The sequence below is a fragment of the Aeromonas allosaccharophila genome (assembly GCF_016026615.1).
In the GTDB taxonomy this organism is placed as follows: domain Bacteria; phylum Pseudomonadota; class Gammaproteobacteria; order Enterobacterales; family Aeromonadaceae; genus Aeromonas; species Aeromonas allosaccharophila.
Genome location: NZ_CP065745.1, coordinates 2,125,630 through 2,181,345 on the forward strand (window position 1 = coordinate 2,125,630; position 55,716 = coordinate 2,181,345).

Here is a 55,716-nt window from a genome sequence, read left to right on the forward strand (position 1 = left end):
GCATCTTGCCATCGCACTGGCCTATCGGGCTCTGATGGCTGGCATCAAGACCAGATTTATCAGCGCAGCAGACCTGATGTTGCAGCTGCAAGCAGCTCAACGACAGGAGCGGCTTAATGCCTACTTCAGCCGTGTCGTGATGGGGCCGCGTTTACTGGTGATCGATGAGATAGGCTACTTGCCGTTTGGGCGTGAGGAAGCAAACCTGTTTTTCAATGTGATCGCCAAACGTTATGAGAAAGGGAGCCTGATCTTGACGAGCAATCTGCCCTTTAGCCAGTGGGCCAGCACCTTTGCCGATGATCAGACACTGACGGCAGCTATGCTCGATAGACTGTTACATCATGCACACATCGTTCAGATCCGCGGTGAAAGCTATCGTTTGAAAGAGAAACGCAAAGCGGGGGCCACACCCAAAACCAATTAACCCCATGTCCGGGTGGATCACTTTTCAATCGGCGAAATTAGCCAGAGTGGATCAGTTTTCGGTCGGCGTTGACACGTAACAAATTTTTATATTTACCTTTAGCTTTATCTCGAGAGGCTTTTTCTAACTTACTTTGTTTAACATTCATACCTTCAGTGCAAAAGTAAAAAAGAACTCTCTCAGCACAATATAGGTCACATTTCTCTTTTTCTGAGAAAGGTACTTTTTCATTGCTTCTTTTCAGGGCATATAATAGCAGATCAAGTATCTCAGATAGACATCCTTTCTTACGAAAACGCTCCACTTTCTCATACTCTATTTCATACTCATCCTTCTCTACGCTACATTCCTCAACCATAGGAATAGCATCAATAATCACACCAATAAACTCACCGACTTTCCGACCCGGTATAAAACCATAGCAATCACTATACTGCTCATCGTCGCCTTTACTACGCTTAATCACAGGAGAACCACCAAGGAACCCACGCCTCATATTTTCCATATAGGCATACTGGACCAGTCGTTGCTGCTCCTGGACCCAAAGCTTTGCATTTTTTGCGTCAGCCTCGGTTAACTCTTTTATAAGAGAAAAGTCAGAATCTACATCAACTGTACCTAGGTGAACATTTACAGCCCTATACCTACGAACAAATTTACCTGAACTGAGCTCCAGCTCTTCCAGTACACTCACGGTTTTGCTAAATGATACGGTTCTAAGATTTGCATTCAACCTCATATTAGCCATGCCACACCTCTCATTATTATTGTTATTTTATGTTTTTTTCTTTGGTTTGTTCGTGTGATATGGGGTCCCCATACCAATCAGTAATCCATTCATTGTTCTTCAAAATTTCATTCTTAAGTTTTTCTCTGTCTAAGAAAAACATGTTTGGCTTATCAATAGTATCTTTCCCTGAGTTAATATCTGGGACATATCCATCAGGAATCAATGCGTTTGATCCTACATGAACGCTCTCCAGCCCTTTCCTAAAAATTGTAGCCAAAACGTCATTCAACAGTGCTCGTGCATTTGATATAAAACTATCTGACGGTTCCTCGATTGATAGCAAAACAAAATCCAGTCTTAGAAGTCGGAAAAAGAATGACGATGTACCATATGTTTTTTTATCCACAAATGACTGCACTGATCTTTTCATCTTGGCATATTGTTTTTTAGTACAACGAATCAATGCAGTAAACGGTATCACTCTAAGAACGCTTAATTCATTTAATTCATTCGAAACACCCAAGTTCAGACTGTAATCATCTCGTCTAGGTGAATATTCAATACCTTGCTCGATCAGCTTAAACCAAGTAGCCCGTGACTTTTTAACTTTCGTCCCTGATATCCATCGCTGACCATCTATACTGTAACAGATCCCCTGTGGCTCACGATTATCAACTCTCCACGGCTTGACCATTACATTATGCTCACGCAACCTAGTGACAAATTCAGTCATGTTGTTCGGCTGGTTTTTAAAAACCACGTCCATTGCATCCCTAATTATACAGGCGGGATCATGCATAGCATGAAAGCTCCCTCTACCACGGCCATTTTTAATATTGACTATGCTATACTCATGACCGAAATTTGCTTCAGGACTTTTACAGTTCGCCAATCCCAATTCAATTTCTATTTTTCGAGCAGCGTCAACTCCCCGAGCGTAGTCATTACTATCATCAACTAAGGTTCTGTCAAGTTTTACTCTACATGCCACAACATGTACATGTAGAGAGCTTGTATCGCGGTGTATAACAGATGTCCATCGAGTATCGCTACCATATCCCAATTCACTCATTAGCAGCCTAGCTGCAACTAGACATTGATATGGCGTTAATGATTCATCGGGGCTCAATGATAGTGAATAATGTGCACATAGTTGGTTTCCTGTGCCTGCATACAATGATGCCTGCATATTCAACTCCATGAGTAGTGGCCCGATGTCATAATCAGAGACCTCGCCTCTTTCATTCAATGTAATATTTGGTCTATTAATTACACCACCACCGAGATGATAAACCTGTGATGGCATGGATTTTCGTTTCCTACCAATATGTATAGCTCGGTAAATATAAGACAGTCTGTACTGGAAGTTTTGGCCGAACCTGTGTTTTTCAAAATTCATTTCAACTTCACTCCAATCAGAGCTTTTTCAATTCCTACAAACAGAGAATTTATAGATGAGAAAGCCTGCATCACTGGAGAGTTATCACTACTGTCAGTAATAAGTTTATAAACGTCACTACCAACTTCAGCTTCAGCTTCAGCTTGTCTAATCAACAACATGATTTGATTTAAATTCGATGATATATTGTATACCCCCTCGAGCAATCTCACACGATCATCATATGAAAAATCTGGTGAGATAATACTGTCTGGTTCCCTGAGAGCCAAAAACCGAATCAGGCTAGACTTTTTGGGAATGCCATAGGTTTTACTATGCTTAGTTAAAACACGTTGCTCAGCTGCATTAAATGAGATTCGGAGTATTAAGCTGCGTTTTTCGTCAGCTGATTTTTGGGGTCTACCTGAGCGTGGTTTTATGTTCATTGCGTGCACCTTTATAATAATTATTAGTAGTGTTATGCGTTTTATTTTTCAAACCAACCTATTTAATAGACATTAAAACATAGCTGGTTTAGCGTTTTTTTCAAAAAATATACAATAAATTTATACGAAGTCACATTAAGAAATGAGCTAAATTATTCGGTGATATTTAATGCTTACTCTAATTATAGTATTGCAAACACTAAATATAATATCAACAATTTTTTGAGCTAAATTATTAATTTAACGACCAATGTTATCAATGGTATTGGCGAAAGTTAATATTTAAAATATGAAATCAACTAGGGAGGGTGCTTATTCGCACCCTCCCTAGCTGTAGTTTGGTGCCAATATTTATCATTAAAATTATTGATCTTTATATAGCCACTGTAGTGGTCTAATCATCCCGGACACCATTTTGGGTGGTACAGTTGCCACCATAACCTGAGGTGTTCAATGACAAGATTACGTCGCTCATTTACTGCCCAATTCAAACTCTACGCAGTCGCAATATAGGTTTCGTGAAATGGAAACCTGGCTGCTGACGACTGGCCGAGCTTCTCCTTAATGGTCTCTGGCAGTCACATTATCGGTATCGTGAAATGGGATCCTGCCCATCCAGTGATGGCGATTGTCAGCTGACAACGGACCAATCTTCGCCTGAGTACCTGAGGCCGGAACAGCTATAGGTATCGTGAAATGGAACTCCGACCCAAGCCGATAGCGATTGTCGGCTGACAACGAGCTGATCTGCACCTGAGTACCCGCTGGCCGGAACTGCTACAGGTATCGTGAAATGGAAATCGGACCCCAGCAAGCTCGATTGTCGGCTGACAACGGGCTGATCTGCACCAGAATACCCACTGGCCCGAAGTGCTACAGGTATCGTGAAATGAAAATTTGACCCCAGCGAGCTCGATTGTCGGCTGACAACACGCTGTTTTGTGCTGCTCGACATCGGGGCTTATCAGCTATAGGTATCGTGAAATGGAATTTGGCTCATTGCAGGCAGCGATTGTCGGCTGACAACACGCTGATCTGTGCATGAGTACCCGCTGGCCGGAACTGCTACAGGTATCGTGAAATGGAAATCTGACCCCAGCAAGCTCGATTGTCGGCTGACAACGGGCCGATCTGCACCTGAGTGCCCGCTGGCCGGAACTGCTATAGGTATTGTGAAATGGAAATCTGACCCTGACAGGCAGCGATTGTCGGCTGACAACGAGGTGATCTGCGCCAAAACTCAAATAGGCCGGAACTGCTACAGGTATTGTGAAATGGAAATCTGACCCTGACAGGCAGCGATTATCGGCTGACAACAGGCTGATCTGCGCCAAAGCCACAGCAGGCAGGAACAGCTACAGGTATCGTGAAATGGAAATCTGACCCTGACAGGCAGCGATTGTCGGCTGACAACAGGGGTTATCTACGTCAGACCCCAGCAGGCCAAAACGGCTACAGGTATCGTGAAATGGAATGCTGGCCCTGACTGGCAGCGATTGTCGGCTGACAACGGGCTGAACTGCACCAGAGAACCCGTTGGCCGGAACGGCTACAGGTATCGTGAAATGGAATTATGACTCTGGCTAAATTCGATTGTCGGCTGACAACGAGGCGATCTGCACCAGAGCATCCGCTGGCCCGAACTACTACAGGTATCGTGAAATGGAAATTCCGCCCCAACAAGCTCGATTGTCGGCTGACAACGGGGTATCTGCACCAGAGCATCCGCTGGCCCGAACTGCTACAGGTATCGTGAAATGGAATTCTGCCCCTGGCAAACAGTGATTGTCGGCTGACAACGGGCTGAACTGCACCAGAGCATCCGCTGGCCGGAACTGCTACAGGTAGCGTGAAATGGAATTTTGACCCTGACTGGCAGCGATTGTCGGCTGACAACGGGCTGAACTGCACCAGAGAACCCGTTGGCCGGAACGGCTACAGGTATCGTGAAATGGAATTATGACTCTGGCTAAATTCGATTGTCGGCTGACAACGAGGCGATCTGCACCAGAGCATCCGCTGGCCCGAACTGCTACAGGTATCGTGAAATGGAAATCCCGCCCTAACAAGCTCGATTGTCGGCTGACAACGGGGGTGTTCTGCACCAGAGAACCCGTTGGTCGGAACGGCTACAGGTATCGTGAAATGGAAATCCCGCCCTAACAAGCTCGATTGTCGGCTGACAACTGGCGGATCTGCGCATGAGTGCCAGCAGACAGGAATAGCTACAAGTATCGTGAAATGGAAACCTGACTTCATCGAGCTCGATTGTCGGCTGACAACGGGCTGAACTGCACCAGAGCATCCGCTGGCCCGAACTACTACAGGTATCGTGAAATGGAATTATGACCCTGGCTAAATTCGATTGTCGGCTGACAACGGGGTGAGCTGCACCAGAGCATCCGCTGGCCCGAACTGCTACAGGTATCGTGAAATGGAATGCTGGCCCTGACTGGCAGCGATTGTCGGCTGACAACGGGGGTTATCTGCGTCAGACCCCAGCAGGCCCGAACTGCTACAGGTATCGTGAAATGGAATTCTGCCCCTGGCAAACAGTGATTGTCGGCTGACAACGCGGTGATCTGCACCAGAACATCCGCTGGCCCGAACTACTACAGGTATCGTGAAATGGAAATCCCGCCCTAACAAGCTCGATTGTCGGCTGACAACAGGGGTGATCTGCGCCAGACCCCAGCAGGCCCGAACTGCTACAGGTATCGTGAAATGGAATTCTGCCCCTGGCAAACAGTGATTGTCGGCTGACAACGGGGGTGATCTGCACCAGAGAACCCGTTGGTCGGAACTGCTACAGGTATCGTGAAATGGAAATCCTGCCCCCAACAAGCTCGATTGTCGGCTGACAACACGCTGTTTTGTGCTGCTCGACATCGGGGCTTATCAGCTATAGGTATCGTGAAATGGAATTTGGCTCATTGCAGGCAGCGATTGTCGGCTGACAACACGCTGATCTGTGCATGAGTACCCGCTGGCCGGAACTGCTACAGGTATCGTGAAATGGAATTCTGCCACTGGCAAACATCGATTGTCAGCTGACAACGAGGTGATCTGCACCAGAGCGCCAGTAGGCTGGAACTGCTACAGGTAGCGTGAAATGGAAATCTAACCCTGGCAAACATCGATTGTCAGCTGACAACGAGGTGATCTGCGCCGGAGTGCCAGCAGGCCGCAACTGCTACAGGTAGCGTGAAATGGAATCCCGCCCCTAACGAGCTCGATTGTCGGCTGACAACGAGGTGATCTGCACCAGAGCGCCAGTAGGCTGGAACTACTACAGGTATCGTGAAATGGAATTCTGCCACTGGCCAACATCGATTGTCAGCTGACAACGAGGTGATCTGCACCAGAGCGCCAGTAGGCTGGAACTGCTACAGGTAGCGTGAAATGGAAATCTAACCCTGGCAAACATCGATTGTCGGCTGACAACGGGGTGATCTGAGCCGGAGTGCCCGCTGGCCGGAACTGCTACAGGTATCGTGAAATGGAAATCTGACCCCAGCGAACTCGATTGTCGGCTGACAACGGGCTGATCTGCACCAGAGTACCCGCTGGCCGGAACTGCTACAGGTAGCGTGAAATGGAATCCCGCCCCTAACGAGCTCGATTGTCGGCTGACAACGAGGTGATCTGCACCAGAGCGCCAGTAGGCTGGAACTACTACAGGTATCGTGAAATGGAATTCTGCCACTGGCCAACATCGATTGTCAGCTGACAACGAGGTGATCTGCACCAGAGCGCCAGTAGGCTGGAACTGCTACAGGTAGCGTGAAATGGAAATCTAACCCTGGCAAACATCGATTGTCGGCTGACAACGGGGTGATCTGAGCCGGAGTGCCCGCTGGCCGGAACTGCTACAGGTATCGTGAAATGGAAATCTGACCCCAGCGAACTCGATTGTCGGCTGACAACGGGCTGATCTGCACCAGAGTACCCGCTGGCCGGAACTGCTACAGGTAGCGTGAAATGGAATTATCACCCTGGCAAACATCGATTGTCGGCTGACAACGGGCTGATCTGCACCAGAGTACCCGCTGGCCGGAACTGCTACAGGTAGCGTGAAATGGAATTATCACCCTGGCAAACATCGATTGTCGGCTGACAACGGGCTGATCTGCACCAGAGTACCCGCTGGCCGGAACTGCTACAGGTATCGTGAAATGGAAATCCCGCCCTAACAAGCTCGATTGTCGGCTGACAACAGGGGTTATCTGCGTCAGACCCCAGCAGGCCCGAACTGCTACAGGTATCGTGAAATGGAAATCCTGCCCCCAACAAGCTCGATTGTCGGCTGACAACACGCTGTTTTGTGCTGCTCGACATCGGGGCTTATCAGCTATAGGTATCGTGAAATGGAATTTGGCTCATTGCAGGCAGCGATTGTCGGCTGACAACACGCTGATCTGTGCATGAGTACCCGCTGACCTAAACAACTACAGGTATCGTGAAATGGAACTCAGCCCCTGGTAAACATCGATTGTCAGCTGACAACGGAGTGATCTGCACCTGAGTACCCGCTGACCTGAACAACTACAGGTATCGTGAAATGGAATTTTGACACTGGCAAACATCGATTGTCGGCTGACAACGGAGTGATCTGCACCTGAGTACCCGCTGGCCTGAACAACTACAGGTATCGTGAAATGGAATTTTGACACTGGCAAACATCGATTGTCGGCTGACAACGGAGTGATCTGCACCTGAGTACCCGCTGGCCTGAACAACTACAGGTATCGTGAAATGGAACTCAGCCCCTGGCAAACATCGATTGTCAGCTGACAACGGAGTGATCTGCACCTGAGTACCCGCTGGCCTGAACAACTACAGGTATCGTGAAATGGAACTCAGCCCCTGGCAAACATCGATTGTCAGCTGACAACGGAGTGATCTGCACCTGAGTACCCGCTGACCTAAACAACTACAGGTATCGTGAAATGGAATTTTGACACTGGTAAACAGCGATTGTCGGCTGACAACGGGGTGATCTGCGCCTAAGTGCCCACAGTGAATGGACTATCAGTATCGTGATAAAGGTAAACGGTTGCATCTCAAAGAAAACCACAAGCCATTTGACGTGTGGTTTATTTTTTCACTCTATCAAGGTATAGATAAACATTATTTCTGGAGTTAATCTGTATACCTATTAGCATTACAACGATTTCTAATTGCAATTTTATTTCTAATCCAAGAGTCAATTTCTGCCTCTACAAATGCAACGGAGCGAGGCCCCAAACTTACCTGTTGTGGAAACAATCCGTGACTTATTAAGCTATAAACTGTAGACCTGGACATGCCTGTTTTTTTTACTACTTCAGTCATCTTGATCAAACGAATATCTTGTTCGTATACCATATACCCCTCACATTCTAGTTTGAGAAGAATTAAATCACATATAAAAAAATACACAAGAAAAACTTAGAGAGAAAACGAAATAAGCCATTGACTCTATTAGACTTTATAAATAACCACATAGAAATGACATACAATTATTATGTCTTATAAATAATTAGAGCTATTTTATAAGTGATTATAAATAACCATCCTTATGTTGGTGTACTGAACATAGCTGAACTTGCAATGGAGTAGCCTTGTTTTCAACAGCTCTGTATAAAACTTCGCCAACAAAAACCCAATCAAAACTCGTTATCATGCCTTTCTTACTTACAGAGGCGTTGTTGCCCAAATCTATACAGCTTGAATGTAACTACCTGAGGATTTGGCGTTCTGATCACCACCATCCTCTTCAAGTCTGCATTATGGGTACGTCGCCTCACACCATCGCCAACTGACCTAAATACAACAAATCTTTGATTAATAGTAGCTAACTCACCTTCTGGATTGATGCCGAAGCCATGAGCAATTGGTTTCGCTACGACCTTCATGTACGGCGGGACCGCAGCCCGCTTTACACTGACCAGACCATCAGTACCTCCCTGATGCTCAAGGGAATTTTCAACCTCACTCTGCGGGCTACTCAGGAACTACTCGACTCCCTGTTCGAGTTGATAAATGTGCCGTCGTGCTCACCGGACTATAGCTAATGGGATGGTCGCCCCTCCCCAAAACGGCATCTGAGTGCCAAAGTGGCGAATGTAAGTTCCCACTGATGAGAGAGGCGACCACCATGAAGGCTACGACTATCGGCATTGATCTGGCAAAACATCTCTTCCAATTACATGGCGTTGATCAACATGGCAAGACGGTCCTCAAGCGATAGTTGAAGCGGGATCAGATGCTCTCATTCTTTACCAATCTTCCTCCTAGCCTGATCGGCATGGAGGCATGCGGCAGTGCCCATTACTGGGCCAATAAACTGCAAGGAATGGGGCATACCGTCAAACTGATGGCGCCGCAGTTCGTTAAGCCCTATGTGAAGACCAACAAGAACGATGCTGCGGATGCAGAAGCTATCTGCGAAGCCGTCACCCGACCCAATATGCGGTTTGTGCCAATAAAAAATGGCGAGCAGTTAGCCGTGTTGGCGCTACATCGCGCAAGGCAAGGGTTCGTCAAAGCCAGAACGGCACAAGCTAATCAAATCAGGGGCCTGCTGGCTGAACATGGCATCATTGTCCCTAAAGGTATTGCACACATTAGCCTACGATTGCCCGAGCTCCTGGAGGATGCAGAGAACAACCTACCCGGAACGTTTCGTCAATTAATTGAGCGTTTAGGGGAGCACCTCAAAGAGCTCGCCAAGCAGGTGAATGAACTGGAAGAGCAGATCTGGTGTTGGCACAAAGAAAACTCGGCAAGCCAGAAGCTGGCTAAGATGCCGGGTATTGGTCCTCTCACGGCCAGTGCACTGGTAGCGTCTATCGGCGATGCAAAGCAGTTCGAAAATGGCCGCCAGCTAGCAGCCTGGTTGGGCTTGGTACCCAAGCAACATTCCAGCGGCGGCAAGCAGACCCTGTTGGGGATAAGCAAACGCGGTGACATCTATCTACGCACACTGCTGATCCACGGGGCCCGCTCCGTGCTCCGGGTCGCTGAGCGTAAGACAGAGTACGCAGGAAGCTGGCTTGCGGGGGTCATGGAGCGACGTAACCATAATGTAACGGTAGTGGCACTGGCCAACAAGAATGCACGCATCATCTGGGCATTACTTGCCCATGAGCGCGAGTACGATGCTGATCACGCAGTAGCGGTCTGAGCGCAATAGCTAGCAGAGGAACGGTGTTTCATAGCAAGCGTGACAAAGTATCGAGTTAACAACCAGCGTTAGAAAGTACCACCGATTGCACGGGCGATCATGACGTGATGGCGAGGCAGGTCAGACCGTGACTGGCAAAACCCGACAGACACAGGGCACTAATAAGTGCGTTTAGCTGATAGAGGAGCCAGTCAGCGAATTCCATCAGGGATAGAGGCTGTTGCCTCGGTGAAATCCGGATCTATGGCTGCAATCTCAACCTGACTCACTTTCATTGATTGAGGGCTTGGCAAACCGGGGCGACCATCTATGTGTCAGCAAGAGTGCACGCACAGTAACAGTGGCCTATCGAAAGCCCCCAAAGAGACGCATTACCGACCTAGTGTTCGACTCGACTGGCCTCAAGATATTTGGAGATGGTGAGTGGAAGGTCAAAAAACACGGCGGCGAGTGCGGTGCAAGTTGCATCTGGCAGTAGACCCGGCCACTCACGATATCGTGGCGGTGGAAGTGTCATTGGAAAATGTCCATGATGCCGAAGCTCAACCCACTGGCAGAGACGGCGATGTATCGGTTCAAGCAGTTGATGAAGGGCAAAATCAATCTGCGACATACAACGCTCAGGTAGAGGACATGACGGTGTTGTGAGCGCTATAAACAAACTGAATAGTCTTGGCTTGCCGGCCACAAACCAAAGTGTAACTGCTACTTGGGGAAGGGAAATCTGCGTTTTCTGATTGATCTGCCCCCCCCCTGAGCAATTGTATCAATCAGCAAATACCACTATTGATGAGTGGTAGCGAGCCATCATCGTTGCTATGACCATGAAGCCAGCAACACTAAATGGTGCAACTAACTATTCACGGCTCCAGCATCTACACAGAAGGTAACCGGGTTGATGTATTGAAATTGGGAGAACAGGTGGATGACCTTACACATAAGGCGCGTATGACAAGAGTAAGAAACGACCCATTCTATACTCTTCACAACAAGTACGCCAACAAGTACGCCGACGATAAACTCACACTAAAATCGTTAACTAAAAAACCTAACCCATTGTTTTATATGGTGCCGATAAGGGGAATCGAACTCCTGACCTTCGCATTACGAATGCGCAGCTCTACCAACTGAGCTATACCGGCTTGTTGCCATTCAGATTCATGAAAAATGGCCGACGTGTCAATCGAGCCAACTCAATTTTATGAGTTGGCTCATGGTGTTAGCAGTCTTAGAGATCGACGAACTCGGGAATATGGGCGCGGCCACGGCTTTCGAGGAAATCGAGCAGGGCGCGGGGGGAGCGCACCAGGATCCGCTCTTGCGGGAAGCCCGCTTCGGTCACCAGACGGTGACAGTGGTCAAAATCGCCGAGGCTGAAGGCGACGTGGGAGTCGGATCCGAAAGTGAGATAGGCCCCCAGATCTCGCGCAGCTTCGACGATGGCGCGGCAGTTGCCTTCACTGCCCGGGCGCGAGTGAATGAAGGAGGAGTTGTTGATCTCCAGCGCCACCCGATAGTCGGCGGCCGCCTTGACCACCGCCTGAATGTCGATGGGAAATGCGGGATTACCCGGGTGGCTGATCATGTCAACCCGGCCGCTCTTGATGGCGTTAATCATCGCCTGGGTATGGGCGGCCTGATCGCAGGGAGGGAATACCTGCTCATGAAAGCCCGCCATGATCATGTCGAGGCGCGACTCGTAACGCTCGGGAAAGTCGATCTCCCCTTCCAGGTTTTTGATGTTGGCTTCGATACCCCGCAGGATCCCGACTCCATCCACCACCCTTGGCAGTATTGGCAAGTTGGCAAAGTGCCAGACATGAGGTGCATCGGCCATCTCGGGGCCGTGATCCGTGGTGGCAAACAGCTTGATCCCCTTGGCCTTGGCTATCGGCAGATAGTCGTGAATGGTACTGTAGGCGTGGGTGCTGGCAATGGTGTGAGTGTGGGTATCGACCGGGTACTTCATCTTCTCTCCCCTTTAGATATTAGGGGAGCAGCATAACAAAGAGTGGCAGCTTGGGCCACGCCAGTGCTTGCCACACTTTGTCACAAAATACCGCGAAGCTGACATAGTCTGAGGGGCTCTGGCTGGCATACTGCCCCCGTCGATACATGCCTGAACTCGCATCGACAGTTTGCCGTCAGGATGACGCGAACTCACTTTCCCCACCGTCGCGCCCTGCGGCGGTTTTTTTTGCCTGCAAACCGCAAACCGGTAACAAACGCGCAAAAAAAAGGCCCAACTAGCATGGTGCAGGTTGGGCGAGACTTAATGTTTAATTGCAGTGGCATAGATATAGAGTCCTGCTTATTGACTAAGTTCCGCCCACTTTGCTTTTTTCATCGAAAAACATTCCGCTAACACTCATTCACATTCTCTTGACACTTCACGTTATGAAACGTACTTTTTAAACATTCGTTTAAGTGAGGTGTCCAGTGAGTAAAATCGATACCAAAAACCGTATTCTCGATGCCGCTGAAGTGCTGTTTGCCGAGCGGGGATTCGCCGATACCTCTTTGCGTCTGATCACCAGCGAGGCCGACGTCAATCTGGCGTCGGTGAACTATCACTTCGGCTCCAAGAAGGAGCTGATCCAGGCGGTACTCGACCGTTACCTGAGCCTGTTTATGCCCGATCTCGACGCCCGCCTGCGGGTGTTGATGGAACAGGAGCAGCTGACCCTGCTGCAGCTGTTTGAAAGCTTTGTCGAACCGCTGATGAAACTCTCGGCGGTGCGGGCCAACGGCCCGGCCATCTTTATGCAACTGCTGGGGCGCGGCTATATCGACAGCCAGGGCCACCTACGCCGCTTTATCACCGCCCACTACGGCCCCATTCTGATGCGGATCACCCAGGCGATATCCAAGGCCAATCCGGCCCTGTCGCCAGCAGATCTCTTCTGGCGCCTGCACTTCACCCTGGGTACCGTCGTATTCACCATGGCCTCCGCCGATGCGCTGCGCGACATCGCCCTGGCCGACTTTGGCCAGCAGCTCGATGTGGAAGGGCTGGTGCGCAACGTTATTCCTTATCTGGCGTCCGGAGTCGGGGCGCCCGTGGAGTCGACCAGGCTCTCCCTGGCCGTGTAACAACCAACAATAAATCAACGGAAACAGTGAAATAGAAGGAACTTCGGTATGATCACATTGCTTGTCCTGCTGGTGCTGGCGATAGCCGTTGTGCTCGGCGTGCCCTCCATCCGTAAAAAGGTGGTAACCCGTCCGGTGTTCGGCATCTTCAAAAAGATACTGCCGCCCTTGTCAGCTACCGAGCGGGAGGCCATGGAAGCCGGCTCCGTCTGGTGGGATGGCGAGTTGTTTCGCGGCAACCCCGACTGGAAAAAACTGCACGGTTACGGCAAGGCCGAACTGAGCGCCGAAGAGCAGGCCTTTATCGACAATCAGGTCGAAACCCTGCTCGCCATGGTTGATGACTTCAAGATCGTCAACGAAACCAAAGACCTGCCGGAACCGGTGTGGGACTATCTGAAGAAGGAAGGCTTCTTCTCCCTGATCATCCCGAAATCCTACGGCGGCCGTGAATTCTCGGCGATCGCCAACTCCACCATCGTCACCCGCATCGCCACCAAGAGCCTGAGCGTGGCGGTCACCGTCATGGTGCCGAACTCCCTCGGCCCGGGCGAGCTGCTGATGCACTACGGCACCCAGGCCCAGAAAGATTTCTGGCTGCCGGGGCTGGCCAATGGCAAAGAGGTGCCCTGCTTCGCCCTGACCGGGCCGGAAGCGGGCTCCGATGCCGGCGCCATTCCTGATAAGGGGATCGTCTGCAAGGGGATGCACAAGGGCGAAGAGGTGCTGGGTATTCGCCTCAACTGGAACAAGCGCTACATCACCCTGGCCCCTCGTGCCACCGTGCTGGGGCTGGCGTTCAAACTCTATGACCCGGAAAAGCTGCTGGGTGACAAGGAAGAGCTCGGCATCACCTGCGCGCTCATCCCCACCAGCCACCCCGGCGTGCGCGTCGGCGATCGCCACTATCCCATGGGTCTGGCGTTCCTGAACGGCCCGACTTTCGGCAAAGATGTGTTCATTCCGCTCGACTGGATCATCGGTGGCCCGGATTACGCCGGTCGCGGCTGGCGCATGCTGGTGGAGTGTCTCTCCGCCGGTCGCGGCATCTCGCTGCCTGCCCTGGGCACCGCCTGTGGTCACATGGCGAGCCGCACCGTGGGCGCCTACTCCTACGTGCGCAAGCAGTTCGGCATGTCCATCGGCAAGTTTGAAGGGGTGCAAGAGGCGCTGGCCCGCATCGGCGGCCTCACCTATCAGCTGGAAGGGGCCCGTCGCATGACCGCCGGCTCGCTGGACTTGGGTCAGGCACCGGCCATCGTTACCGCCATCTCCAAGTACCACATGACCGAGATGGCGCGCCAGATCATGGATGACTCCATGGATATCCACGCCGGTCGTGCCATCCAGCTCGGTCCGAAAAACTACACCGGCTACGCCTACATGGGGATTCCGGTGGCTATCACGGTGGAAGGGGCCAACATCCTGACCCGTAACCTGATGATCTTCGGGCAAGGGGCCACCCGCTGCCACCCGTACGTCTTTGCCGAGCTGGAAGCGGCCGCCGACACCGACGTGGAGCGCGGTCTCGAGAAGTTTGACGCCCTGTTGATGAAGCACATCGCCTTCGGCGCCGGCAACTTCTTCGGCGCCCTGTTCCAGGGGCTGACCCTGGGTCAGTTCAACAGCGCGCCGGTAGCCGGCGAAACCGCCCGCTACTACAAACAGCTGTCTCGCATGAGTAAAGGGCTGGCCCTGTGTGCCGACGTCTCCATGCTGATGCTGGGTGGCGATCTCAAGCGCAAGGAGATGATCTCTGCCCGTCTGGGTGACGTGCTGAGCCACCTCTATCTGGCCTCCGCCACCCTCAAACACTACGAGGATCAGGGCCGCATGGTCTCCGATCTGCCGTTCGTGCAGTACGCGGTGGAGCGCAACCTCTACCTGATTGGCAAGGCGTTCGAGGGCTTCTTCCAGAACTTCCCGAACAAGGTGGTGGGTGCCGTGCTCAAGCGCGTGGTGTTCCCGTTCGGCGTCGGTTACAAGATGCCAGCCGACGACCGCTGCCACGCCATCTGTCTGGCCATGATGAAACCGGGCGAGCTGCGCGACCGTCTGACCGCCCTCTGTTATGTGGGCAAGGACGACGCGGATCCGGTCGGTCTGATGGAACGTGCCTTCCAGGCCATGGTTTCAGTGCAGCCCTACGAGAAGAAGCTGGTACAGGCCCAGAAAGAGGGCAAACTGCCCCGCAAGCTGGCCCTGCCGGAGCTGGTCGAAGCCGCCCTGGCCAAATCCATCCTGAGCAAGGACGAGGCGGACAAGCTGCTGGCCGCCGATGCCCTGCGCTACGAGGCAATCCAGGTGGACAACTTCGCACCCGGCGAGCTGGAAGGCTTCTCCCAGCAACCAAGCAAGCAGCCAAACAAGGTCGAGCACGCGGCCTGATCCTGACACCACTCTGTTATGACGCAACGGCCCTTCGGGGCCGTTTTTGTTATATTAAAGCCATCTTTTTACTGTTCGTACATACAGTGTGCAGCCAAACGGGCCACAGTTTGCTATCTTGGCGGCCATCACTCGCGTTTAGAGCAATCAACACCCATGAGCATTATTTTGGGCATCGATCCGGGTTCGCGGATCACCGGATACGGGGTTATCCGGGTCGTGGGCGGCAAGGCCGAATACTTAGGCTCTGGCTGCATCCGCACCGATTGCGGCGAGCTGCCGGAGCGCCTCAAGCAGGTCTATGACGGGGTATGCGAGATCATCACCCAGTTCAAACCCACCGAGTTTGCCATCGAGCGGGTCTTTATGGCCCGCAACGCCGACTCGGCTCTGAAACTGGGGCAGGCCCGTGGCAGCGCCATCGTCGCCGCGGTCAACGCCTATCTGCCGGTGAGCGAGTATTCCGCCACCCAGATCAAGCAGGCAGTGGTCGGCACCGGCGGCGCCGCCAAGGAGCAGGTGCAGCACATGGTGACCCATCTGCTGAAACTCTCCGCCACCCCGCAGGCGGATGCGGCGGATGCCCTCGGCGTGGCCCTTTGCCACCTGCACACCCGCCAGAGCCTGATCAAGATGGCCGGCCGCGCCAGCAGCTCGGTACGTGGTCGCTATCGCTGAGCCCTTGCTTACCCGCACGGCTCACCTCTGTATCGCTAAATAAAAAACCGCCCCGGATCTCCGGGGCGGTTTTGTTTTGGGCAGGTAACAACCGGCTGAACTTGTCAGATGCATGATCTCTAACGTGGCCGCCCATTTATTCAGCCGCATTATTCAACCGCGGTATTCGCCCCGGCGAGTCGGGCCTGCTGCTCACCACGCTTTTCCAGCGCCGAACTCATGGCGAGGGAGAGCGCCTCCAGCTGGCCATCTAGGCTGGCATCGATGATCCCCACCTCGGTCTCGAGGATGCAGCCCCCCTGATCGAGGCGGGCATCGGCGGAGATCTCGAGGTAACCGATTTCGGGGAAATCCTTGTGTACCCGGGCGATCTGGTCGCGCACCGCCTGCACCTGCTCGGGGTGAACCCGTATCGTCACCTGCTTCTGGTTGCTCACCAACGAGAGCGCCTCACGCACCACCTTGAGGGTGAGCGCCACCTGATCGTAATCGTGCAGGATCTTGCGCACCGCCTGCAGCACCACCTCGCTCATCTGCTGCTCCACGGTGCGATAGTACCCCTGGCACTGCAACTGGGTCTGGTGGATCAGCACCGCCTGTTCGCGCCGGGCCTCGTCAATCCCGGCTTGCCAGCCAAGGCTCTTCTGCTCTTCATAGACGGCGCGGGCCTCGGCCACGATATCGGCCGCCTGGGCGCGGGCGGCCTCTACCAGCTCCTGTGCGCTCAGGTAGGAGAGGTAATCCTGGCTACGCAACATACGCTGGCTTGGCGCCAGTTGCAGATGGTCACTCTTTATTTCAACAAATGGCAGCATTGGGGGGTTACCTGTTTGGCAATCTTGAGACAAAGCGCCCGGGCCAGTGGCTGCTGGTCAGCCGCCAGAGGCCATGATGGCCCGGGTGGCGCCGGGGGAAGGCGCAGGGCGAGACGGCGGGCCCAGTCAGGGTAGCCCTCCCCGGCCGCCGCCAGCCAGAACTGCAAGCCCGCCTCCTCCAGCAGGCCCTCATCGAGTTGAGCGGGCAGCGGCCGCTGCCAACCTGCGGGCCAGGGGCCGATCAACAAGTCGAGCTGGGAGAGTACGGCTCTGTGCCCCTCCTCCCCCAGCCGGGCGATGATCTGGCGCAGCGTTGGTGCCAGCAGGCAGTGGCGGATCGCCTCTCCGTGCAACACGGCCCCCAGACGGCGCAACAACAACACCAGCTCGCTTTGGGGAAAGAGCGCCAATCCCCCCAGAGGCGCGGGCATCTCGTAGCCAATCCCCAATGCCAGCGCCTCGAGCAAGGCGCCGTTACTGGCTGGCAACGTCCGCCACCCCGGCAGGAGCTCCGGCACCTGCGCCCAGGATGAGGGCAAGTGCGCCTCATGGAGGTAACTGGCCGGGCAAAAGCGCAGCTGATAGGGGGTCAAACCGACCGTCATCCGCGACTCCGGCTCCGGTGCCACATGTATTGCGCCAGGTTGCTGGTCACCACCAGCGCCAACAACAGGGCAATCAAGCCACCCAGCCGCCATTTTGAACCTTCGCTCACTTCAATGGAGAACAGCGAGGTATTGCGCGGCATCAACGGGCTCTGGCGCACATCGGCCGAGGGCACCAGCACCACGCTGATCCGGTCGTAGGCGAGCCCTTCGATGCTGTTGTTGACCAGCTGCTTGATCTGCGGAATATAGGTATCGAGCTGGATATCTGCCGCATGCTTGATAAAGACCGAGGCCGAGGCGGGCGAGGGTTTCTTGCTGATCCCCTCATTGCCTTCCGGCAGCACCACATGGACGCGAGCCACCAGCACGCCATCGATTTCCGACAGGGTATTGGAGATCTCCTGCGCCTTGGCATAGGTGAGACGAGCCCGCTCCTCGGTCGGCGAGGAGATAAGGCCATCCTTGGGGAACACATCCTGCAGGGTGGAGAAGCTCTCCCGCGGATAGCCCTTGCGTTTAAGGGTCTCGATGGCTTGCGCCACGTCGGACTCCTCCACCAGCAGCTTGATATGGCCATCCTTGTCCGGCTGCTTGTCCGAGGCGATCCCCTCGGTCTGCAGCAACGCCAGCATCTCGTTGCCCTCTTTCTGAGTGACCCCGGTATAGAGCTCCACTTTGCAGCCGCTGAGCAGCAGCGAGGCGCCAAGCACCCCCATCAGCATCGATCTCTTCACACTACCTCACTGGGTCTTCAACAGGGTTTCTACGTTCTGGCTCATCTTGCCCACGGTCTTGGCAATCAGCTCCTCCTGCATGGTGATCCGCATCAGCGACCACTGCATCTGCATCAGGCTGTTGGGGTCATCCCCCGGGGTGGCCAGCTCGGCTTGCAGGCTCTGCTTGGCCTCGACAAACTGCTGTTTCAACTCCCCCAGCTCCCCCAGCAGGGAGCTCCCCATCCCCTGGGATGTACTCCCCATCGCCTGTTCAAAACTGGCGACATGGGGCGAGGAGAGATCCACCGCTTTCAACTCATCCAGGCTGGTGACCACCGCCTGGGCAGACTGTGCAATTTCCATCACGCCTCCAGATCAAGTTTGTGCGAATTACGCATCAGATTGTCCACCATGCCGTTGAGCGGGATCAGGGTCATCAGCTCGCGCCGGGCCAGTGCATCGAGAAACGCATGTTCTGCGGGCACAGCGCCCTGCCCGTCCCTCAGCTCACTCAACAAGTTCAGCAACACCTTCTCCCGCCGCGACGCCAAGGGGTCAAACTCCCGCATGGTTGCTCGCAGCTCCGGCAGATCGATGGCATCCACCACCGGCGGCTGGCGCTCGACAAAACGTGCGATCAGCTTGTCGGTGACCGGGGCAAACAGCTGCTTGCCAATCTCCGGCGCCGGTTTGTCGCCCTGTTGGTAGATCTGCCAGAGCAGTTCACGCTTGGCAGCTGGCGCCACACCAGCAAGCAAACCGTCAAGGGGAGCCCCCTGTTGCCAGCGCTCGAACAGATCCGGCTCGGGCGCCTTGGCCAGCAGTCGTTCGAACTGGCGTTGGGCCATGGATTCGGGCGGGAGCGGCTGGCGCTGCGGCTGCTCTCCCCCCAGCTGATCGCTGCTTTCAATTTTCATGATGCCATCTGCTCACGCAGACCTGCGGCAAACTGTTGTAAGGCAGGCTGGCCGCTCTGCTCCAGTCGCAGCAACCGGGCGGCCAGCGCCTCCTGTTGGCCAAGCCGCCACTCGCACAGAGCCAGCCAGGGCTCGATATCCGGCGTGCAGTGCTCGCCACCCAGCAGCAAGGCGGCCTGATAATCTCCCCGGTTCATCAGGGAGGAGAGGCGAATGAGCGTCACGCATTCGATCATCTCCGGTTCGCCCGCCAGCCAGTCGGCGATGGTGGCCGCCTCCTGGTGGCAATGGTGGCCGGTGCCTGCCAGCGCAAGCTCGGCCAGCTGTCGCTTGAGTTGAGAGTTCATCATCAAATCTTCTGCAAAATACCCTGCATCAGGTCTTTCATAGCCCGAGTCACGGTGGAGTTGATGTTGTAGATCACCGACCACTTGTTGATCTTGTGCTGCAGCTCGGCCAACCGTGCCGGATCATCCGGCGAGGTTTTCAACGCCTCAATCGCCTTTTGAACTTCCTCATTGGCTTTGTTTGCCTGGTCTTTCAGATTCTCGGCAACCTTGTCCAGGGTATTCCCCGGGTTAAAAATATCGGCCATCTCTCATACTCCCTCTATCTGTTCAAGTATCTTCATGCCCGCCTCGATGGCATCGGCCTGCTGTTGCCACGCCTGATACTGTTGCGGGGTTCCCCCACGCATCAGCTGCCGCTTCACTGCGCCCTGTGCCTGCACAAGCTGCTCGCGCAGCTCGCGGGTAAAGGAGGGGTCAGCGCCGGACAGTCGCGCTTCCATACTGGTCATCATGCTGCTCGACTCCTTTTAATTTGACGATGTATTGCTGCTTGCCCTTGCTCACCACCACCGCATCGCGGCGAATGGCCAGCACGCGCACGCCGCTGGCAGTTGCGCCCCCGACCGGATAGCGCTGGTTGTCCGCCAGGATCACGTAGGGCACCCGGCCAAACGAGACGCTGCGCACATCGAACTCCAGCTCATCCTGGCGCGGCGTTCTGGTCTGATTGATCAGCTCCAGCATCGGGTAGGCACCGAACTCCCGGCGAAACTGCTGGTTCACCAGCTGAAACTGGCCAAGCTCGCGCTCATCCAGCTGACCGGAGAGTTCGAGTCGACCACCTGCCTCGCGCACCCGCAATGCGCCAGCCAGCCCCTGCTCCTGCAGCAAGGCATCGAGCCGCTTGCGATAGGCCCCGGCAATCTGTACCTGATTCTCAACCCCCAGCAGGCCGGGCACCTCCTGCTTGAGCAGGGATTCAATGCTGCTCCATTTGCCATCCTGCCCCTGAATTTCACCGCTGAGCTTGAGCCAGCCGGGCTCCTTGCCATTGCGGATCTGCAGCTGTTCATAACCCAGCTTCTGCAAGATAAAACCGGCCCCCTGCCGCAAATCTTCCATGGTGCGCAGCTCGAGCCGATAGCTGAAACCATTGCTATCGAGGTACTGCTGCAGCGCAAGACGCGCGCTGTTCTCATCGACGTAACCCGAGAGTTGCCACAGCTCGGGATCGCTGTTGTTCAACACCACCTGACGGTAGTTCGGCGCGGCCAGAAAGCGCTTCAATGCCTGCTCTGTGCGCGCAGATTCGTTCTCGTCAGCGCCATGCCACCAGCCAGTGCCGAGCAGCAAGATCACCGCGACAACCAGACTCAGACAGAGGGCGCCCATCCAGACATCGGCGCCAGTCGCCCGCCGCCGCGGCGCACGGGATGGCGCAGTCACCAGGGCCTGCGCATCGAGCTGTTCGGGCAGTGAACGGCTGCTGTCACAGAAACTCCAGAGCAACGGGCCAGCCTCCAGTCGCGCCCCCGCCCTGAGCGTGTCCCCGGCAGTCAGGGCGACTCCGTCCTGAGTCGGAGTGATGCCGTCGGCCCAGGCTTGCAGGGTGATCCCCTCACCACTCACCAGCAGCACCAGATGCTCGGCGGCCATCCCTTCATCTACCAGCACCAGATCGGCCTTGAGCGGATCGGCGCCGATGACCTGACGCCCCTCCGGCAGAGGGACTTCCACCCCGCGGTTGAGCCCGCGATAGACACGGCACTTCCAGCTCATCGGGTGACGCCCTCGTTGCCCGCCTGCACACACCAGTTGGCAGCAGGCGTACATTTTTGATCCTTGTCCATCTCGACCAGTCGCCACCCAAGTTCGCTGCCCATCCGGCACTGGATAAGGGACGAACTCTTGCCCCCCTGACGCAGCAGTTGCTGCACATCACGGGCTGCGGCCAGCGGCTGGCACTGGGCGCCGCCCAGCACCTTGCCAAGGGAGAGGCTCTGGTTGGAAAGCTCATCAGTCCCCAGCAACCCAGCACGCAGATCCTGACCGTTACCGAGGGCCAGATAGTGGGCGATGCCGTCATCGATCAGCCGTGGTTCGATGATAAAGAGCCGCACCGAGCGCTTGGTCTGGGTATCCTTGCTGCGAAACAGCGCGCCCAGATAGGGGATGTCGCCAAGGAAGGGCACCTTGCTCAGGTTCTCGTTTATCTCGTCGCGGTAGATACCACCGATCAACAGGCTCTGGCCGTGGCTGACCCGGGCGATGGTGTCAACGACGGTACGACTGATGGTCGGGATCCCGTCAATACCGGTACTGTTAACTTTCTGCCCACCATCCTCGATGTGGAGGCTCAGGCTGATCTCGGGTCTGTCGCCCATCTGGATCACCCGGGGCGTCATTCGCAGCATGGTGCCGTAGGTGATCCCCTGCAGCTCGGCCACCCGCTCGCCGCTGATCTTCACGTAATAGGTTTCGCTGTGGTCGATCACCGCCTGGGTGTTCTCCTGGGTCAGCAGGGTCGGACGGGAGACCACCTGGGCGTTGCCTTCGCTTTCCAGCAGATTGACCCGGGCCAGCAGATAGTCGAGTCCTTTGGAGTCCACCAGACTGCCGAGCGCGGCGCCCCCTTCGATCCCCTTGCGATCGCCGGTGGTCTTGATGATCACCTGCTGGTTGGAACCGGTGCGGATCCCCACTCGCCAATCCACCCCCAGCTGGGAGAGATCTTCGGCATTGATGTCGATGATGGAGAGCGCCACTTCGATGCGGGCCGCCGGTTTGTCCAGCGCCGCAATCAGCTTGCCGTACATCGCCATCCGCTCCGGGGTATCGCGCACGATCACCGCGTTGAGGGAAGGGTCGGCCTGCACGATAGCCTGGCCGGACGTGACCGCAGCCCCTTTCTTGTTACCCTCGCCGTTGACCATCTGCACCCCGGCATCGCTGAGCAGCCTGGCCAATATGGTGGCTAAACCGGGAGCCTCCACATCGGTATCGCGATACTGGATGTTGCGATCGGTGGCCGACGCGTACTTGAGCGGGAAAATCTCGATGGCCAGCGGCCCGGTCTTCTCGCTGCGCAGCTGAGTCTGCTGCTCCAGCGCCAGCGCAGTCTGCTCGATCAATTCAAGGTAACGGGGCGGGCCAGAGACATAGACCAGCCGATTATCCGCATCGGGGCGCCAGCCAAAGCGCGGCTCCCAGATCCCGGCACGCTGCAGCGCCTGTTTCAGCTCGGCGGCACCGGTCTGCTCCAGATTGATGAGGCGGGATTGCACTTCGCTGTTCTTGAAGACGTAGAGCACATTGCCGTCGTAGTACCAGACCAGGTTGTAGAGGGAGGCGAGCTGCTGCAAGAAGGCGAGCGGCTCGTCATGTTCGAACTGGCCGTTAACCTGATCGTTGACCTTGTCGCTGACCACCACCGAGACTTCGTAGTTGGCCCCGAAGTTGACCAGCACGTCGCGCAGACTCTCCCCTTCCGCCACATAGCTGTACGGCATGGGCACCCAGTCCAGCTCCTGTGCCATGGCCGGGCGCAGCCACGCCATCACGGCGAAGCAGATCCACAACAGGGGGCGCAGCAGGGGTTGCACACTCAGGGGTGCCATATCATCTGTCTCCATTGGGGGGCCAATGCGGCCTCGGTCAATTGGGGTTCCAACCGCTCCAGCAGCGCGATGTGCTGGCTCAATCGTTCCGCCAGCAGCTGCTCGTCGAGCCACTCCAGCGCGAGCCGCGCCTCCAGCTGCAGATTGCCAAGATCATCCAGCACCAGGGCATGGGGGGCATGACGGCCCCAGGCCACTACCTGTTGCAACAGACGCTTCTGCAGCGCCGGATCATGGCTCTCAGCCCCGTTTGTCTGGCTGCTTGCAAGCGGGGTGCTCAGCAGCAATTCACCGTTTCTGGGGGTCAGAAAGAGGGGATAGCCATCGAGTCGCAGATGGTACTTTCCCTGTGCGTCGGCAATAAAAGGCCCTTGGCCAAGGTTTGCGGCCAATCGATTCAGTAGCGTGTGCATAGTTCCTCGGGCTATCTAGGGCGCAGGAGGCTGCCAGTAGAAGTGATCCTGACCCAGGGCAATGCCCCGGCCGGCCAGCCACTCGTGCAGTGTCCTGGCGGCATCATCCTGATGGGGCAGTGCCTGCAGGGCATGCCAGAATACGCCGAGCTCCAGCGGCACCGGCATCAGCAGATCCGGGTCTCCCTCCTTGCTCGTTTGCGCATACCAGGCAGGCCAGGCCAGCTGAAGGCGTCTCTCGCAATCGCTCTGCAGTTGGGTGAGCTCCTGCTCGCGCTGGCTCAGCTGTGCGAGTTGTTCGGCGATCCGGCTCTCCAGACCGGCCGGTACATCGACCACGGTCTGCCAGAACACCGCCTGGGCATTGAGCTGGCGGCGCATTACCTGCAACTGCTCCAGCTCGTTAAGCCAGGCGCCGTAGAGAGGTTCCAGATGCTGAACCCACCAGCGGTGCAAGGGATAGAGCACCCAGTGCCACAGCAAGGGACGATCCGCCATATTGATGCGATCCCCCAGCTGTTGCATCCAGTCGCAACGCTCGCTGCCTGCCAACCGCAAGATCTGTTGCAGCTCTTCGCGCGAGACGGCCAGCGCAGCATCGAGACGGCGCTGAAACCAGATGGAGCCCAACAGGCTCTCCAGCCGGGTTCTTGGCAACAGCCGTTGCAACAGGGCCATCTGCTGCGAGGTGATCACGCCGGCATCCTGATAACGGAGCACGGACAGCTGGCCGACCAGACGATCCCGACTCAGGGTATCTGGCTGGACAACGGTAACCCGACGACCTGCAAACAGGCCCTGGTTAGGTGAATGGTGATCTTGCTGACTCATGCTATGCCTTGCTCATCTTGCTGCGGGCAATAATGGAATGATGTTTCGATATGCTGGCTATTCTATCCATTGCCTCACTCCGCGGCTTATAAAAAACGTCAGATTATTTTAGTCCGGCGTTAATCTGTGCCATGTCTGGCACGGCTTGGCGTACAACCAAAACGACGGCGATAACTCTGGGTAAAATAGGACTGGCTGGAAAAACCGGCCTCCATCGCAATATCGACGATGCTCATTTCGCTATTGAGTAATAACTGATGAGCGAAGAGGATCCGCCGTTCACTGATCCAGGCGCGGGGAGAAACCCCATATATCGAGCCAAACAGCTCCTTGAAAGTGGTCAACCCCATGCCGAACTCTTTGGCGAATTCGCTGAGCTTCCACTCCATCAGATAGTGCTTTTCCATAAACTGTTGCAACCGCTCGACCTGGCGATTGCTCAGCTGACGCAAAATTGACATCAGTTGCGCCCCCTGTTCGCCAAAGGCGAGCAGAAACAGCAACTCTTCGGTGCGCAATTGGGCCAGTGCGGGGGGATGGTCATGTTCGGTCAACCCGCGCAGTCCCTGAATACATTGGGTCAGCAAAGGGGATGAGTGAAACGGCAGCAACGTTGGGGCCATCCCCTCCAGCCGGGCGACTTCACTCAACAGTGAACCGAAACGTTGCAAGAAACCTTGCAAAAAGGCGTTTGACAGGGGTAGCCAAAGCAGGCGACAGGGGCTGTCACCGGTACAGACCGCGTAGTTGCCACGGCGCACGAACAGGAGTTCGTTGGGAGACAGTTCATAGGTATCGGTACAGTCCTGCCAGGTCATCGATCCTTCCAGGAGAATATAGATTCCCTCTTGCGGATGTTCGATGACGTTAAAAGCAGACATGCACCACTGGAGCAGGGCCATATCGCCCTTCTCTGTGGTAGTAATGCCCTTCATATTTTGTTTTCCTGAATCTGCGTGTAGTGCCAGTAACACCTCAGCGGAGGCAGGCCTCTCTCGGGTGCTTTATTATTTGTCTTTTATTTTTGTATTTATTGTTTTTACGAATGAATCCATGACAATAACAACTTAAAATTAATCGTCATTGAAATGGACGTGAATCCTACAACAGTCGCAAACAGAAAAACCAGCCAAAAATTAGAGTGAACACACTATTTATTCATTACGATGGCTCATACTTTCAGCTGTATTTACAGCAAAAGATAGTTCGTTACAAAAAGAAACTTTCAATATTAATCATACACTTAACAACTAACTGATTTTGCTTATCTTTATATAAAAACGCCCACTACTGACATTGTGGATAACAAGATCTTGGTTGCAATTGAATAACCATTTTCTCGCCATTAAAAACCTTAAAAACTTTCTGCTGACGCATGGCCTGCACCGCTGCGCTATCAATAAATCGCAATCTGGCACGCACATAGATATTACCTTCCGCCAATTGCAGGGGGGTCAATCGCAAATCAAACTGCAAGGGCAACATGGTCACCTCATAGCGGGTGGCGGCCACTTGTAGCGGATGCCCTTCGATCACACTGAGCACCGCCACCTCGACCGTCGCCGGACGTGGCAACGCTTGCGGGGAATGCACCTCGCCCCTGAATTGCTGTAGCGATGGCTTCGACGCCGGGGTGGTAACACAACCGGCCAGCATGGCCAACAGCATCAGCGCCAGCAGACCTCTCATAACACCCGGATCCGCCGTTCGCTCAGCGGGGTGTGCTCACCCTGTTGCAGTCGCTGCAGCGCCAGCTCCTGCACCTGATTGAGGGTAATGGAGCGTCGCAGCAGTGCCGACAGGGGGATCTGGCTTGCCCTAGCTGACCCTGTGCTCATGGTTCTGCCGGCAAATGCACCCACCATGCCCGGCTCTGCCCCATGCAGGGCCAGGGCGCCTTGTGATTCCTGAATCTTCATGGTTATACCCGCACTCCCATCACCTGATCACTGCTGCCTGCCTCCCGAGTACCGGGTTGCAGCAACTCCTGCCAGAACTCGGCATGCTCCAGCATGCTGGCGAGACTCTCTTCAAGGTATGCCAGAGTCAACCGGCTTGCCGTCATCTGGCGATAGAGTTGCACCGTCAGGCTCTCTTCATCGAAACCGAAGTGAAGATTGAACTGATACCAGTGACGATTGAAGCTGGCCAGCTGACGAAAAATTCCCTCTCCGACCTGATGCAGCTCGGCCACGTCGGCCTGCAATACCAGCTGATCCCGCTCCGGTACCAGGATCAGGCTGAGTTGCAACTGCTCGTCAAAACAGAGCGCCGCAACCCCCTCCTGATTCAGGGTCAGGGCTGGCAAACCATATTTGGTGGCAAATTCAGTGAGCAGTCGATTGGTGATGACAGTTACATCCATGATTTCCTCCAGCAGAGAGGAGGAGATGTTAGCCTGCCACGGCAATGGGGGCTGTCACTCAAGGGCGCCACTTTTAAGAAAAATGGCCGGAAAAACAAAAAGGCGCCCGAACGGGCGCCTTGCATGGGATGGCGTTTACGCAACGCCGAATGCCGCTTTCCAGGCCTGATTCTGGCTCTGGGCGTACTGCTGCATCATTTGCAACACGTCTTTCATAAAGTTGACATTGAAGGACATATTGTCCTCAATCTTCTGCTTCTCGGCCTGGCTGATGCTCGCCTTGACTTCATCTTCCTTGGCATCTGCCTGACTCTTCCCTTGCGATACCTGCACTGCCGAGTTGCCCATTTGTCCTCCAGACTGGAGCACGGTATTGAAAACCTGCTGACGGCTGTTATTGGCCTCAAATTTCTTGTTCAGGGTCTGCAGGGCCGCCTTGTCGACCTTGATCCTGGCAGTCAAATCCTGCCCCGCATCTCCCATTTCAAGGCCCGCCGTCTTCTTGATATCAGCGACCTGCTTCAGCTCTTTCTGCCGGCCGGCGATATTGGCGTTAAGCGCCTTGTCCTGTTTGATCGCCTTGCCCGACTTGCTCAAGGAGAAGCCCCCCATGATGGCCGACACTCCCGCCATCACACCGGACACCACCGCCATGGCGATCATCAGCTTGGCGCCATGGCGCATCTCCTCGACCTGTGCTTTCTGATGGGTGATAACCAGCTTATTCTCGGTATCCCGCTGGACCAGACCCATTTCCCGAGCCTGCCGGGCCAGCTTGAATAGCAGTGACATCATATCCATCACGCTTTCCAGCTGCTCGAGCATCTGCGGTACCCCCTTGGTATCGAACGGGATGACCGGACGGGACAGCACGGGGAGGCCATTCCGGGCAGCCCCCGGCAGGCCAGTTGCACCACCCGCTTCATGGGCGGTTATCTGGTTGCCGGTCTGCCCCTCTCCGACTCTCGCCTCCGGCAACAGGGGGACATGGTTCACGCTATTGGTGTAGTTATTGTCAATCATGGTCGGTACTCCTTAGATAGCGGCGGGTCTGCGGGCCAGGTTGTTCATCATGTCGCCTTTGGCGTTGAGCATCTGGAAGATCATCTCCATGGTCTGCTGGAACGCCTCGATGATCTGGGCGATCGCCTCTTTGAGTTTGTCGATAACGCCCTGCAGCGCGGTCATCTCCTGACGGTTTTCCAGTAGCTCAGCCTGCTTGTCCAGTGACTTGGCCTGGTAGGCATTGTCGACCACCTTGGTCACCCCACTGCCCACATCGACGATCATATCCGCCGCCTGGGTACCCACCTTGGCGACTTTCGCAATGGTGCTCGCCGTGCTTCCCCCCAGCCTGGTCGAGATATCTGCGGCTTTCAGATAAGCCTTGGCGGAGTTCTGGATAAGCTTGAGGCCAATCTCACTCGTCCCCTTACCCGCCATCTTGAATCCCATTTTTACGCCCAGCTTGGCGAGCCCCTTGACGGCACCGGCCCCAAAAGTGACCACGGCTGAGGCCACCGCGAGAATCGCTTCGACCGCTGTCAATATTGGGCCCAGCTTATCCATCACCTCCTTGGAGATAAGGCCATCCGCGGCCGCCTGCTGCACCGCCATATTCACCACCCCGACCGTGCCGGCTGCAATCATGAGCGCACCTGCCGCAGCACCTACACCGGTAGCCACCATGATGGCGCCGATGATGATGGATGCAATCGCACTGATCCAGCCGAAGATCTTGCTGGCCAGACCGGACTTTTTGGCCTTCTGGGCACTCTCTTCCGCCTCTTTGAGCTTCTCCTGGTTCTCGCCGATCTTCTTCTCGTTCAGCTCACGGGCACGCTTGAGATCTGCCAGTTTCAACCTGGTCTGGGTCTTCTCCAGATCGCTGGTCAACTTGCCCAGCTCAATCTCGAAGGATTCGGGTGACGTAAAGGCTGCCGTCACCAGAGCGCTGGTACGCGGCAGGAGCAAGCTGGTGTTCTGCCTGACCGATGCCAGCAGCCGTTCAATGTCGGCCACCTGTTTCGCACCGGGCTGACCATTGCTCACGGCAAGAGGGGCATTCAAGGCCACGCCTGACTTGCGAAGTTGCCCGGTAATTTGCGCTGTTGCGGCATCGAGCCGTGTCTCACTGCGTGGGTGGGTAACGGGCGTCAGGCCCGCAACGTCACCGGTGTTTCCCAGCGGGGAAACGGGTCTTTCATTGCTGATCGGGTTCATCTTGCTGATCCCTTCTGAGTGCGATGGCTTCCAACATGACCTTGGCGCTTGCCGCCAGGTCGACCTGCGACGGATCTGTCTCCGCCAGCAGGTGGGCCGAGTGGAAGCCACTCTCGGCCCCGTTCAAATCACCTTGTTGCAGCCGGCATTCGGCGGCATGAAACGGGAAACGGGGGTCGTTCAGATCGAGCATGGCGCCAAAGCTGTAGCTCTGAACTGCCGTCTCGAATTCACCCATCGCCTGACGACAGGCCCCCAGCCCGAGGAAATAGCGCGGCTCGTAGTGATCCAGCATGCAGAGGGCCTGGAAGATCTTGTGGGCATCCTGCCACTTGCCGGCCTGATACTGGCCAAACGCCAGGGCATAGAGCTGCTCCAGGGTGTCGCCAGAGATATCCTGCAGCATGGCCAGGGTGCCGCCATCCGCCATAAAGGCCTCAAGCTCGGCTTCATATTCCGGAGTCAGGGTGGTGTCGGTCTGCATGATTTCTCCTTAAATTGCGCCAAGAATGTCGCGCATGATGCTGTCGTATTTCTGGATAAAGCGGTTGAGTGCCTCGATGGCGGCGTTGTAGCGCGAGCTGACGTCATTGAGACGGGTGGTCTTCTCGCTCACCTGATCATTGAGCGGACGGGCACGGTCACCCACACTGGTGGAGAAGTTGCCAAGCTTGTTGTTGTCCTTGTCATAGCTGTAGCTGGCTTCGATATTTTTCATCGCGCCGCTCTTCTTCTTGTCACTCTCAAGGAAATCCTTGACCGTGACCTTGCCATCCTTCTGCATCTCCTTGAGCAACTTGTACTCGGGCCCCTTTTGAAAATCGGCCACCGACCCGTAGCCATAGAGGGTGTGATCCATCAGGTTGAAATCGGTTTTGAAGGTCTGGTCGTTTTTGGCAGAGAGCACCTTGTTGATCTCGGACTGGATCACCCCGTAAATCTTCAACTCGGCCGTCATATCTTTCAGTTCGTCACTGAGCGCCTTGCGCTTGTTGTCCTGAAACGCCATCACTCCGGTAAAAACGGTGATGATGTCGTCATCGACGCGATCCATGGTCAACGCGCTGAGACCAAGCAACATAAATTCAGAGACGGTCCAGCTGGTGACCGGCGGGGTTTGTTTCCCGCCCCGCTCTATCATTCCCTTGATGGCGGTAATGGCGGCCTCCAGGCCAACCTGAAATTGCCCCTTAGGCCAGGCCCCGTTGACGCTGGCCGGATCCGTCAGATAGGCCGCCAGCAACTTCTCCAACTGCTCCTTGGTCAGCGGAGTCGGCTGATCAGCACTGATGGTGATCTTGCCCTCGAGCAGGGCCAGCAACTCGGCCAACTTGGGATTTTTATTGCCTGGCAACTTGTCGAGGGATTGACTATCGAGCCAACGCATAAACTCGGCCGGGTTGCTGTTGTAGTCAGGGATAGTGCTCATCACAACTCCTTAAATCATCAGTCCGCGCATCATGGCCGGGCGGCGGCTCTTGCGGGCCTCTCCCGACTGGGCAGGCTGTCGTGCCTGCCGGCGCTGGATCTCCGCCAACAGCTCCTGCTCGGCCACCGCCACCTGTTCGGTCGGGGCATCGAACAACAACTGACAGGTCTGATCCGAGAGGGCCAGTCCCGCCAGCATCTCCTGCAACAGGGCGTTGCGGTGGTCGCTGTCGGCGATGGCCTGCTCTGCCTGCGCGATGGTCTCGCTATGGTGGGCAAAACGCGGTTGTTTCATCTTGGCTCCTATTCTATGAGGCCCCTTTGGACATGCCTGTCACGCAAGGCCGTGCTTTTGTCGTTTTCGCATATCCCGCAGGGAACAGACTCGCTCGGCCGCCAGCATGAACCAGCCGGGCTCGGGTTCGCTGGCGCCGGTCCAACGCAGATAGAACTGGCCGAGCCGTTCGCCGCTTAAGCTGCTGCCGCGAAACACATCGACATTGCCGTAGAGAAAATGGCCCGGCCCGAGCACCGCCAGGGTGGCGTCGGCCAGCAGATAGAGGGCGGCAAAAGGATTGGCCAGTCCGGCCCGCTCGCCCTCACGGCGCACCAGCAGGATCCAGACCCGCCGGGTCGCAGGATCGACCCGCCAGGCGAGGTAGATATGGCGATAGCAAAAACCGTGACCGAGCTGGATAGGGGTATTACCCAGATGGTAGGGGGTTACATCGAGCCCCCTGGCCTGCAGCCAGGGGATCAGCGGATCCCCCCTCACAGGCAGACCCGTCCGAGCGGCTGGATATTGATCTGCTGGGTCAGCTCCTGATAGGAGAGCACCGGCAGGGCGTGATAATCCCCCTCAATGAGCTTGCGCACATAGCGGCGGATATCCATGGAGACGATGAGCACCGGCTTGTTCTGCATCTGGGCCAGATCCCCCACGGTATGGCGCACCTGATCGAGGAAGCTCTGGGTAATGGTGGGATCGAGCGCCAGATAGCTGCCGGCACTGGTCTGGCGAATGCCGCCACGGATCTGCTCCTCCACCTGCTGATCGAGCAGATAGGCGGGCAGTATGTTATTGCCGTTGGCGTACTTGTAGCAGATGTAGCGCTTGAGGCTGCTGCGGATGTACTCGGTGAGCTGCACCACATCCTTCTCCTTCTGGCCCCACTCCACCATGGCCTCGAGAATGGCGCGCATGTTGCGGATCGAGATATCTTCCCCCACCAGCCGCTGCAAAATTTCGGTCATCCGCTGCAGCGGAATGATGCGCTGTGCCTCCTTGACCAGCTCGCCATAGCTCCCCTCCATCTGCTCCAGCAGGTAGCGGGTCTCCTGAATGCCGATAAAGTCCTCGGCATACTCCCGCAGCACATGGGAGAGGTGCCAGGTCACCACCTGATCGGTGGTGAGGGTGGCCAGCCGCGATTTCTCCAGCCGCTCCTGATGTTCATTAGCGACCCACAAGGTCGGTTGCCCCGGCAGCAACGGCGCCCCCTCCTCGTAGGGGATCCCCAGCAGATCGAGCTGGGAGGCGTTCTCCTGCACCAGTTGATGGCCCGGTCGCAGCAAACCGCGGGCAACCGGCACCTCCTGCAGCTGGATCAGGTACTCGCCGGGCCCCATCCCCTCGTTGAAACGCAGGTGAATACCCGGGAAGGGCACCCCGAGATCGAGATAGAGGGCGCGGCGCACTCGCACCAGTTCGTCGTTGAGGGCGATCGCCTCCAGATCGGCCTGCAACGCGGCATCCACATCGATCAACAGCGGCACCGTCATGGCGAACTCCTCCTTCTCCCCCAGCTTGCCCCGCGGCTTGCTGCCCGGTTTTGGCTTGCTGCGGGCGGCGGGGGCTCCCGCCCCTTGCGCCAGCACGGCAGGAAGATCCTGACTGTTGCTGCTCTGCGCCTTGCGCTGACGCACCCCGATAAAGTAACCGCCCGCCGTGACGATGGCCGCCAGGGTAAAGAAGGTGATCATCGGGAAGCCCGGGATCAGCCCGAACAGCACCAGCAGCAGACCGCCGATCAACAGCGCCTTGGGCTGGGCCACCACCTGGGCGCCGATGTCGGTACCCAGATCGGAGGACTCTTCGGAAGAGACCCGGGTCACGATGATCCCCGCGGTGATGGCGATCAGCAGTGCCGGCACCTGGGAGACCATGCCATCCCCCACCGTCAGGATGGAGTAGAGCTGAAGCGCATCGGCGGCGGACAACCCCTTCTGGGTCACCCCGATGGTGACGCCGCCAAGGATGTTGACGAAGATGATGATGAGGCCCGCGATGGCGTCCCCCTTCACGAACTTCATGGCGCCATCCATGGAGCCGAACATCTGGCTCTCCTTCTCGATGACACCGCGCCGCTCCCGCGCCTCGTGCACATCGATCACCCCGGCACGCATGTCGCCGTCGATACTCATCTGCTTGCCGGGCATGGCATCAAGGGAGAAGCGGGCACTCACCTCGGCGACCCGCTCCGAGCCCTTGGTGATCACCAGAAACTGGACGATGGTGATGATGAGGAAGATGACGATCCCCACCACCAGATTGCCCCCCACCACGAAGTTACCGAAGGTGTAGACAATCTGCCCCGCGTCGGCCTGCAGCAGGATCATCCGGGTGGTACTCACCGACAGGGCGAGCCGGAACAGGGTGGTGATCAGCAGCACCGCCGGAAAGGCGGAAAACTGCAGCGGCGAGTTGATATAGACCGCCATCATCAGCAGCACCACCGAAATGGTCATGTTGATGGCGATCAGAATATCGAGGGCCACCGGCGGCAGCGGCAAGACCATCATAAAGACGATGGCCAGCAGCAGGATCGCCAGCATGATGTCCTTGCGCTCGCCTATCCGGCGCAGCAGCTCAAGGGAGCGTTGATTCATTCTGCTCTTCCAGTTCGAGGTATTGTTGATAGGCGAAACGGGCTTCATCCAGCCGACCCGCCAACTGGCAGGCCCGGCTGCGACAGAGCCAGAGCGGGCCGTCGGCCGCCCCTTGCTGCATCAGCTGATCGACATGGGCCAGCGCGGCCTCCCCCTCGCCCTGTTTGAGCAGGGCCACCAGCAGGGTTCGTCGCCCCCCCTGATGGTCGGGGTGGATCTGCAGCAGGGCGGTCAGCAGCACGCTCGCCTTGTCGGGGTGGCCATATTGCAGTTGCAGCCAGCCGGTGAGCAGCAGCGCATCCTGCTGCTGTGACGTAAGAGCCATGGTCATACCTTGTGCAGCAGATGAAGGGTCATCTGCATCAGTTGTTCATCGGCGTGCATCTGCTCGAGCAGCGTGGCGGCCGCTCGCAATTCGGGGCTCTGCCCCTCGGCCAGCACGCTGCGCAGCCCCTGCATCGCCTGATTGAAATCAACCGGTCGCAGCAAGTCGTGAAAGCCGCGATCCGGGGTGGCGAAATCGAGCAGCGCCCGATCCGCCAGCCGCTCGGGGTAGAGGCGGCTGATATGGGGTTCGATGGACTGGCCATCGGGCAGCAGGGCATAACGCCCCGGCAGGCTGCGCTCCTGATCGTCGAGGGAGATGGCGCTGAGCTGCTCGATCCCGATATGCGCCGCAGTGATCCGGCTCATCCCCTATCCCCCTTAAAACGGGTGGGTCTGTTGACGCCAGACGACTCGATAACCCAATGACGGGCAGCTGTGATCCGGCTCATGACGCCAGCACCTCTCGTTGCAGCCGGGTCAGGGTGGTCACTGCCTGATGGAGCTGGGGCAGGGTCACTGCACGCTCATCCAGAGTGACGAAGAGGATCAGCTGATCCTCCCCCAGCCAGCCGCTGCGCACCGGCAGCGCCGGGCCTTGCGCCGCGGCGGTCAAGGTCATGGCGCGGCAGATCGCCTCGCCACTCTGATGCCAGGGTACGGTGCGCGCCAACCAGAGGGTCAGTTGCCCCTGATGGCGTTCCAGTTGCAGGGTGCCGCTCTGCTCCAGTTCAAGCTGGATCAGCGAATGGGGGTTATCCCCGATGGTGATGCCCAGATCCTGGCAAAAGTGCACCAGCAGGGGTTCAATCCAGTTCATGACGACTCTCCAGACAACTCATCCTCTTCCCGCTCGATGGCGTTATCGAGCGCCCCCTGACAGCACTGCAGCAGGTTCTGGCGCTGCTCCTCTTCGCTGAACAGCTCCACCGGCAGCAGGCGGATCAGCCGCTTGAGCTCCTGATAAAGCAGCACCTGCTGGCGACAATCTGACAGCTCAAGCGCGACACCAACCTGCTCCACATCCCGAACGCTGGCCCAGCGTTTCTCCACCAGGGCGATCAGATCGCCCATCAGATCAGAAGGCCCGTATGCCATGGGCCGAGCCCTCCTTCACCCGTTGCCACAGCTCGTCCACTTGCGCCGAGAGGGTGTTGAGCAGCCGCAGCTTGTGCATGTCGCTCATCACCCGCTCCAGCTTGACCGGGTCGAGCCAGCGCTGCTGGCTGTCGAGATCGGCGCTCAGGGCCTTCATCATGAAACCGGTCACCTTCTCCAGCGCCCCGTTGCCAAAGCGGCTGTGAATATCGCGCCAGGCGGTAGAGAGGGCGCGGTAGTCCTGCACCGCATCGCGATAGAGATCCCGCAGATCCTGCTCGGCCCCCACGCCCGCTTTGGCCGCTTCGGCCACGGGGCCGGTAATGCGCGCCCCCAGCACGATGGCACTGCCCTGCTCGTCCGCCAGCTTGGCCAGCGCCTGCTCGACCAGCGCCAGGGTGCCCTGCATCTCCGGTCGTCCGGAGAGCGCCTTGCGCGCCTGACAGAGCGCCTCGAACTGCTCGCTCACCTCCCCCGAATAGCTCTCTAGGTAGGCCAGCAACTGGGAGAGGTTGGCCAGCCGACCGCTGCCGAGGTGGCTCACCATCTCCTTGATCTTCTGCTGGCGTTCCAGCTCCGGCACCTTGTCGAGGTAGTCCCCCACCAGCGCCTCGATCTCGCTGATGCGGGCGTGACTGTCGCTCAGCTTGCGCTTGGCGAGCGAGAGTTCGGATCGCTCGGAGAAGACGAAGGTGAGCTCTTCGGCGGCATCGGCCAGCGACTGGGCGGCACTGGCCAGCACGACCCGCTCTCCCTGAAATTGCCCACCCTGCAGGGGAGCCTGACGGGATGCAGCCTCTTCACCACGCAGCTCTGGCTGGGCGGCAGGGGCATAGGGGTTGCTCTGGATAATGGCCATGGAAACTCCCGTGACGAATGGATTGACGAGGATGGCATTATAAAAATCGCCCCCGCCTCCCTATGCCAAAATCGGCCGTGAATTTTTAGCCCGCCCCCAACGGTTTTCTAAAAAGTCCCGACTCGCGCTGAAATCCCCGCGGCCCCCCATCCCCTATAGTGGCCACCAGTTTCAATGGCGCAGATTGTTATGACCCTCTCCCTCGACCACATCCCCGGCCAGCTTCGGCATGCCATCGACGAGTGCCGCCTGATCCAGATCCGTGGCCGGGTCACCCAGGTGACTGGCACCCTGCTCAAGGCGGTCGTTCCGGGCGTGCGGATCGGCGAGCTGTGCCATCTGCGCAACCCCGACAACACCCTATCCCTGCAGGCAGAAGTGATCGGCTTTGCCCAGCATCAGGCGCTGCTCACCCCCCTCGGCGAGATGTTCGGCATCTCCTCCAACACCGAGGTGAGCCCGACCGGTGCCATGCATCAGGTCGGGGTCGGCGAACATCTGCTCGGTCAGGTGCTCGATGGCCTCGGCAACCCCTTTGGCGGCGGCCATCTGCCGGAGCCCGAGGCCTGGTATCCGGTCTATCGGGATGCTCCCGCCCCCATGAGCCGCAAGCGCATCGCCGAGCCCATTTCACTCGGCATTCGCGCCATCGATGGCCTGCTTACCTGCGGCGAAGGGCAACGGATGGGGATCTTCGCCGCCGCCGGTGGTGGCAAGAGCACCTTGCTGGCATCGCTTATTCGCAGCGCCGAGGTGGATGTCACCGTGCTGGCGCTGATCGGTGAACGGGGCCGTGAGGTGCGCGAATTTATCGAAGCGGATCTGGGAGAAGAGGGGCTCAAGAAGGCGGTGCTGGTAGTGGCCACCTCGGATCGCCCCGCCATGGAGCGAGCCAAGGCGGGCTTTGTCGCCACCTCCATCGCCGAGTATTTCCGCGATCAGGGCAAGCGGGTGCTGTTGCTGATGGATTCCGTTACCCGCTTTGCCCGTGCCCAGCGGGAGATTGGTCTCGCCGCTGGCGAGCCGCCCACCCGACGGGGCTATCCGCCGTCGGTGTTTGCCGCCCTGCCCCGTCTGATGGAGCGCGCCGGTCAGTCGGACAAGGGCTCCATCACCGCCCTCTACACCGTGCTGGTAGAGGGGGATGACATGACCGAACCGGTCGCCGACGAGACCCGCTCCATCCTCGATGGTCACATTATCCTGTCGCGCAAACTGGCGGCGGCCAACCACTACCCGGCCATCGACGTGCTGCGCTCCGCCAGCCGGGTGATGAACCAGATCATCGCGCCCGAGCATCAGGCTCAGGCCGGTCGGCTGCGCAGCTGGCTGGCGAAATATGAGGAGGTGGAGCTGTTGCTGCAGATCGGTGAATACCAGAAAGGGCAGGACAAGGTGGCCGACGAGGCAATCGCCCGTATCGAGGCAATTCGCCAGTGGCTGAAACAGGGCACTCATGAGCCGAGCTCACTCCCGGACGCCCTCGCCACTCTGGAGACACTGACCCGATGATTGGCCGCCTGCAACGGATCAAAGACCTGCGGCTGGATCGCGCCGAACAGCAACTCGCCACCCAACAGGCCCGGGTACAACTCGCCCGCGTTCGCCAACGCGAAGCGGAGCAGGAGAGTCTCGACTACCGCCAGTGGCGCCTGGCCGAAGAAGAGCGGCTATTCGCCCTCTGTCAGGCGGAGCAACTCGATCGCAAGGGGCTCAAAGCGTGGCAACAGCAGGTGGCACTGCTGCGGGAGAAAGAGGCGCAGCTGGAACAAACCGCCGCCGAGCAGGCCGAGCGGGTCGCCGAAGAGCGCATCCGTTTGCAGGAGCGCCAACAGGCAGTACACCGAGCTCGCCAGCAGCAACAGAAATTTGCCGAATTACACCGTCAGGAGCAGGCCTCACAGCAAGCCCTGCGTGACTACAACGAAGAGCAGGAACAGGAAGAGTTCCGCCAGCAGATCAGGATGTAACGAGTCATGAACCGAATCCTCCCGATACAGGGTGCAGCAACAGCCCGGGGAGATACCCGGATGGCTGAGGCCAATCGGTCGCAACAACAGCGTTTCGAGCAGGCGATGCAGCTTGATCCGGAGCAAAAGGCAACCGACAAGCACAGGGCGAATAGCCAGAGCCGGGAGCCGTTGCAGCAACAGCTGCTGCAGGCGCAACAACAGAAAAAAGAGTTGGCCGAGAAAGCCCGACAGCAGGCTCTTGCCGCCGCTCATGCAAGGTCAAAAAAACAGCAGCCCGCATCATCCATCCAAGAAGATCAATCCGGATCTTTCCTCACGGATGTGGCGGCCCGTGACAAGCAAGAAACCGAGCACCAAACAGATCAGCACTCGCAGGATATAGCGCGGGAGGCAAGCGCGCAGCGGGTCCCCCAAGCATGGTCGCAGCCGGAGCGAGAGGGTACACCGTCATCGGCGCAGGAAGAGCCTCCAACATGTTCCGATAAGGGCACGGATAACACGCTGATAGCAGGTGACACCTCTGGGTTGGATAGGGCACAAGTGACCGATGCATCCTTAGTCGATGCCCGTGAGCTCGCAGAGCAGCTCGCCGCTGACACCGACACCGACATCAATGAGATCACCCTGAGCGACGAGATGCCCGAGGCCAGCGGTCAACCGCTCCCTCTACCGGTGAAAACCCCCGGGGATCTACAGCTCTCCCGGCTTGTACCTGCCGAAAGTAATCGGGAGCTGGGTCAGCTGCTGGAGCGGCTGGCGGTGGATATCTATCAGGAGCTGGGCCGCCCGGAGCGTCCGCCGCTGCTGCGCCTGACGCTGCCGCAGCTGGGCGATCTCGCCATTCGCATCGCCCATCAGGGTGGCGAGCTGCAGATCGAGATCCTCGCCACGGCGCAAGGAGAGCTGCTGCTCAATCAGGGGCGCAGCGATCTGGTCGACCGCCTGCAGCGCCTCTATCCCGGCGAGCGGGTCGCCCTCGATCTCTTCGGCCAGCCCGACAGTGAACAGGGCTCGCGCCATAAACGATCCATCTACGAAGAGTGGGATGCCGACGCATGACACCGATTACCCTCAGCTCCGCCTCGCTGGCGGAGCTGACTTTGCAACAGACCCTGAGCCAGTACCGCCAGCACTTTGGCTGGAGCGGCGGCGAGCTGGCCCTCACCATCGGTTTGCCGCCAGTAACGCTCGATACCCGGCTGCAGCTGCAGTGGCAGGGGCTCTCTTTGCCGCTTTGGTGCCACGGCGCCGAGCTGGCTCACTGGCTGGCGCCCGACCTGCAGCAAGCGGCGCTCTTCAGCCTGCCCGAGCCGCTGCAACTGGCGCTGATCGAGCGGCTGGGACAGCCCCTCGGTGGCCTCACCTGCTCGGCACTGACCCGGCAAGAGAGTCGCGATAAGACCGATGAGACCGCCCTGCAACTGCTGTTGCAACGGGAGGGGGCCAGCCTCGCCCTCTGGCTGCCGCAGCCCAAGCCCCTGCTGAACAGATTGCCGCCACGGCCACAGCAGCAGCGGTTGCCGCTGCCCCTCACCCTCTCCCTGCAGTGGGGCGAGATGGGGCTGACCATGGATGAGCTCACCACTCTCGCTATTGGCGATGTGCTGCTGCCACCGCCCCATCCGCAGCTCGGCCAACAACTGCTGATCTGCGTGGAGGGTCGCCCCTTTGCCTACTGCCAACCCCATCAACAACATCTGGAACTGACTGCCATGCACAACGCTGAACCCGCTGACCCCTTCGGCCCGACCGAGCTGGAGCAACTGCCGATCCAGGTGAGCTTTGAAGTGGGCCGCCAGACGCTGGACTGGCACACCCTCACCAGCCTGCAACCGGGCGCCCTGATCGATCTTGGCACGCCCCTCGATGGCGAAGTGCGCATCATCAGCAACGGCCACTCGCTGGGTGTGGGCCGACTGGTGGAGATCCAGGGCCGCCTGGGTGTGCGGGTCGAGCGCCTCGGCAACGAGTCACAGTCATGATCCAGTTGCCGGACGAGCTAAACCTGATTGTCGGGCTGGCGCTGCTGGCCCTGCTGCCCTTTATCGCCGTGATGGCCACCTCCTTCGTCAAGCTGGCGGTGGTCTTCTCGCTGCTGCGCAACGCCCTCGGGGTGCAGCAGATCCCCCCCAACATGGCGATGTACGGGCTGGCAATCATTCTCAGCATCTATGTGATGGCACCGGTCGGCTTCGCGACCCAGGATTACCTGCGCCAGAACGAGGTGTCGCTGACCAAATCCGAATCGGTGGAGAAGTTCCTCGACGAGGGAATGGCCCCCTACCGCGAATTTTTGAAAAAGCAGATCAAGCCGCGGGAGCACGCCTTCTTTATCGACAGCACCAAGCAGCTCTGGCCAAGCAAATATGCCGACCGGCTGGAGCCAGACAGCCTGCTGATCCTGCTGCCCGCCTTTACCGTGAGCGAGCTGAGCCGCGCCTTCGAAATCGGGTTTCTGATCTATCTGCCCTTTATCGCCATCGATCTCATCATCTCCAATATCCTGCTGGCGATGGGGATGATGATGGTCTCTCCCATGACCATCTCGCTGCCCTTCAAGCTGCTGCTGTTTGTGCTGCTCGACGGCTGGGCCCGCCTGACCCACGGGCTGGTCATCAGTTACGGAGGCTAGCATGAGTCACGCCGATATCCTTCACTTCACCAGCCAGGCGCTCTGGCTGGTGCTGATCCTCTCCATGCCGCCGGTGCTGGTGGCGGCGCTGGTGGGCACCCTGGTCTCTTTGCTGCAGGCGCTGACCCAGATCCAGGAGCAGACCCTGGGCTTTGTCGCCAAGCTGATCGCCGTGGTGATCACCCTGTTTGCCACCACCGCCTGGCTCGGTAACGAGCTCTACAGTTTTGCCGACATGGTGCTGTTCAAGGTGCCGCAGATCCAATGACACTGGAGAGCCTGCAGGCCCAGATGCTGGCCTATACCCTGCTGCTGCCGCGTTTTATCAGCTGCTTCGTGATGCTGCCGGTGCTCAGCAAACAGATGCTGGGGGGGGCGATGATCCGCAACGGCGTGGTCTGCTCGCTGGCGCTCTACGCCTATCCCACGGTCGCCGACACCTTGCCGGATCAGATCGACGGCATGGCGCTGGCCATGCTGATCGCCAAGGAGGTGCTGCTCGGCCTGCTGATCGGCTTTGTCGCCGCCATCCCCTTCTGGGCCATCGAGGCGAGCGGGTTTCTGATCGACAACCAGCGCGGCGCCGCCATGGGCTCCCTGTTCAACCCGAGTCTCGGCAGCCAGACCAGTCCCACCGGCCTGCTGCTGACCCAGACCCTGATCACCCTGTTCTTTGCCAGCGGCGCCTTTCTCGCCCTGCTGGCCGCCCTGTTCCAGAGCTACATAAGCTGGCCGGTGGCGCACTTTTTCCCCACCATCGACGAGCAGTGGGTCAACTTTTTCTACGGCCAGTTCAGCCATATGTTGCTGCTCTGCGCTTTGCTGGCGGCGCCGCTGCTGATCGCCATGTTTCTGGCCGAATTCGGGTTGGCGCTGATCAGCCGCTTCGCCCCCTCCCTCAACGTCTTCGTGCTGGCGATGCCAATAAAAAGCGCCGTCGCCAGCCTGCTGCTGGTCATCTACATCAAGCTGATGATGGATCACGCCTATAAACAGGTGCTGGCGGTGATGGACCCGCTGCAACTGCTGATCCCCATTCTGGAGGCGCGATGAGCGGCGAGAAGACCGAACAACCCACCCCCAAGAAGTTGCGGGACGCCCGCAAGAAGGGGCAGGTGGTCAAGAGCAAGGAGGTGGTCTCCACCGCCATCATCCTGAGCCTGATCGGCATGCTGATGGCGATGTCCGACTACTACCTCGAACATCTGGGCAAGCTGATGCTGATCCCCGAATCCCATCTCAACCTCCCCTTTAGCCAGGCACTCAACCATGTACTGGAGAACCTGATGCAGGAGATGGCCTATCTCTGCATCCCGATCCTCGCGGTCTCGGCGCTGGTGGTGCTCGTCTCCCACTTCGCCCAGTACGGTTTTCTGCTGAGCGGCGAGTCCATCAAGCCCGATATCAAGAAGATCAATCCGGTGGAGGGGGCCAAGAAGATCTTCTCCATCAAGAGCCTGATGGAGTTCGCCAAATCCCTGCTCAAGGTGGCCCTGCTGAGCCTCTTGGTATGGGTCACCATCGAGGGCAACCTGCAGGCGATGCTCCAGTTGCCCGGCTGCGGCATGAGCTGCATCACCCCGGTGCTGGGGGGCATGCTGGGCCAGCTGATGGCGGTCTGTGCCATGGGCTTTGTGGTGATCGCCATCGCCGATTACGCCTTCGAACACTACCAGCACATCAAGCAGCTGAAGATGAGCAAGGACGAGGTGAAGCGGGAGTACAAGGAGATGGAGGGGAGCCCCGAGATCAAGAGCAAGCGTCGCCAGTTCCATCAGGAGTTGCAGTCGAGCAACATGCGTGCCGACGTGAAGCGCTCCTCGGTGATCGTTGCCAACCCGACCCATATCGCCATCGGCATCCGCTACGAGCGGGGAGAAACCCCGCTGCCGGTGGTCACCCTCAAGTTCACCGATGCCCAGGCGCTGCAGGTGCGCAAGATTGCCGAAGAGGAGGGGATCCCGGTGCTGCAGCGTATCCCGCTGGCCCGCGCCCTCTATCGGGATGCCCAGCTCAACAACTACATTCCCGCCGACCAGATCGAGGCGACCGCCGAAGTCCTGCGCTGGCTGGAGCAGTGGCGCCAGAGCGAAGGGCCGCAGTGGTAGGGCTGCAAGCTGCCCACTTGGCCGAACAAACGGCACAAACAGCGAAAAACTGACAAATCCCCGACCGCCCCCTGATATAGCGCACCGCCACGGCTCGTTATCATCCCCTTATCGTCAACCCTGTCGGGAATCACATCATGGCCTTACCAGCAATCGGTGGACACATTCACCTCAACCACACCACGCCGTCCCATCAGACAGAAGCCAGCCCGCTGCTGACCCGGGGCAACAAGCTGTTCGAACAGTCCGTTCAGCGTGGCATCGGTCACTTCCAGAGTAGCGATCTCAAGCAGGTCATCAGCGCCCTGCACCAGTTGCAAGCAGCCCCCAATAGCGGCAAGGCGCAGCGGGTGCAGGATGCAATCCAGCACTGGGAGCAGCACCACCCCAAAGAGGTGGCCGCTCGCGGCGCTCGTCTGACCGAACTGAAACAGGCGCTGGCCGAACAGGGGGCCATCACCAGAGCCGCCCCGCGACATGAACCGAAAGTGATGGCGGGTGGCACTCAGGCACTGCTGCAAAAGAGCATGGCCGGACTGGAAAAACTGGGCAGCTACGCCTGCACCGACGCCCAGACCTTTGTCCGGCCCAACAACCCGGGCTACCAGAAGATCATCGGCAAACTCAACGACTTCGGGCAGGATCCCCAGCGTCTGGCGGCCAACCAGCGCGCCAACAACAGCGCCAATATGGCCGCCATCCAGATCACCAAAAACAAGCAGCCACTCTCCTTGCGCACCATGGAAAACATCGCGAAGGCGGTGGATGACGCCAAGGCCGGTTGCTGCTCGACCCTGGCCTATTCGGCGGCGGCCGAACTGCTGCGCCACAACAGTGATCAGCGGATCGAAGTGCTGGCCCATCGTGGTGCACAGGGTCACGCCGAGACTCACTGCTTTGTGGTGATTGGCCGTGCAGAAGGGAGTGAACTCACCAAGCCGGAGAGCTGGGGACCACACGCCAAAGTGGTCGACCCCTGGGCCGCGACCATCGGGGCGCCACTGGTCGGCACCCCCGCCCGCCCCCCTATCGCCAACCTGTGGCCGCCCACAGAGTCGGTTTTTGATAACGCCCGTCAGGAGGATTAATGATGTTTCATGCCATGCTATCGACCCTCGTTCGCCAGCTATCCCTGCCGCAGGAGTGCCTGCACGAAGAGGGACTGGATCTGCAGGCGGGCCCCTTCAGCCTTCATATTCGCGAGCGGGATCAACTGGTGACCCTGTTTATCCCGCTGGGGGATATCCAGACCCCTTCCCTCGCCGCCATGGCCGACTGGCCGGTGCTGCAACTCAGTCGCGGCAGCGAGCAGAGCACCCTGCTCTGGTGTCGCGAGTGGCTGGACAAACTGGATGTGGAACTCCTGACCGACATGGTCAGCCGCATGTTGCATCAGGCCGACGCCCTGAGCCAAAGCACAACTCCGGCAGCCCCCGGGGTCAGTGAGCCCGCGCTCGAACAGACCCTGTCACACCCGAACTGCGGTATCCCGACGACCATTCGCGCCTGATATCAGCGTCTGCTCATAAGGGAAAACAGCGCAACCAGAACGGGGCCATCACTGATGGCCCCGTTCTGTTTCTCATGTTGAATGGATTTGCCCCTACACCAGCTCCCCCAGTGCGCCGATCAGGGCGTCGAGTCCTTGATCTACTTTCGAGCGCGGGCAGCCGACGTTGAGGCGGATATAGCCTGTGCCTTCGGGGCCATAGGTGTCGCCGCGCATGATGGCGACCCGGTATTTTTCCACCAGCAAGGCTTGCAGCGCATCCATCCGCTCGGTCGTGTCGATGCCAAGACCGCTCAAGTCAATCCAGGCGAGATAGGTTCCCTCGGGCACCCGATAGTCGATAGCGGGGAAGGCAGCGTTGAGCCGCGCCGCCACATGAGTAAGGTTGCCGTGCAGATAGGCTTTCAGCGCATCGAGCCAGGCACCGCCGTTCCGATAGGCGCTGATATGGGCCAGCACCCCGAGAATCGGCGGTGATGAGAGGCCATGGGCCGCCTTGAGCCGTTGCAGATAGGCGGACCGCGCCTCGGCGTTGGCGATAAAGGCGTAGGCGCCGCCAAGGGCCGGAATATTGAAGGATTTGGAGCCCGAGCTCACCAGTGCCCAGTGATCGTCCGGTGCTACCTCACTCCACGGCAGATAGCGGGCAAAGCTCACATCCATATGGATGTCGTCCGAGATCACCTTGACCCCGTGGCGCTGGCAGATAGCAGCCATTCGACTCAATTCATCCCGCGTCCAGACCCGGCCGGTGGGGTTGTGGGGGCTGCAGAGCAGCAAAATCCGGCAATCGGGGCGAGCGGCCTGTTGCTCGAAGCATGCCCAGTCGATCTGGTAACTCCCCTCGCCTTTTATCAGCGGGCAAGGCAGCAGCACCCTGTCGTTGGCGGCCAGCATATTGCCGAAGGCGTCGTAGGCGGGAGTATGCACCAGCACCCCTTCACCCGGCTCCGACCAGAGGCTCACCAGCTGGGCAATCACATAGATGACCGAAGGGCCATAAACCAGCGTCTCGGGGTCGAGGCTCGCCCCATAGCGATGGGCAAACCAGTCGCTCACCGCCCCTTTGAAGTCGTCGTGATTCCAGCGGCTGTAGCCAAATACCCCGTGCTCAAGGCGGGCTGCTAACGTCTGGCGAATGCAGGGGGCGGTCTCGAAATCCATGTCGGAGATGGTAAAGGGGAGCAGATCGGCATGGCCAAAACGGTCGGCCACATAGTCCCACTGGGTGCAGTAGGTGCCGTGGCGGTCGACCACGCGGTCGAAGTCATAAATATCGTGCATGAAGTTTCTCCCTCCATAAACAGGAGACATATTGGGAGAGGCAAACAAGGGGGGCTTGCGCCCCCCGTTCGGATCTTATTGGCCGGTTCAGGCCCCCATCAGACTCTGCAGCTGGTTTTTCACCAGATGCACCTGCGGGCCGATCACCACCTGCAGGTTGTGCTCGTCGAGCTTGATCACCCCGATGGCGCCGTTCGCCTTCAATACCTTGTCATCGACCCGGCTCATGTCCTGCACCGACATCCGCAGGCGGGTGATGCAGTTATCGAGCGCCAAGATGTTATCGGCGCCGCCCAGGGCGTTGAGGATGATTTCACCGTTGTAACCGCTGTTGCCGGCCTTCTTGCCCGCGGGCTGGGCAGCCTCGCTGGTTTCGATTTCGCGGCCAGGGGTTTTGAGGTTAAAGCGGACGATGGCGAAGCGGAACACGCTGTAGTAGATGGCAAACCAGATCGCAGCCGCGACCGGCACCAGATACCACTTGGTGGCGGTGCCTTGCAGCACGCCGAACACCAGAAAATCAATGAGGTTGCCGTCGGTGTTGCCGATGGTGACGCCAAGCAGCCCCATGGTCATAAAGCCCAGACCCGTCAGGATGGCGTGAATAACGTAAAGCACCGGCGCCACGAACAGGAATAGGAACTCCAGCGGCTCGGTAATGCCGCCGATGACGCAGGCCACTACGCCGGAGACCAGCAGCGCCTTGATCTTGCCGCGATTCTCCGGACGAGCGCAGTGATACATGGCGAGCGCCGCACCCGGCAGACCGCCGAGGAAGGCAGGCATCTTGCCCTGAGAGAGGAAGGAGGTGGCAGAGACCGAGAAGCCGGTGGTGTCGGCGCAGGAGAGCTCGGCGTAGAAGATATTGAGGGCGCCGCTCACCTCGTGACCGCATACCAGCTGGGTGCCGCCTGCTTCGGTAAAGCGAATGAGCGCCACCAGAATGTGGTGCAGACCGAGTGGCAGCAGCAGGCGCTCACCGGTACCGAACAGGAAGGGGCCGAAGGGACCGGCGTGGGAGATCAGCGCCCCGATACCATTGATGCCAGCGGCAAACCAGGGCCAGGCGAACGGCACGACCAGACCGACTACACCCAGCACCAGCACTGTGATAATGGGTACGAAGCGGGCACCACCGAAGAAGGCGAGCGCATCGGGCATCTTGTAGGTGTAGAAACGAGCGTGCAACTTGGCGACGATCACCCCGACGATGATGGCCCCCAGAATCCCGGTGTCGATGGAGCTGATGCCGAGGATCGATTTCACCCCGTAGGCCTTCTCCGCCGCCGCGTCACCGATGACGTTGGCCACGGTCAGGTAGAAGTTGATGGAGAGGTTGAGTGCCGCATAGCCAACGAAACCGGCAAAGGCCGCGACCCCCTTCTCTTCTCGCGCAAGCCCCAGCGGAATGGCCACCGCAAACATCACCGGCAGGTAGATAAAAGCCACCAGTCCCACCTTGGTCATCCAGAGGAACAGCAGTTGCAGCACGGTATTGTCGAGGAAGGGCATGCTCTGCTTGACCGCATCGCTGGTGAGCGAGCTGCCGACACCGAGCAGGATGCCCGAGAAGGCCAGCAGGGCGACCGGCAACATAAAGGTCTTGCCGAGGCTCTGCAGGAACTCCCAGATGGTGGATTTGGCTTGAGGCTTGGCCATGAAACGGCTCCTTGTGAATAAACAGCAATATCTGCGGCTGCCCTCCCCCGCTCGAGGCGATCTCGACGCAATCTCGAAGCAGAGGCGCGGGTCAGCATCAGGTTTTGCTGGATGATAAATCGTTTTATCAACTTGCAAGTGCCGACAAGATCACAGAATGAGGGGGCTGGCTGGCAGCAGGATCCAAATTTGTGAGCCGGATCGGCCCAACGGTGATGTAACGTTTCACTTAAGTACTCGAGCAGGTATGCTGGGGCCTCGCACTCAACCAGCCATCGCACCCCATTCGCCCTATGCCGTCCAAACCGCTCGTCTCGAAAAACGTCAAGATCACAGATGTCGCCCAGCGGGCGGGAGTCTCGGTCACTACCGTCTCCATGGTGCTCAACGGCAAGGGGCGCATCTCACCCGCCACCGCCGAGCGGGTGCAGCAGGCGATAAAAGAGCTCGACTACGTGCCCAACAGCGCCGCCGCCAACCTGCGCAGCCAGCAATCCAATCTGGTAGGGCTGATCCTGCGCGACATCACCGACCCCTTCTATACCGAAGTGACCGCCGGGGTGAGCGAAGTGCTGGAGCAGCAGGGCTATCTGCTGTTTCTGACCCAGTGCGGCCACAGCCCTGAGCGGTTGCAGCAGAGCATTCAGTCCCTGTCACGGCAGGGGGTGGCGGGCATCATCTTCAATCCGGTGCGCGGCGCGGCGGCCAAGACCCTGGAGACCCTGCTCGACTCCGAACTGCCGGTGGTGTGCGCCGCCCGCTCCTACTATCGCGATGACGTGGACTTTATCGGCCCCGACAACACCCACGCCGCCAAACAGGCCACCACTTATCTGATCGAACAGGGTCACCGCCATATCGCCTACGTCGGCGGGCGGGCCGACTCCCTCACCCGCGCCGAGCGGATCGGCGGCTACTGTGCCAGCCTGCTGCAATACGGCCTGCCCTTCAAACCGGAGTGGGTGCTCGAATGTGAGCGCACCCAGCGCAGCGCAGCCGACACCATCGCCCAGCTGCTGCACCAGCACCCCAAGGTGACCGCCGTGCTCTGCCACTACCCCGAAGTGGCCCTTGGCGGCATTTACGGCGTCGAGGCGAGCGGGCGCACCGTGGGCAAAGACAACTACATCGGCCAGCAGGTGGCCCTGCTCGGCTTTGACGACGTAGCGGAAGCGGAACTCACCACTCCCGCTCTCACCTTTGTCAGCTCACCGGCGCGGGAGATTGGCCGTCAGGCGGCAAGGCGGCTGCTGACCCGGATGCAGCAACCCGAGCTCGCCCCCAACCGCCATATCATCACCCCCAACTTGCAGAAGCGGGAGTCGGCTTGAACTGGCTGGGCAGCCCCACCCGCCATATCATCACCGCTCACCAGCAAACCGCAAAAGCGGGAGTCGGCCTGACGCACACGGTTGCAACGCGCGGGCAAGGGGCTGTCGAGGTCAAGTAGTAAAGAAGGGGCGCAAAACGTGAGCCTGCTCACTGCGCTGGCAAGGAGAGATTGAGAGCCAAGTGGAGATGGATATGATGGGCGTCCACTCTCTTCACGAGCCCCTTTATGAGCAACCCGCACGACCAGAACCCGCCGAGTGAAATCCATCGCTGTGACAAATGTGGCGAGCGCACCCGCCATATCGTGGTATTGGTGCCACGGGATCACAGCCAGGATGTGATGCCCAAAGACCCGCGCAAAGCCTTCTGGCAAGCCTTTCGCTCCAGCAGCCTGACCAATGTGGTCTTCGGCCAGACCCTCGCCTATCAGGCCACCCATGTAAAACATCTTATCTGCGAGCGCTGCGGGGAGACGTTTCTGGAGTATTGATGGCTCCAGCCTGTCATCCGCCACACAATCAACCGAATAAACTCCCGCCATCAAGCAAGTAGTTTGTTGATCCTTGGCAGGTTTTTACCTGCTGCCGGTTTTGCATTGCCCCCACCTTGATTACCATGGCTCACTTGGCAACCTGGATTGGGAGAGAAGTTGCCGAGATCGCTCTGGCCACCATAGCGCCATCCCCTCCAGCCACATCACCGGTTAACAGCAGCAGAGTGGAGGCTGTCGTCCAGGGGCGGTAGCGTGTCGCTTGGCCACAACCCCCTCTCCAACAATCCACAAGGATCCCCGCCGTTATGTTTGAGTACGTCGAAAAACTGCAAGCGCGCATCGCTACCATGGTCAGCCAGAACGAAGCCGGGATCCGGCAGGCGGCCCACTGGTTTAGCGAGGCTATCGTCCACAACAAGATGATCCATATGCTGGGCACCGGGCACTCTCATATGGTCGGGCTGGAGGGGTTTATCCGTGCCGGTGGCCTTGGCAATATCAACGCCGTGCTCGACTCCACCGTCACCACCGCCGATGGTGCACTGCGCAGTTCGGCGCTGGAGAAGCTGCCGGGGCTTGCCGCCATCCTGTGGGAAGAGCAGCCGATTGCGCCGGGGGATCTGATGGTGGTCATCTCTAATTCGGGGCGCAACGCCCTGCCCATCGAGTGGGCCCAGCTTGCCAGAACACGCGGCCACAAGGTGATCGTTATTACCTCGGTGGCGCAATCGGCGCAAAACCCGAGTCGTCACCCTTCTGGCCAGAAGCTGATGGAACTGGCCGATCTGGTACTTGACAACTGCGTGCCACCGGGCGATGGCCTGTGCGAAGTCAATGATCGGGTCACCGGCGCCTTCTCCTCCATCTCCGGCATGGTTCTGATCAATACGCTAGTAGTCGAAGCGCAGAAACTGGCGCTGGCACAAGGAGTCACCCCGCTTATTTTCTCCAGCCAGAATGTGGATGGATTTAATAACGATGATGTTTACCGCCATTTCCAAGGGCGATTGAAGTCGATGTGAGTGTCTAAATAATACTTTTTTTTGAAATTAAACCATCAACAAAAATTGAGATCACATAGTGGCAGATTATATAAACAAAAACATCCTTAGTCAGGCTTATATTCATGTTGAGCCGAGAGGAATGGAAACCGATGAACAATTAGAGTCATTCAAAGAAAATTTAAGAATATTTTCCTTGACTCGTACTGAGTTCTTTTTATCTGAAGGTCTTGAGATCAATGTTGAGTTTGAAGATGGTTCAATAAAAGCTCGTGTAACTGTAATTGGCACACTAATGCTTCTACTTCAAGGTATTAGTTCTTATAAAGACTTCAGAGAGAGCCTTCAACTTCTGTACTCTGATGCAAAATGGCTATCGGATGCCATCATATCGGAATCTTTATATCAAACTAAGGCAAAACATCATGATGTAATCAGAGTGGAGGCTAGAACTGGAATTATTGGCTCCATTCATAAAGTTTTTAATAAGTTGGAAAACATTAAACGTGGAGCAAAAGGAGCTATGCTCGCCACTGATATTGTAGATAAGATTGATGATGCGCAAAATGAAATATTAAAATTAATGGATAACATCTGTGATTTAGCTGATAAGGATTTAGTCGCAAAAGAATGTATTGCTTTGGTTAAGGAGCTACCAGAAACACCTGTACCACCCAAAGATAAAGAAAATAAAAATTATGCTATCGACGAGTACAGACGAAAAAAATCAAATCTAATCGGCGCAATAGAAATCCATATCATGGTTGATGAGTAATATCAAATTATCTATAACGCAGATGTGCGGTGATACCTTATTTGACCATAAGTCCTGATAGTAACGACATTAGGCCATTTGATACCAATAAAAGGATAATGGATGAAACGTATTCTGATTATTGGCAACTCGGGATCCGGCAAGAGCTGGTTAGCGGCCCGATTGGCTGAGGAATTAACTATCCGCGAAGTCAATCTGGACACCATTGTCTGGCAGCCGGGCGGCTTTAACCAGAAACGGCCCCAGCATGAGATTGACCATGCCATTCAAACACTTGCTCAAGAGCCCTCATGGGTGGTCGAAGGGGTATTTGGCGCCCTGGCCGAGCAACTGCTTGATACTGCCGATACCCTGCTCTTTCTCGATCTCGACTGGTCTCTATGCCGGGATTCACTGCTATCGCGTGGGTCACAAAGCGCCAAACAGCGCGATGCTGTGGCTGCGAAAAAGAACTTTCAACAACTTCTGGTGTGGGCATCGGAATATGAGCAGCGAGCCAGCAAAAGCTCCCGCCAATTCCATCACGAGCTGTTTGATCGATTCCCAAACGACAAGCACCGTTTTACGACTCGGGCAGCGGTAAATAGCTATCTCACTCAACTGACCGTTAAGCGCTAGCAGGAGACTTGATGGACCAATACAAACAGACGCCAAAACCTGACTATCTGTTTTTCAAAAAATTTATATCCTATCTGGCAATTACCGCACCTATCGGCCTGCTCCCGGAATTTATCCGGCAGGATTTTCATATGGATTTGCTCTCATGGCAGAAGGGCGGCCGCCTCACTCTGATCATGATCGGCGTCGCGGCGGCTATGGCGGGAATTGACTGGCTCGCGCATCGCTATCGAACCAAACGACAGCAGCCAAAGGGCTCAGTTGGTGAGAACAGGTAAGGGAAGAGCGGGCTGCCATAGACATGCCAGCCCGTAGGTTCGAATAGCGCAGCGTATTCGGACATTCGCGTCATCACCTCTACCTTCCTGCCATCCCCTCTCTGGCCACCACTCGCTCTTCCCAAACAGCGGTGCCATTCACTTCGTTCATTGCCCCCTACGTCTCCCATCCCTCCTCTGTGCTCGCCTGCCTAAATATCCCTCCCGCCCCCCTCTTTAGGCGCATAAAAATCCTAATCCGCCCGACGAAACCGCGACTTTTTGTGATAAGAGTCACATCTCACGGCACCGTTAAACCACATATAAATCCAGACCCTGCAGGTGATTAATTTATTGATATGGCGCATAACAAACCTTGCCGCACGCTTGATACCAATTCATTTGTTTGTTTTTAAAGAAAAAATCAGCAATGACCTGAAAATGGCGAGTCCTGCCTGAAAACGGGATCTTCATCACATCGCGTTTTACTGCGCACAAAAATCCAGTGATTAGCACATTTGTCCGATAGGGAGGGGGCGAGTGAGCCGCGATAATGATCAGGTCATTTTTATCCAGTACGTCGATACGTACTCACGCATAGCTTCCGTCACCGGAAGCGGGGAGAGCGCCATGATCACCACCTTGATCAATGAACATCTGATCAATCTCGATTTGAAAGCGACGCAAAAGGAAGAGGTCTTCACCGAGATGGCCCGCCTGCTGGCGTCGCAAGGCAAGGTCAGCGACGAGCAGGCCTTTATCAAGGATCTGTGGGCCCGCGAAGAGCTGGGCAACACCGGCTTTGAGGAGGGCGTGGCCCTGCCCCACGCCAAGAGTGCGGCGGTGTGCAACCCGGCGGTCGCCATCGGCATCAGCCGCAACGGCATCGAGTACGGCGCCGAAGATGGCAAGCCGTCCCACATTTTCTTTATGATCGCCTCCCCCGATGGCGGTGCCAATCACCATATCGAGGTGCTGGCCGAGCTCTCCGGCAAGCTGATCGAAGAGGGCTTTATCGCCAAGCTGCTGGCGGCCAAGAGTCCGACCGACGCGCTGGCGCTGCTGCTGGCCAAGAAAGAGGAGCAGAGCGCGGCCCCGACCACCAGCAAGGGTTTCATCATCGGTGTCACCGGTTGCCCGGCCGGTATCGCCCACACCTATCTGGCGGCCGAGTCGCTGGAGCGCGCCGCCCGCGAGCTGGGTTATGAGGTGAAGGTGGAGACCAATGGCTCCATCGGCGTCAAGAACAGCCCGACCGCGGACGAGATTGCCCGTGCCACCGCCATCGTGGTCGCCTGCGACAAGCAGGTGGACATGGCCCGCTTCGCTGGCAAACCGCTGATCAAGACCGGCGTCAAGGCCCCTATCAAAGATGGCAAGGGTCTGATCGAGCAGGCGCTGAAGGCTCCTGCCTATGTGGCTGGCAAAGAAGATAAAAAGGGTGAAGAGAAGAGCGCGGGCGGCAGTTCCGATCTCTATCGCTACCTGATGAACGGTGTCTCCCACATGATCCCGTTCGTGGTGACCGGCGGTCTGTTGATTGCGCTGGCGCTGGCCATCGGCGGCAACCCGACCCCGAGCGGCATGCAGATCCCGGAAGGGAGCATGTGGAACCAGATCCTCAACGTGGGTGTGGCCGCCTTTACTCTGATGATCCCCATTCTGGCGGGCTATATCGCCTACGCCATCGGTGATCGTCCGGCGCTGGCGCCAGGCTTTATCGGCGGCTGGATCGCCAACAACGGCAGCTTCTACGGCGCTGACGCCGGAACCGGCTTCATCGGTGCCATCATCGCGGGCCTGCTGGTCGGCTATCTGGTGCGCTGGATTGCCACCCGTCAGTACCACAAGATGGTGCAACCGCTGGTGCCGATCCTGATCGCTCCGATCGTGGGTTCCCTGTTTATCGCTGCGGTATTCATCTTCATCATCGGCGCCCCGATTGCCGACATGATGACTGGCCTCAACGCCATGCTGCTCTCCATGAGCGGTGGCAGCCTGGTGCTGCTGGGTATCGTGCTGGGTGGTATGGCCGGCTTTGATATGGGTGGCCCGGTCAACAAGGTGGCGTTCCTGTTCTCCGTCGGCATGATTGCCTCCGGTCAGACCCAGTTTATGGGAGCCATGGCCTGCGCCATCCCGGCCGCGCCCCTTGGCATGTCGCTGGCAACCGTGCTTGGTCGCAAGCTCGGTATCTTCGATGCCTCTGAAATCGAAGCGGGCAAAGCCGCCGGTGCCATGGGTCTGGTGGGTATCTCCGAAGGGGCGATTCCATTCGCCGCTCGTGATCCGCTGGCCGTGATTCCGGCCAACATTCTGGGCAGCATGACCGCTGCGGTGATGGCCTTCCTGTTTGGCATCACCAACAGCGTTGCCCACGGTGGCCCCATCGTGGCCCTGCTGGGTGCGGTCAACAAACCGCTGCTGGCGCTGCTCTGCATGATCTGCGGTGCCATCGTCACCGGCGTGGTGGCGGTTGCCCTGAAAAAGCTGCGGGTCAAAAAGAGTGACGAGGTGACCCTGGCCAAAGCGGCCTGAGTTCCCCCTCGCCATTGCGGCTCGCAATACATGACAAGAGGCCACCCCACGGGGTGGCCTCTTTGCGTTTGTCGAACAAACCCGCCAAGGGGATTTGCCTTCTGTTATGCCCGCAGTAATGGGCGCTGCTGATGCTGAGCCAGGGTCATCAATACCTCCAGCTGCTCCGGTTTTTGCACCATAACGCCATTGCGGCTGGTGCGCATGCTGCTGACCACATCCTCCACGCTCAGCTGATTGTTGCGCGGCTCATGCATCGCCATGGCACCGATCACCTGCGCGGTACGTCCCACCCCGGCACGGCAATGAACCACCGGTAGCAATTTGTTCTCATCCCCCACCGCCGAACTGCCCGCCTTCTCATACATGGCGCGCTTCGCTTGCGCATTTTGCTCCAGCAGGGCTGACAGCCGTTCAGTCACCTCGGCGCTGACGGCCGTTTTATCGGGCCAGTTGCTGACATGAACCACGGGCACCTGGATCCCCTTCTTGCCAGAGCCGGGCATGGTCAGTGCCATCTGATAAACATCGGCCTGAATGCCATCACCCAGGTCGACACTCATCTTGTGATCGGACTTTACCGATACCGCCCCATATTGGCCGCTCTGACGGAAATAGTCGGGCATCTTGAACTGGGGATTGGCGATTTCGTTGGCGGACGCCAGAACTGCCAGTACCGGCGTCCGGTTGTCGAACAGCATCTGCAGATGACTCTCCAGCTGACTGTCGAGCGGGTACTGGCAAGCAATGGAGCGATGGGTGCCGACCTGCACATAGTTGGCGTTGAGATCAGGGCGCACGGCGGTCATCTTGTTGGCGCGAATGTCGTTGAAGCGGTTGAGCTGACTGCCATCGCGGCTTTGCAGATAACGATCAGGTTGCACCGAGGGTTGCAGCTGTTGCTGCAAACCGGCCAGCCTGCTGCTCAGCTCCCGCTTCGTCTGCGCCCCGTAAGGATCAACCGCCACAGGGGTCACCATTCTGGGCGCGGCACTCATCAGTCGTTCATGCTGCTGGGCCAGTGCCGGGCTGGCATTACGCGGAGGAAGGGCCGGAGCCTGACGTGGCGGCAATGGCGGCGCATCCTGACCTGCTGGCGCGCTCGCCCCGTGACGTTGTGCCCCCTGCTGACGCATGGCGGCATCCAGCAAGGTCTTGGCATCCCTGAGGGTCAGCTGGTCGCTGCGCAATCCCACCAACTGGCTCTGGCCATGACCGAGGCTACGCAGCTCGAAGTTGTTCTGATTGAAGCGCACTGTGCTCTTGTGCAGTTCAGCGACATCGTTCTGATTGAGGGCAATCTCCTGCACATGATGAAGCACTTCCCGAGCGAATGCTTTTTCTGTATCCCGGGCACCATTGGTGACGGTCAACCCCTGAAAACGTCCCTCCGTGTTGGCAGCCACGCCGCCTCTCAATTTGCCGGTCACCTCGCCATGTTGCTGCTCGACAAGCTGGGTTACCTGTTGGTGAAGAGAGTGAATCGCTAAGGTCATGTTTACCTCGAATGGCATGAGTGAGCCGCGAGTATAAAAAGTGCTATTCCCCTCTCCTTGCACTGCCGGTCGGAAATTTTTAGCCATATGGCAAAGTGACCGATAGCAACAAAATCGATACCCATAAATGACAAATGAAATGGCTGTTTTTCGATAGTTTGCCCACCTCTCTCCACCTCTGCTGCAGGCAGCCACACATGAACGAACAATTTGACGCCGCGTTAAACGCCCTGGGCCACCACCTCGGGATCCCGCTCACTACCACAGAGGGCGTTGCCAGCATCACACTGGACAATAGCCATACCATCCATCTGGCAGCGATCGGCGATAGCCAGCTTG

General features: G+C 57.5%; 57 protein-coding genes, 1 tRNA gene and 5 pseudogenes (2 of these 63 cut by a window edge). 25 read left to right on the forward strand and 38 right to left on the reverse strand.

The genetic code is table 11. The features are described from left to right. Window positions 1-427, forward strand: a pseudogene (gene istB, locus I6G90_RS09350) (IS21-like element ISAeme17 family helper ATPase IstB) (its annotated part extends 113 nt beyond the left edge of the window); the annotation flags it as partial. A 37-nt stretch (window positions 428-464) separates the two neighbouring features. Here the strand turns inward: istB and I6G90_RS09355 are convergent. From I6G90_RS09355 to I6G90_RS09370, 4 genes are all read right to left on the reverse strand, one after another. Then, complete coding sequence (locus tag I6G90_RS09355) at window positions 465-1,175, reverse strand: hypothetical protein (RefSeq protein ID WP_197930943.1); 711 nt, start codon at window positions 1,173-1,175, stop codon at window positions 465-467. Window positions 1,176-1,197: 22 nt separating this feature from the next. After that, window positions 1,198-2,463 (reverse strand): relaxase/mobilization nuclease domain-containing protein, encoded by a 1,266-nt coding sequence (locus I6G90_RS09360; protein ID WP_175429518.1) that lies wholly within the window; start codon window positions 2,461-2,463, stop codon window positions 1,198-1,200. 89 nt (window positions 2,464-2,552) lie between these two features. Then, window positions 2,553-2,981, reverse strand: a complete 429-nt coding sequence (locus I6G90_RS09365) for a hypothetical protein (protein WP_197930945.1) — start codon at window positions 2,979-2,981, stop codon at window positions 2,553-2,555. Window positions 2,982-8,123: 5,142 nt separating this feature from the next. Further along, window positions 8,124-8,348, reverse strand: coding sequence for an AlpA family transcriptional regulator (locus I6G90_RS09370; RefSeq protein ID WP_042082421.1), 225 nt, complete (start codon window positions 8,346-8,348; stop codon window positions 8,124-8,126). A gap of 455 nt (window positions 8,349-8,803) precedes the next feature. On the opposite strand from I6G90_RS09370, the pseudogene I6G90_RS09375 reads away from it, so the two are divergent. The 3 pseudogenes from I6G90_RS09375 to I6G90_RS09385 all read left to right on the forward strand — a co-directional run. Continuing rightward, window positions 8,804-9,034: pseudogene (locus tag I6G90_RS09375) on the forward strand (transposase); the annotation flags it as partial. An 86-nt stretch (window positions 9,035-9,120) separates the two neighbouring features. After that, window positions 9,121-10,149: pseudogene (locus I6G90_RS09380) on the forward strand (IS110 family RNA-guided transposase). Window positions 10,150-10,450: 301 nt separating this feature from the next. Beyond that, a pseudogene (locus tag I6G90_RS09385) lies at window positions 10,451-10,886 on the forward strand (transposase); the annotation flags it as partial. A 329-nt stretch (window positions 10,887-11,215) separates the two neighbouring features. Here the strand turns inward: I6G90_RS09385 and I6G90_RS09390 are convergent. Both I6G90_RS09390 and I6G90_RS09395 read right to left on the reverse strand, forming a co-directional pair. Next, window positions 11,216-11,291: transfer RNA gene (locus I6G90_RS09390), tRNA-Thr, on the reverse strand. 86 nt (window positions 11,292-11,377) lie between these two features. Then, on the reverse strand, window positions 11,378-12,118 hold the full coding sequence (locus I6G90_RS09395; protein ID WP_197930947.1) for a phosphatase: 741 nt from the start codon (window positions 12,116-12,118) through the stop codon (window positions 11,378-11,380). Between the two features lie 470 nt (window positions 12,119-12,588). Here I6G90_RS09395 and I6G90_RS09400 point away from each other — a divergent pair, with 470 nt between their 5' ends. From I6G90_RS09400 to ruvC, 3 genes are all read left to right on the forward strand, one after another. After that, window positions 12,589-13,242, forward strand: coding sequence for a TetR/AcrR family transcriptional regulator (locus I6G90_RS09400; protein ID WP_042020647.1), 654 nt, complete (start codon window positions 12,589-12,591; stop codon window positions 13,240-13,242). Between the two features lie 48 nt (window positions 13,243-13,290). Continuing rightward, a complete protein-coding gene (locus I6G90_RS09405) occupies window positions 13,291-15,630 on the forward strand; it encodes an acyl-CoA dehydrogenase (RefSeq protein WP_197930949.1) in 2,340 nt (779 codons plus the stop codon). A 156-nt stretch (window positions 15,631-15,786) separates the two neighbouring features. Next, entirely contained in the window at window positions 15,787-16,308 is a 522-nt protein-coding gene (ruvC, locus tag I6G90_RS09410) for a crossover junction endodeoxyribonuclease RuvC (protein ID WP_005334512.1), read from the forward strand. A 149-nt stretch (window positions 16,309-16,457) separates the two neighbouring features. Here ruvC and ascL read toward each other — a convergent pair whose 3' ends face one another. From ascL to aopN, 28 genes are all read right to left on the reverse strand, one after another. Then, entirely contained in the window at window positions 16,458-17,123 is a 666-nt protein-coding gene (gene ascL / locus I6G90_RS09415; protein WP_197930962.1) for a SctL family type III secretion system stator protein AscL, read from the reverse strand. Then, on the reverse strand, window positions 17,102-17,728 hold the full coding sequence (locus I6G90_RS09420) for a SctK family type III secretion system sorting platform protein (protein WP_182937901.1): 627 nt from the start codon (window positions 17,726-17,728) through the stop codon (window positions 17,102-17,104). The genes ascL and I6G90_RS09420 overlap by 22 nt, the downstream gene beginning before the upstream one ends. Next, window positions 17,725-18,465 carry a SctJ family type III secretion inner membrane ring lipoprotein AscJ gene (gene ascJ, locus I6G90_RS09425; RefSeq protein WP_182937902.1) on the reverse strand — a complete coding sequence of 247 codons (741 nt, stop codon included), beginning with the start codon at window positions 18,463-18,465 and terminating at the stop codon, window positions 17,725-17,727. Before ascJ ends, I6G90_RS09420 begins: the two co-directional genes overlap by 4 nt. Before the next feature lie 6 nt (window positions 18,466-18,471). After that, a complete protein-coding gene (ascI, locus tag I6G90_RS09430; protein WP_005320806.1) occupies window positions 18,472-18,810 on the reverse strand; it encodes a SctI family type III secretion system inner rod subunit AscI in 339 nt (112 codons plus the stop codon). Continuing rightward, window positions 18,810-19,364 (reverse strand): YopR family T3SS polymerization control protein AscH, encoded by a 555-nt coding sequence (gene ascH / locus I6G90_RS09435; protein ID WP_197930964.1) that lies wholly within the window; start codon window positions 19,362-19,364, stop codon window positions 18,810-18,812. The genes ascI and ascH overlap by 1 nt, the downstream gene beginning before the upstream one ends. Continuing rightward, entirely contained in the window at window positions 19,361-19,714 is a 354-nt protein-coding gene (locus I6G90_RS09440) for a YscG family type III secretion system chaperone (RefSeq protein ID WP_197930966.1), read from the reverse strand. The genes ascH and I6G90_RS09440 overlap by 4 nt, the downstream gene beginning before the upstream one ends. Then, window positions 19,714-19,959 (reverse strand): type III secretion system needle filament subunit SctF, encoded by a 246-nt coding sequence (gene sctF, locus I6G90_RS09445; RefSeq protein ID WP_058052911.1) that lies wholly within the window; start codon window positions 19,957-19,959, stop codon window positions 19,714-19,716. Before sctF ends, I6G90_RS09440 begins: the two co-directional genes overlap by 1 nt. Before the next feature lie 3 nt (window positions 19,960-19,962). Then, the gene (locus I6G90_RS09450; RefSeq protein ID WP_197930968.1) at window positions 19,963-20,166 is read right to left on the reverse strand and encodes an EscE/YscE/SsaE family type III secretion system needle protein co-chaperone; all 204 of its coding nucleotides are present in this window, start codon (window positions 20,164-20,166) and stop codon (window positions 19,963-19,965) included. Next, window positions 20,129-21,433 (reverse strand): type III secretion system inner membrane ring subunit SctD, encoded by a 1,305-nt coding sequence (gene sctD / locus I6G90_RS09455; protein WP_197930970.1) that lies wholly within the window; start codon window positions 21,431-21,433, stop codon window positions 20,129-20,131. Before sctD ends, I6G90_RS09450 begins: the two co-directional genes overlap by 38 nt. Continuing rightward, a complete protein-coding gene (ascC, locus tag I6G90_RS09460; protein ID WP_197930971.1) occupies window positions 21,430-23,286 on the reverse strand; it encodes a SctC family type III secretion system outer membrane ring subunit AscC in 1,857 nt (618 codons plus the stop codon). Before ascC ends, sctD begins: the two co-directional genes overlap by 4 nt. Then, window positions 23,259-23,684, reverse strand: a complete 426-nt coding sequence (ascB, locus tag I6G90_RS09465; protein WP_197930976.1) for a YscB family type III secretion system chaperone AscB — start codon at window positions 23,682-23,684, stop codon at window positions 23,259-23,261. The genes ascC and ascB overlap by 28 nt, the downstream gene beginning before the upstream one ends. A gap of 15 nt (window positions 23,685-23,699) precedes the next feature. Beyond that, entirely contained in the window at window positions 23,700-24,515 is an 816-nt protein-coding gene (locus I6G90_RS09470) for a T3SS regulon anti-activator ExsD domain-containing protein (RefSeq protein WP_197930978.1), read from the reverse strand. Between the two features lie 119 nt (window positions 24,516-24,634). Further along, window positions 24,635-25,450 (reverse strand): helix-turn-helix transcriptional regulator, encoded by an 816-nt coding sequence (locus I6G90_RS09475; RefSeq protein WP_058052905.1) that lies wholly within the window; start codon window positions 25,448-25,450, stop codon window positions 24,635-24,637. A 352-nt stretch (window positions 25,451-25,802) separates the two neighbouring features. Next, window positions 25,803-26,204 (reverse strand): YscW family type III secretion system pilotin, encoded by a 402-nt coding sequence (locus tag I6G90_RS09480; RefSeq protein WP_197930980.1) that lies wholly within the window; start codon window positions 26,202-26,204, stop codon window positions 25,803-25,805. Beyond that, a complete protein-coding gene (locus I6G90_RS09485; RefSeq protein WP_197930982.1) occupies window positions 26,201-26,434 on the reverse strand; it encodes a T3SS regulon translocated regulator ExsE family protein in 234 nt (77 codons plus the stop codon). Before I6G90_RS09485 ends, I6G90_RS09480 begins: the two co-directional genes overlap by 4 nt. A 2-nt stretch (window positions 26,435-26,436) precedes the next feature. After that, window positions 26,437-26,880, reverse strand: coding sequence for a type III secretion system chaperone (locus tag I6G90_RS09490; protein WP_058052902.1), 444 nt, complete (start codon window positions 26,878-26,880; stop codon window positions 26,437-26,439). Between the two features lie 135 nt (window positions 26,881-27,015). Beyond that, a complete protein-coding gene (aopD, locus tag I6G90_RS09495; RefSeq protein ID WP_197930984.1) occupies window positions 27,016-27,903 on the reverse strand; it encodes a type III secretion system translocon subunit AopD in 888 nt (295 codons plus the stop codon). A gap of 12 nt (window positions 27,904-27,915) precedes the next feature. Continuing rightward, complete coding sequence (aopB, locus tag I6G90_RS09500; RefSeq protein ID WP_197930994.1) at window positions 27,916-29,103, reverse strand: type III secretion system translocon subunit AopB; 1,188 nt, start codon at window positions 29,101-29,103, stop codon at window positions 27,916-27,918. Next, window positions 29,084-29,587, reverse strand: a complete 504-nt coding sequence (gene acrH, locus I6G90_RS09505; protein WP_182937914.1) for a SycD/LcrH family type III secretion system chaperone AcrH — start codon at window positions 29,585-29,587, stop codon at window positions 29,084-29,086. Before acrH ends, aopB begins: the two co-directional genes overlap by 20 nt. Window positions 29,588-29,596: 9 nt before the next feature. Further along, entirely contained in the window at window positions 29,597-30,532 is a 936-nt protein-coding gene (locus I6G90_RS09510) for a virulence-associated V antigen (RefSeq protein WP_197930996.1), read from the reverse strand. Window positions 30,533-30,541: 9 nt separating this feature from the next. Beyond that, on the reverse strand, window positions 30,542-30,826 hold the full coding sequence (locus I6G90_RS09515) for a type III secretion protein (RefSeq protein WP_058052897.1): 285 nt from the start codon (window positions 30,824-30,826) through the stop codon (window positions 30,542-30,544). A 39-nt stretch (window positions 30,827-30,865) separates the two neighbouring features. Further along, complete coding sequence (locus I6G90_RS09520; RefSeq protein ID WP_139408270.1) at window positions 30,866-31,306, reverse strand: LcrR family type III secretion system chaperone; 441 nt, start codon at window positions 31,304-31,306, stop codon at window positions 30,866-30,868. Continuing rightward, on the reverse strand, window positions 31,303-33,468 hold the full coding sequence (gene ascV, locus I6G90_RS09525; protein ID WP_269475269.1) for a SctV family type III secretion system export apparatus subunit AscV: 2,166 nt from the start codon (window positions 33,466-33,468) through the stop codon (window positions 31,303-31,305). The genes I6G90_RS09520 and ascV overlap by 4 nt, the downstream gene beginning before the upstream one ends. Further along, the gene (gene ascY, locus I6G90_RS09530) at window positions 33,401-33,751 is read right to left on the reverse strand and encodes a type III secretion system chaperone AscY (protein ID WP_156140623.1); all 351 of its coding nucleotides are present in this window, start codon (window positions 33,749-33,751) and stop codon (window positions 33,401-33,403) included. Before ascY ends, ascV begins: the two co-directional genes overlap by 68 nt. Then, window positions 33,748-34,113 (reverse strand): type III secretion system protein AscX, encoded by a 366-nt coding sequence (gene ascX / locus I6G90_RS09535; RefSeq protein WP_197930999.1) that lies wholly within the window; start codon window positions 34,111-34,113, stop codon window positions 33,748-33,750. The genes ascY and ascX overlap by 4 nt, the downstream gene beginning before the upstream one ends. Before the next feature lie 79 nt (window positions 34,114-34,192). Beyond that, entirely contained in the window at window positions 34,193-34,564 is a 372-nt protein-coding gene (gene acr2 / locus I6G90_RS09540; RefSeq protein ID WP_197931001.1) for a SycN family type III secretion system chaperone Acr2, read from the reverse strand. Next, entirely contained in the window at window positions 34,561-34,842 is a 282-nt protein-coding gene (gene acr1 / locus I6G90_RS09545; RefSeq protein WP_005334576.1) for a type III secretion system gatekeeper subunit Acr1, read from the reverse strand. Before acr1 ends, acr2 begins: the two co-directional genes overlap by 4 nt. Next, window positions 34,823-35,701: a SctW family type III secretion system gatekeeper subunit AopN gene (gene aopN / locus I6G90_RS09550; protein WP_197931013.1), complete on the reverse strand. Its 879-nt coding sequence runs from the start codon at window positions 35,699-35,701 to the stop codon at window positions 34,823-34,825. The genes acr1 and aopN overlap by 20 nt, the downstream gene beginning before the upstream one ends. A gap of 189 nt (window positions 35,702-35,890) precedes the next feature. Here aopN and ascN point away from each other — a divergent pair, with 189 nt between their 5' ends. Together ascN and ascO are read left to right on the forward strand one after the other, a co-directional pair. Further along, on the forward strand, window positions 35,891-37,213 hold the full coding sequence (ascN, locus tag I6G90_RS09555) for a SctN family type III secretion system ATPase AscN (protein ID WP_197931189.1): 1,323 nt from the start codon (window positions 35,891-35,893) through the stop codon (window positions 37,211-37,213). Beyond that, window positions 37,210-37,671 carry a type III secretion system central stalk protein AscO gene (gene ascO / locus I6G90_RS09560; RefSeq protein ID WP_184233145.1) on the forward strand — a complete coding sequence of 154 codons (462 nt, stop codon included), beginning with the start codon at window positions 37,210-37,212 and terminating at the stop codon, window positions 37,669-37,671. The genes ascN and ascO overlap by 4 nt, the downstream gene beginning before the upstream one ends. Here ascO and I6G90_RS21390 read toward each other — a convergent pair. Next, entirely contained in the window at window positions 37,600-37,926 is a 327-nt protein-coding gene (locus I6G90_RS21390) for a hypothetical protein (protein ID WP_197931238.1), read from the reverse strand. The genes ascO and I6G90_RS21390 overlap by 72 nt on opposite strands. Window positions 37,927-38,337: 411 nt before the next feature. Between I6G90_RS21390 and I6G90_RS21395 the strand changes: the two are divergent. The 8 genes and pseudogenes from I6G90_RS21395 to I6G90_RS09605 all read left to right on the forward strand — a co-directional run. Beyond that, a pseudogene (locus I6G90_RS21395) lies at window positions 38,338-38,733 on the forward strand (type III secretion system needle length determinant); the annotation flags it as partial. Beyond that, on the forward strand, window positions 38,730-39,656 hold the full coding sequence (gene sctQ, locus I6G90_RS09575; protein WP_197931015.1) for a type III secretion system cytoplasmic ring protein SctQ: 927 nt from the start codon (window positions 38,730-38,732) through the stop codon (window positions 39,654-39,656). The pseudogene I6G90_RS21395 and the gene sctQ, both read left to right, overlap by 4 nt. After that, a complete protein-coding gene (ascR, locus tag I6G90_RS09580; protein ID WP_182937920.1) occupies window positions 39,653-40,306 on the forward strand; it encodes a SctR family type III secretion system export apparatus subunit AscR in 654 nt (217 codons plus the stop codon). Before sctQ ends, ascR begins: the two co-directional genes overlap by 4 nt. Window position 40,307: 1 nt before the next feature. Next, entirely contained in the window at window positions 40,308-40,574 is a 267-nt protein-coding gene (gene ascS, locus I6G90_RS09585) for a SctS family type III secretion system export apparatus subunit AscS (protein WP_005334586.1), read from the forward strand. After that, entirely contained in the window at window positions 40,571-41,359 is a 789-nt protein-coding gene (gene ascT, locus I6G90_RS09590; protein WP_111809602.1) for a SctT family type III secretion system export apparatus subunit AscT, read from the forward strand. Before ascS ends, ascT begins: the two co-directional genes overlap by 4 nt. Then, window positions 41,356-42,414, forward strand: a complete 1,059-nt coding sequence (gene ascU / locus I6G90_RS09595; RefSeq protein ID WP_058052885.1) for a SctU family type III secretion system export apparatus subunit AscU — start codon at window positions 41,356-41,358, stop codon at window positions 42,412-42,414. Before ascT ends, ascU begins: the two co-directional genes overlap by 4 nt. Before the next feature lie 137 nt (window positions 42,415-42,551). Beyond that, the gene (locus I6G90_RS09600; RefSeq protein WP_197931017.1) at window positions 42,552-43,502 is read left to right on the forward strand and encodes a hypothetical protein; all 951 of its coding nucleotides are present in this window, start codon (window positions 42,552-42,554) and stop codon (window positions 43,500-43,502) included. Next, window positions 43,502-43,924, forward strand: coding sequence for a type III secretion system chaperone family protein (locus I6G90_RS09605; protein ID WP_197931019.1), 423 nt, complete (start codon window positions 43,502-43,504; stop codon window positions 43,922-43,924). The genes I6G90_RS09600 and I6G90_RS09605 overlap by 1 nt, the downstream gene beginning before the upstream one ends. Before the next feature lie 93 nt (window positions 43,925-44,017). Here I6G90_RS09605 and I6G90_RS09610 read toward each other — a convergent pair whose 3' ends face one another. Both I6G90_RS09610 and malX read right to left on the reverse strand, forming a co-directional pair. Further along, the gene (locus I6G90_RS09610) at window positions 44,018-45,208 is read right to left on the reverse strand and encodes a MalY/PatB family protein (RefSeq protein ID WP_232254442.1); all 1,191 of its coding nucleotides are present in this window, start codon (window positions 45,206-45,208) and stop codon (window positions 44,018-44,020) included. 87 nt (window positions 45,209-45,295) lie between these two features. Further along, complete coding sequence (gene malX / locus I6G90_RS09615) at window positions 45,296-46,867, reverse strand: maltose/glucose-specific PTS transporter subunit IIBC (RefSeq protein WP_033135228.1); 1,572 nt, start codon at window positions 46,865-46,867, stop codon at window positions 45,296-45,298. A gap of 293 nt (window positions 46,868-47,160) precedes the next feature. Here malX and I6G90_RS09620 point away from each other — a divergent pair, with 293 nt between their 5' ends. From I6G90_RS09620 to I6G90_RS09650, 7 genes are all read left to right on the forward strand, one after another. Then, the gene (locus tag I6G90_RS09620; RefSeq protein ID WP_197931021.1) at window positions 47,161-48,198 is read left to right on the forward strand and encodes a Mal regulon transcriptional regulator MalI; all 1,038 of its coding nucleotides are present in this window, start codon (window positions 47,161-47,163) and stop codon (window positions 48,196-48,198) included. Window positions 48,199-48,425: 227 nt separating this feature from the next. After that, complete coding sequence (locus tag I6G90_RS09625) at window positions 48,426-48,689, forward strand: hypothetical protein (protein ID WP_197931023.1); 264 nt, start codon at window positions 48,426-48,428, stop codon at window positions 48,687-48,689. 308 nt (window positions 48,690-48,997) lie between these two features. Beyond that, on the forward strand, window positions 48,998-49,714 hold the full coding sequence (locus I6G90_RS09630) for a sugar isomerase domain-containing protein (RefSeq protein ID WP_197931025.1): 717 nt from the start codon (window positions 48,998-49,000) through the stop codon (window positions 49,712-49,714). Between the two features lie 58 nt (window positions 49,715-49,772). Beyond that, window positions 49,773-50,468, forward strand: a complete 696-nt coding sequence (locus I6G90_RS09635) for a hypothetical protein (protein WP_197931027.1) — start codon at window positions 49,773-49,775, stop codon at window positions 50,466-50,468. 102 nt (window positions 50,469-50,570) lie between these two features. Then, window positions 50,571-51,086 (forward strand): P-loop NTPase family protein, encoded by a 516-nt coding sequence (locus tag I6G90_RS09640; protein ID WP_197931029.1) that lies wholly within the window; start codon window positions 50,571-50,573, stop codon window positions 51,084-51,086. A gap of 11 nt (window positions 51,087-51,097) precedes the next feature. Then, entirely contained in the window at window positions 51,098-51,364 is a 267-nt protein-coding gene (locus I6G90_RS09645) for a hypothetical protein (RefSeq protein WP_197931031.1), read from the forward strand. Window positions 51,365-51,973: 609 nt separating this feature from the next. Then, a complete protein-coding gene (locus I6G90_RS09650; protein WP_197931033.1) occupies window positions 51,974-53,881 on the forward strand; it encodes a PTS fructose transporter subunit IIABC in 1,908 nt (635 codons plus the stop codon). A gap of 104 nt (window positions 53,882-53,985) precedes the next feature. Here I6G90_RS09650 and I6G90_RS09655 read toward each other — a convergent pair whose 3' ends face one another. Continuing rightward, entirely contained in the window at window positions 53,986-55,377 is a 1,392-nt protein-coding gene (locus I6G90_RS09655) for a protein-tyrosine phosphatase family protein (protein ID WP_197931035.1), read from the reverse strand. 197 nt (window positions 55,378-55,574) lie between these two features. On the opposite strand from I6G90_RS09655, the gene I6G90_RS09660 reads away from it, so the two are divergent. Continuing rightward, a protein-coding gene (locus I6G90_RS09660) for a CesT family type III secretion system chaperone (protein WP_197931037.1) crosses the window boundary here: on the forward strand, window positions 55,575-55,716 show its 5' portion. It continues 284 nt past the right edge of the window; 142 of the gene's 426 nt are visible here — the first part of the coding sequence; the start codon lies at window positions 55,575-55,577; the stop codon falls past the right edge of the window.

Coding starts and splice junctions, on each gene's coding strand:
- I6G90_RS09420 (WP_182937901.1), bottom strand. CDS start 17,728: ATGACGGTCGGTTTGACCCCCTATCAGCTGCGCTTTTGCCCGGCCAGT.
- I6G90_RS09600 (WP_197931017.1), top strand. CDS start 42,552: ATGGCCTTACCAGCAATCGGTGGACACATTCACCTCAACCACACCACG.
- ascT (WP_111809602.1), top strand. CDS start 40,571: ATGACACTGGAGAGCCTGCAGGCCCAGATGCTGGCCTATACCCTGCTG.
- I6G90_RS09355 (WP_197930943.1), bottom strand. CDS start 1,175: ATGGCTAATATGAGGTTGAATGCAAATCTTAGAACCGTATCATTTAGC.
- I6G90_RS09360 (WP_175429518.1), bottom strand. CDS start 2,463: ATGCCATCACAGGTTTATCATCTCGGTGGTGGTGTAATTAATAGACCA.
- I6G90_RS09650 (WP_197931033.1), top strand. CDS start 51,974: ATGATCACCACCTTGATCAATGAACATCTGATCAATCTCGATTTGAAA.
- ascN (WP_197931189.1), top strand. CDS start 35,891: ATGACCCTCTCCCTCGACCACATCCCCGGCCAGCTTCGGCATGCCATC.
- sctD (WP_197930970.1), bottom strand. CDS start 21,433: ATGAGCTGGAAGTGCCGTGTCTATCGCGGGCTCAACCGCGGGGTGGAA.
- ascY (WP_156140623.1), bottom strand. CDS start 33,751: ATGACCATGGCTCTTACGTCACAGCAGCAGGATGCGCTGCTGCTCACC.
- ascR (WP_182937920.1), top strand. CDS start 39,653: ATGATCCAGTTGCCGGACGAGCTAAACCTGATTGTCGGGCTGGCGCTG.
- I6G90_RS09490 (WP_058052902.1), bottom strand. CDS start 26,880: ATGGATGTAACTGTCATCACCAATCGACTGCTCACTGAATTTGCCACC.
- I6G90_RS09620 (WP_197931021.1), top strand. CDS start 47,161: ATGCCGTCCAAACCGCTCGTCTCGAAAAACGTCAAGATCACAGATGTC.
- acrH (WP_182937914.1), bottom strand. CDS start 29,587: ATGCAGACCGACACCACCCTGACTCCGGAATATGAAGCCGAGCTTGAG.
- ascI (WP_005320806.1), bottom strand. CDS start 18,810: ATGGAAATTGCACAGTCTGCCCAGGCGGTGGTCACCAGCCTGGATGAG.
- I6G90_RS09645 (WP_197931031.1), top strand. CDS start 51,098: ATGGACCAATACAAACAGACGCCAAAACCTGACTATCTGTTTTTCAAA.
- ascX (WP_197930999.1), bottom strand. CDS start 34,113: ATGAGCCGGATCACTGCGGCGCATATCGGGATCGAGCAGCTCAGCGCC.
- ascO (WP_184233145.1), top strand. CDS start 37,210: ATGATTGGCCGCCTGCAACGGATCAAAGACCTGCGGCTGGATCGCGCC.
- ascL (WP_197930962.1), bottom strand. CDS start 17,123: ATGCTGCCATTTGTTGAAATAAAGAGTGACCATCTGCAACTGGCGCCA.
- I6G90_RS09450 (WP_197930968.1), bottom strand. CDS start 20,166: ATGATGACCAGTATGGAAGCGCGACTGTCCGGCGCTGACCCCTCCTTT.
- sctF (WP_058052911.1), bottom strand. CDS start 19,959: ATGGCCGATATTTTTAACCCGGGGAATACCCTGGACAAGGTTGCCGAG.
- I6G90_RS09395 (WP_197930947.1), bottom strand. CDS start 12,118: ATGAAGTACCCGGTCGATACCCACACTCACACCATTGCCAGCACCCAC.
- I6G90_RS21390 (WP_197931238.1), bottom strand. CDS start 37,926: ATGAGCGGCGGCAAGAGCCTGCTGTCGGGCTTTCTCGGCCAACTCTTT.
- ascB (WP_197930976.1), bottom strand. CDS start 23,684: ATGCACACGCTACTGAATCGATTGGCCGCAAACCTTGGCCAAGGGCCT.
- I6G90_RS09470 (WP_197930978.1), bottom strand. CDS start 24,515: ATGAGTCAGCAAGATCACCATTCACCTAACCAGGGCCTGTTTGCAGGT.
- sctQ (WP_197931015.1), top strand. CDS start 38,730: ATGACACCGATTACCCTCAGCTCCGCCTCGCTGGCGGAGCTGACTTTG.
- I6G90_RS09475 (WP_058052905.1), bottom strand. CDS start 25,450: ATGAAGGGCATTACTACCACAGAGAAGGGCGATATGGCCCTGCTCCAG.
- aopB (WP_197930994.1), bottom strand. CDS start 29,103: ATGAACCCGATCAGCAATGAAAGACCCGTTTCCCCGCTGGGAAACACC.
- acr1 (WP_005334576.1), bottom strand. CDS start 34,842: ATGGCATACGGGCCTTCTGATCTGATGGGCGATCTGATCGCCCTGGTG.
- I6G90_RS09610 (WP_232254442.1), bottom strand. CDS start 45,208: ATGCACGATATTTATGACTTCGACCGCGTGGTCGACCGCCACGGCACC.
- malX (WP_033135228.1), bottom strand. CDS start 46,867: ATGGCCAAGCCTCAAGCCAAATCCACCATCTGGGAGTTCCTGCAGAGC.
- I6G90_RS09440 (WP_197930966.1), bottom strand. CDS start 19,714: ATGATGAACTCTCAACTCAAGCGACAGCTGGCCGAGCTTGCGCTGGCA.
- I6G90_RS09480 (WP_197930980.1), bottom strand. CDS start 26,204: ATGAGAGGTCTGCTGGCGCTGATGCTGTTGGCCATGCTGGCCGGTTGT.
- I6G90_RS09370 (WP_042082421.1), bottom strand. CDS start 8,348: ATGGTATACGAACAAGATATTCGTTTGATCAAGATGACTGAAGTAGTA.
- I6G90_RS09640 (WP_197931029.1), top strand. CDS start 50,571: ATGAAACGTATTCTGATTATTGGCAACTCGGGATCCGGCAAGAGCTGG.
- I6G90_RS09655 (WP_197931035.1), bottom strand. CDS start 55,377: ATGACCTTAGCGATTCACTCTCTTCACCAACAGGTAACCCAGCTTGTC.
- aopD (WP_197930984.1), bottom strand. CDS start 27,903: ATGATTGACAATAACTACACCAATAGCGTGAACCATGTCCCCCTGTTG.
- I6G90_RS09405 (WP_197930949.1), top strand. CDS start 13,291: ATGATCACATTGCTTGTCCTGCTGGTGCTGGCGATAGCCGTTGTGCTC.
- acr2 (WP_197931001.1), bottom strand. CDS start 34,564: ATGAACTGGATTGAACCCCTGCTGGTGCACTTTTGCCAGGATCTGGGC.
- ruvC (WP_005334512.1), top strand. CDS start 15,787: ATGAGCATTATTTTGGGCATCGATCCGGGTTCGCGGATCACCGGATAC.
- I6G90_RS09365 (WP_197930945.1), bottom strand. CDS start 2,981: ATGAACATAAAACCACGCTCAGGTAGACCCCAAAAATCAGCTGACGAA.
- aopN (WP_197931013.1), bottom strand. CDS start 35,701: ATGGCCATTATCCAGAGCAACCCCTATGCCCCTGCCGCCCAGCCAGAG.
- ascH (WP_197930964.1), bottom strand. CDS start 19,364: ATGAAAATTGAAAGCAGCGATCAGCTGGGGGGAGAGCAGCCGCAGCGC.
- I6G90_RS09605 (WP_197931019.1), top strand. CDS start 43,502: ATGATGTTTCATGCCATGCTATCGACCCTCGTTCGCCAGCTATCCCTG.
- I6G90_RS09510 (WP_197930996.1), bottom strand. CDS start 30,532: ATGAGCACTATCCCTGACTACAACAGCAACCCGGCCGAGTTTATGCGT.
- I6G90_RS09515 (WP_058052897.1), bottom strand. CDS start 30,826: ATGAAACAACCGCGTTTTGCCCACCATAGCGAGACCATCGCGCAGGCA.
- ascV (WP_269475269.1), bottom strand. CDS start 33,468: ATGAAGCCCGTTTCGCCTATCAACAATACCTCGAACTGGAAGAGCAGA.
- ascC (WP_197930971.1), bottom strand. CDS start 23,286: ATGGAGACAGATGATATGGCACCCCTGAGTGTGCAACCCCTGCTGCGC.
- I6G90_RS09485 (WP_197930982.1), bottom strand. CDS start 26,434: ATGAAGATTCAGGAATCACAAGGCGCCCTGGCCCTGCATGGGGCAGAG.
- ascU (WP_058052885.1), top strand. CDS start 41,356: ATGAGCGGCGAGAAGACCGAACAACCCACCCCCAAGAAGTTGCGGGAC.
- ascS (WP_005334586.1), top strand. CDS start 40,308: ATGAGTCACGCCGATATCCTTCACTTCACCAGCCAGGCGCTCTGGCTG.
- I6G90_RS09630 (WP_197931025.1), top strand. CDS start 48,998: ATGTTTGAGTACGTCGAAAAACTGCAAGCGCGCATCGCTACCATGGTC.
- I6G90_RS09625 (WP_197931023.1), top strand. CDS start 48,426: ATGAGCAACCCGCACGACCAGAACCCGCCGAGTGAAATCCATCGCTGT.